The sequence below is a fragment of the Paracoccus wurundjeri genome (genome assembly GCF_030678915.1).
GTDB lineage: Bacteria > Pseudomonadota > Alphaproteobacteria > Rhodobacterales > Rhodobacteraceae > Paracoccus > Paracoccus onubensis_A.
Map to the genome: position 1 here is coordinate 54552 of NZ_JAUUTZ010000013.1, position 57671 is coordinate 112222.

A 57671-nucleotide genomic window follows, 5' to 3' on the forward strand; every position below is an offset into this window, starting at 1 on the left:
CAACAGGTTTCCTGCTGACAGGCATAACCTTTAATTACCTAATGTTAACTCACAACGCAGTATCATCCATTCAACTATTGGCGTGCAAGCCATTCCGTGATCGGTCGGCGAAGATTGGGCTGCCCCTCTTGCAGCGCAGCGTCGATAACCTTGCGCAGCTCGATAATGGAAACCCGCCGAATCAAGTGCTTGACCGGACCGACCGAGGCCGGTCGCATGGACAGCCTGCGAATGCCCAGTGCCGCGAATGTCAATGCTTCGATGGGCCGGCCGGCATCTTCGCCGCAGAACGAAAGCGGTACACGTGCTTCCTCGCAGCGCGCGACGATCTGCTGAAGCAGCAGCAGAAACGAGGAACTGAGCGTGTCGTAACGTCTCCGCACGCGTTCATTCTCGCGGTCGGCGGCGAAAAAGAACTGCTTCAGATCGTTGCCGCCAATCGAAATGAAATCGCACATTTCGAAGAATCGCTTGGGCGCGAACGCCATTGCCGGCGTTTCAAGCATGGCGCCAACCCGGATATCGCTGGGCATATCGTGACCCAGCCGCTGCTCGCGGGACAGCTCATGCATCAAAATGCGGTAAGCGTCCTCGTATTCGCCGATATCCGAAACAAAGGGGAACATCACATGCAGCCGTTCCCCCGCCGCAGCGCGAATCAGCGATTGCAGCTGCATCCGCAACACGCCGCGCTTGTCCAGACCGACCCTGATCGCCCGCCAGCCCATCGCCGGATTCGGCTCGTCCTGCGGCTTCATGTAAGGCAGCACCTTGTCGGAACCGATATCCAGCGTCCGGAACATGACCGGCCTGCCGCGCGCGCTGTCCATGACATGGCGGTAAAGCCGTGCCAGCTCGGCCCGCTGGGGCACATGGTTGCGAATCAGGAACTGCAATTCGGTGCGGAACAGCCCGACGCCCTCGGCGCCCGAGCCTTCCAGCGAGGGCAGATCGGCCATCAGCCCGGCATTCATGTAAAGCTGAATGGTCGTGCCGCAGGTGCCGGTGGCGGGCAGATTGCGCAGGCTGGCATAGCGGTCCTGCGCCGCGGCCTGCATCGCGAGATTGTCGCGGAACGCGACCGCCACGCTTTCCTCGGGACGCAGATGAACGATGCCCTGATCGCCATCGACCAGAATCGGATCGCCGTTCAACGCCTCGGCGGTGATGCGCGGCGCGTGGATCACCAGCGGAATAGCAAGCGCCCGCGCCACGATCGCGGCATGGCTGCCGACCGAGCCCTCTTCCAGCACCACGCCTTTCAGCTTGCGGCCATATTCCAGCAATTCCGCAGGGCCGATATTGCGGGCGATGAGAATCGGGTCGTCGGGCATCTCGGCGCCGGTATCGTTGCCCTGCCCGGTCAGGATGCGCAGCAACCGGTTCGAGAGATCGTCCAGATCGTGCAGACGGTCGCGCAGATAGGGATCGGCGGCAAGTTCCAGCCGGGCACGGGCAGCGGATTGCTCTTTCTCGACCGCGGCTTCGGCGGACAGGCCCAGCTTGATATCCTCTTCCATGCGGCGCAGCCAGCTTCGCGAATGGGCGAACATCCGATAGGTTTCCAGCACGGCGGCATGTTCGCCGCCATCGCCCATATCGGCGGCGGCCACCATCGTATCAACGGTTTCGCGCAGGCGGTTCACGCCTTCATGCAGCCGCGCCAGCTCGGTCTCGGGATCGTCGCCGACGGGGTTGGCGATCACGACGCGGGGATCGTGCAGCCAGACATGGCCTTCGGCCAGCCCCTCCTGCCCGGTCCCACCGCGCAGCATCAGCGGGAAGCGATGAGCCGAGGGCATGGAATCGGACTGGCCGTCCTGAAAAGCGCCAAGTTCGGTCATTTCGGCCAGAACCATGGCCACGACTTCCAGACCATATACATCGTCATCGGTGAACTGGCGCTTGTCCTGCGACTGCACGACCAGAACGCCCAGACGTTCGCCGACGCGCTGGATCGGCACGCCCAGGAAACTGGGGAACACCTCTTCGCCGGTTTCGGGCATGAAGCGGAAACCGGGGGCAGAGGGCGCATCGGCGGTATTGATATAGCGTCCGGTCCGGGCAACCCGTCCGACCAGACCTTCGCCCAGCCGCAGGCGGGTCTGATGCACCGCCGCCGCGCGCAGACCCTCGGTCGCGCAAAGCTCCAGCGTTTCGGCATCGCGGAACAGGTAAATCGAGCAGACCTGCGTTCCCATCGAATCGGCGATGTGATGGGTGATCTGGTCAAGCCGATCCTGCCCGCCGCCCGGCGCGGCAAGAATCCCCTTCAGCCGCCTGAGCAGCGTACGTGAGTCGCTATCGTTACGATCCGGCATCGCGCCCCTGTATTTCTTGCCGCGATGGCCCGGCGGCCCGTTCCCGGATCTTGCGCCGGGTTAAAGGATCAGGCCGCTTCAAGCCCGAAGGCATCATGCAGTGCCTGCACCGCGAGTTCCATATATTTACGTTCAATCAGCACGGAAATCTTGATCTCGCTTGTCGCGATGACCTTGATGTTGATATTTTCATCGGCAAGCGCCCTGAACATCCGCGCCGCCACACCGGTCGCGCTGCGCATTCCGATGCCCACCACGCTGACCTTGGCAACCTCGGTATCGGCGATCAGTTCCTCATAGGCGATATGGCCGGCGGCCCGCGCCTCTTCCATGACTTTCCGGGCACGCTCGACCTGATTGATCGGCACCGAGAATGTCATGTCGGTCACCGAGCCGGGGTGATCGTCGTAATCCTTTTCGGATATGTTCTGCACGATCATATCGACATTCACGCCCGCATCGGCCAGAGGCGCGAAGATCGCGGCGGAAATGCCGGGGCGGTCCTCGACCGTGACAAGGGTGATCTTGGCCTCTTCCCGCGAATAGGCGACTCCGTTGACGACTTTCGATTCCATGATTTCATCCTCATCGCAGACCAGCGTGCCGGAATTCTCGTCCGTTTCCTCGAAGGAGGATAGCACGCGCAGGCGGACCTTGTAGCGCATTGCCAGCTCGACCGAGCGGGTCTGAAGCACTTTCGCGCCAAGGCTGGCCAGTTCCAGCATTTCCTCGAAGGCGATCTTTTCCAGCTTGCGCGCTTTATTGGTGATGCGCGGATCGGTGGTATAGATGCCGTCGACATCGGTATAGATATCACAACGCTCTGCCCCGAAAGCGGCGGCAAAGGCGACGGCGGTCGTGTCCGAGCCGCCACGGCCCAGCGTGGTGATCCGGCCATCCGGGCCGATGCCCTGAAAACCGGCGATCACAGCGACCTTGAAGCCTTCGGCGAATTTGCGGTCGATATTGTCGCGCGGGATATCCACGAATCGCGCCGCCGAATGGGCGTCGGTCGTGTTGATCGGCACCTGCCAGCCCTGCCAGCTTCGCGCGGGCACGCCCATCTCCTGCAGCGTGAGCGACATCAGCCCCGCAGTCACATTCTCGCCCGAGCTGACCACGGCGTCATATTCGCGCGCATCGAACAGCGGCGAGGTCTGTTCGACCCAGCCGACCAGTTCATTGGTCTTGCCTGACATGGCACTGACGATGACGATAACGTCATAGCCACGCTCGACCTCGCGCTGCACTTTCCCGGCGGCGTTCCTGATCCGCTCGAGATCGGCCACCGAAGTGCCGCCGAATTTCATCACCAGAAGCGGCATGCGGGCCTCCAGCCTCAGACCTGTTCATCGGCGGGGTTTTTATGGGCGACGGCGGGAAACCACAAGGGCAAGCGCATGTCCCGGCATCACTTCTTGCATATTTCCGACAAAAAAACTGTCCGAACGAGGAAGCGGTGGCCGGGAATTGATCGATTGACCGCGTTCCGCGCTGCAGCGGGGGATTTTGCATCCCCCGCACCCCCTGCAAGGTATTTAGGCAAAGAAGAAATACACGGAAGAAGGGATCGTTTCGGGGCGATCCGGCCATATCGTCAAAACGGCACGGGCTTTCCGTCATATGACATGAAACATCCGCTGCTGCCGCGATCGAGTTCGGTGAAACGCGCGATCAAGCCGCTGACGGAGTCCTCGACCGCGATATCCGCCCCGTCCCCGCCCATATCGGTGCGAACCCAGCCGGGGTGATATATCCCCACCGGCAGGTCCAGATCCGCAGCGAAATTGCGACCAAGATTCAACAATGCCGCTTTGCTTGCCCGGTAGGCATAAGAGCCGCCCGGCGCCCGTTGATCCGACCCCATGGCCGAGCCCAGCAGCGCGATCTTGCCCGCCCCACGGCGCAAGGCGGGCAGACAGGCCTGAACCGTCAGGTAAACGCCGGTGACATTGACGGCGAAACTTCGGGCCCAGACCTGCGCGTCGCGCTGCTCATCCCGCAATCCCTTGTCGGCATAGATACCCGCATTGCAGATCAGCAGCGACAGGGCGGTATCCTGAAGCCGCTTTTCCAGGGCCGGGAAATCCGCCTCGCGCGTGACATCAAGTTTCCAGAAATCATCGCCGCCGCGTGCCGTTCCAATGACATTCTTGCCCATCTTGCGATAGGTCCGGGCAAGGGCCGCGCCGATCCCTCGATTGGCACCGGTGATCAGCACTGTCATGTATCAGTTCGCTTTCTGCCGGGGAATGAAGGGCAGCGGCGCGACCGGGACGCCGTCCTCGATCAGCTTGCGGGCATCCTCCGGGCGGGCCTCGCCGTGGATCGCGCGGGTCGGGCGGTCGCCCTCATGCATGGCGCGGGCTTCGTCGGCGAAGCGCAGGCCGACATAATCCGAGTTCTTCTCGACATGTTCGCGCAATTTCTCGAGCGCCTTCTCGGCCGGGTTGCGCGGCGCGTCGAGCCGCGCCTTTTCAGCCGGGACCGAGGGCGCCATCAGGGCCTTTGCCACATCGGCCGACCCACATTGCGCGCAGGTGACCTGTCCCGCCGCCCGCATTGTCTCGAACCCGTCGGACGAGCGGAACCAGCCATCGAAATCATGGCCTTTTTCACAGCGCAGAGAATAGCGGATCATGCGGTAACCTTTCCCGGATTCCCTATATATCGTAAGCGCCACCGGACTTGGCAAGATCCCGCAAACGGTTCAGCAATGGCGCGGGATCTCCTGCCCGACATTGCAGAAGCACTTGCGCGGCCTTTCCCATCCGGTGCGCCGCGGCGGGATCCCCGGCCAGCCGCACCAGTTCCGCGCCAAGCGTCCCGGCATCGACCCGCAACGCCGCCCCGGCTTCCGCAAGGGCGGCATAATTGGCGGCGTGATTATCCACATGGGGGCCATTCAGGATCGCGCAGCGATAGGCTGCGGGCTCCCACGGGGTATGCCCGCCGATATCCGCAAGAGAGCCGCCGACGAAGCAGATCCCCGCCTTCGCATACCAGCGGGGCATCTCACCCAATGTATCGGCCAGCAGGAGAGGCGCATCCTCTGCCCCTTCCGAGCGGCGCATGACATCCAGCCCCCGCGCGGCGATCAATGCGGCGATATCCGCGCCCCGTTGCGGGTGGCGCGGTGCGAGGACCAGCCGCAGATCCGGATGCACGGCACGCGCCGCAAGCCATGCGTCCAGGATCGGCGCGTCCTCACCTTCATGGGTCGAGGCGGCAAGCACGGTCATATCGCGCGCCGGATCGTCGGCGGGCGGCACGACCTGCGCGGGTGCCAGCAGTTTCAGGTCGAGCCGGAGAAGAATTGCCGAATCCGCAAGCCCCAGTTGGCGCAAACGCGCCTCGCTTCGCTCGTCCTGTGCCGACAACGCCGCGATCCGGCCAAGCACCGGCGAAATCAGCCCGCGCATCCGCGCCCATCTGCGGGCCGAGCGTTCGGATATCCGCGCGCCGATCACCGCCTGCGGAATGCCGCGATCGGCAAGCATCCGCGATCTGAGCGGCCATATTTCGGCTTCGACAGTCAGGACAAGCCGAGGCTGGACCGCATTCAGAAAGCGGTCCAGCGCGCCCGGCACGTCAAGCGGAGCCAGACGCACCGGCAGACCCCATTCGGCAACCATATCGCGACCGGTCTGGCTGTTTGCGGTGATCAGCAGACTGTAATCGGCTGCCAGCGCCTGAATGATCGGGCGGGCCGAGGTCAGTTCACCGACCGAGGCCCCATGTATCCAGATATCGGCGCGCGCAGAGGGGCTATCCAGCACGAGTCGCTGTCGCAATGCCGCCGATCCGCTGATCCGGACACGCAATCGCAAGATCATTTCGATCAGTCGCGAGATTATCCGGTAGATCGTCAGCATTGGCGAATCCATTCAGGCCCCCGTCAGTGACGCAAGCCGGGCGGGGAAGACAGTGGTGGCCCATGGTTTAGGGTCAGTTTCCATCTATCCCTTCAGCAATGCCGCAAGTTCCGCCTGTTTCTCGGCCACCAATGCCGCATCACCGTCGGATTCGAGATTCAGGCGCACGACCGGCTCGGTATTCGATTTCCGCAGGTTGAAGCGCCATTTGCCGAAATTCAGCGATACACCGTCAAGATCGTCGCGGCTGTCGGCCTGCGCCTCGTAACGTTCGATCAGACGGGCAATCGCCGCGTCGGGATCACTGATCTGGTAATTCGTCTCGCCCGAAGAGGGATAAAGCCGCATCCGCTCTTCCAGCAATTCGGCCAGCGTCTTGCCCTTGCGCGAGAGTAGTTCGACCATCAGCAGCCAGGGGATCATTCCGCTGTCGCAATAGTAGAAATCGCGGAAATAATGATGGGCCGACATCTCGCCGCCATAGATCGCGCCGGTATCGCGCATCTTGCGCTTGATGAAGGCATGGCCGGTCTTGCTGACAACGGCTTCGCCGCCGGCCTCTTCGATCATGGCGCGGGTGTTCATGATGACGCGGGGGTCATGCACAACTTTCTCGCCGGGGGATTTTTCAAGGAAAGCCGCACCCAGCAGCCCGACGATATATTCGCCGGGAATGAAGCGGCCATTCTCATCGAAGAAGAAACAGCGGTCGAAATCGCCGTCCCATGCGACGCCCAGATCGGCATTCTCAGATTTGACCGCCGCGACCGTGGGCGGCTGGTTCTCCGGCAGAAGCGGGTTCGGGATGCCGTTCGGGAAGCTGGAATCGACATTGTGGTGCAGCCGGATGAACTCCAAAGGCGCACCGCGGCGCTGCAATTCCGCCGCGATGGCGTCAAAGGTCGGGCCGGCAGTGCCGTTCCCGGCATTGACCAGAATCTTCATCGGTCGCAGCGCGGAAATATCGACGAAATCCGCCATCGCGCTGGCATATTCCGCCCGCGCATGGCTGAAATCGCTGACCTCGCCCTTTTTCGCCGCAGGGGCGAATACCCCGGATGTCGCGAGTTCCACGATGGGCGGCAGTTCCGTCGCCGGATCCAGCGGGGCGGAACCGCGCCCGACGATCTTCATGCCGTTGTAATTGATCGGGTTATGCGAGGCAGTGACCTCGATCCCGCCGTCGGTGTCATGGAAACCGGTATGGAAATAGACTTCCTCGGTGCCCGCCAGCCCCAGATCCAGAACATCCGTTCCGCCATCCGTCAGCCCCTCGATCAGGGCCTGCGCCAGTTCGGGCGAGCTTGCGCGGCTGTCGCGGCCGACAACGACCCGCTGCGCCTGCCGCGCTTCGGCGAATGCCCGGCCGATCCGGTAAGCAATATCGGCGTCCAGATTGACCCCCAGTTCACCCCTTACATCATATGCCTTGAAACAGGTTACATCACGGTGCCCGAGATTGTTCCGATCACTCATAAGCGCTTCCTCTTGCTGCGCGGCTTTTCGGGCACAGCGCTACCAGCTTGCCGCCGAAATGCAAGTCTCTGGTCCTTTGGGCGGAGGTGACGCAGAGTGCCGGAATAGCTAGACGGGGCGAAAGCAACCAAGGGGATTCGCATGGACATCAAAGCGCTGATCGCAGCCTATTTCGACGCCTTCAATGCCGGGCAGACCGACCGGATGCTGGACCTGCTGCATGATGAGATCGAACATCACGTCAATGAAGGGCAGATCCGCAAGGGCAAGAAACTATTCGCGGAATTCAATGCCCATATGACCGAATGCTACCGGGAAAACCTGACCGATATGGTGATTTTCGCCAATGACGCCGGGGATCGCGCGGCGGCGGAATATGTAGTGAACGGTACCTATCTCAAGACCGATGAAGGACTGCCACCGGCATCGGGCCAGACTTACCGCCTGCCCGCCGGATCGTTCTTCACCATTCAGGGTGGCAAGATCTCGCGCGTGACGACCTATTACAACCTTGGCGAATGGACCCGGCAGATCAGCACATGAGCGTGAAGACGGAAATCCTGACCGGCGCGGCGCTCGAATCGGCGCTGGGCGATGTCGCGCGGCTGCGAATCGCGGTGTTCCGGTCATGGCCCTATCTCTATGACGGCGATCTGGAATATGAACGGAATTACCTTGCCGCCTATCAGTCGCCGGGGGCGGTGGTGGTTGCCGCATTCGACGGCAACCGGATCGTCGGGGCCTCGACCGGCGCGCCCATGACGGACCATGCCGGGGATTTCGCGGCAGCCTTCCGCGACCGGCCAGAACCGCTTTCCGAGATCTTCTATTGCGCGGAATCGGTTCTGCTGCCCGAATATCGCGGGCATGGGCTGGGTCACGCCTTTTTCGACGCGCGCGAGGAACATGCCCGTAGTCTTGGCGCCCGCTATACCGCCTTTTGCAGCGTCAGCCGCCCTGCGGATCACCCCGCCCGGCCTGCGGATTACCGGCCCTTGGATGGGTTCTGGCGCAAACGCGGCTATGAACCCCTGCCCGGAGTAGTGGCACATTTTTCGTGGAAAGATGTGGGCGACGAATTACAATCCGAAAAACCGCTGCAATTCTGGATGAGGGCTTTATGAAGATCGCGACTGCCGCTTATGCGCTGGACTGGTTCGACAATTTCGCCGCCTATGAGGCCAAGCTGACGAAATGGGTTCAACAGGCCGCGGATGCCGATCTTCTGGTTTTCCCGGAATATGGCGCGATGGAGCTTGCCTCGCTTGGCGGAACCGCGATCGCGGGCGACACCGAGGCATCGCTGCATGAGGTGGCCCGCCATGCCGAGGCGGCAGCGGATCTGCACATTCGGCTTGCGCGGGAGCATGGCTGCCACATCCTTGCGGCATCCGGCCCGGCCTTCGAGGGCGATCGCCCGGTGAACAGGGCGGTTCTGTTCGGACCGGGCGGACGGATCGGCCATCAGGACAAGCAGATCATGACCCGTTATGAGCGCGACGAGATGGATGTCACCGGCGCGCCGGGTCTGAAGATTTTCGACACGGAACTGGGCCGGATCGGGATCCTGATCTGCTATGACAGCGAATTTCCACTGCTTGGCCGCATTCTGGCCAAGGCAGGGGTGGAACTGATCCTTGTCCCAAGCTGCACCGATACGGTCGCGGGTTTTCACCGGGTCCGGATCGGGGCAATGGCCCGTGCGCTTGAAAGCCAGTGCGTCGTCGTGCATTCGCCCACTGTCGGGCAGAACGACTGGCTACAGGTGGCGGATGAGAACCGGGGCCGCGCGGCGATCTACGGCCCGCCGGACGGGTTATGGCCGGAAACCGGGATCATCGCGGAAGGCGGTATGGACCAGCCGGGATGGTGCTTTGCCGAGATAGACAGATCGAGGATCGCCGAAAGCCGCAGGAACGGCGCGGTGCTGCCATTCGCGCATTGGCCGGAATCCGAGGTGCCGGGGCTGATCGGTTAGGATTCGGCGAATTCCGTCGGGGCATCAGTCCCTTCCCGTCAAAGCCCGGTAGCGCCCGCCGATAGAAACGGTCGGGCGCGGCGAGGCGGGCCTGCGGCCCTTGATCCCGGGCGGGAAGATATAGTCGGATCGCCTGAAAATGATCACCTCTCCCGCGCAATTCTTCTTTGTTCAAATACCTTGCAGGGGGTCCGGGGGATGCAAAATCCCCCGTCACAGCGCGGAACATAGACCCCGGTACCACATGATCAGTTTAAGACGATTCAGCTTTAGTGGTGTCAGGTGATCAGCGTTCAAGTCCCATGCAAAGCGGAATCGCTTTGGGGCGCCCTATGGTAGGGGGGGGGGGGGGGGGGGGGGGGGGGGGGGGGGGGGGGGGGGGGGGGGGGGGGGGGGGGGGGGGGGGGGGGGGGGGGGGGGGCGCTGCCCCCGGACCCCCGAGGTATTTACCACAAAGAAGAAGGGGGGCCGGGCAGGCATGACATGCGTTGAACTCGACGCTGCCTCCCTGTCGCAGGATTCCGCGTCCGACAGGCTTTGGACAGGACCGTATTCTCCTAATTCTCCTATGCCGAAACCGGATCCCTGACCCCAAGCCATTCCCGCGCCAGTTCGGGCAATTGCCCGAAATCATCAAGCAGCGCGTCCGGCGCAAGGCGCGAGATCGCGTTGCCTTCCGGCCCGAATCCGACCAGCGCCACCCGCACGCCGGCAGCGGTGGCGGTCTTCCGGTCGGTCTCGGTATCGCCCACAAGGAACGAATTCGCGGGATCGCCCCCGGCTCGCTCGACCGCGGCGGTATAGGGTCTTGGATCGGGTTTGCGAACCGGCAGCGTATCCGCGCCGATCAGCGAGGCGAAAGCGTCCCGGATGCCCAGTTCGCGCAGCAATGTCTCGGCCAGCGCCTCGGGCTTGTTGGTGCAGACGGCCAGAATATGGCCATCCGCAGCAAGCTGCCCCAGCGCCGCCTCTACGCCCGGATAAAGCCGGGTGTGAACGGCGATATTCCGCCCATAAAATTCCAGCAGCCGGGGATAGTCCTGATCCTCTGCGCCCGGCGGCAGCAACATCTCTTGCCCGGCGCGGGCATATCCGGCCCGCAGCATCGCCCGACCGCCGTGAAAGGCAACAAGCGCGTCCTGAACGGGATCCAGCAACGGCCCCATGCCCCGCGCTGTAAAGCAGGAATTCGCCGCGCCGATCAGATCGGCCGAGGTGTCGGCAAGCGTTCCGTCAAGATCGAAGACCACCGTTCCAGCCATGCTTTTCCCTTTCCGTTAATATTCCGAAACCAAAGGTGAATGCCCGGGGGCTTTCCTGTGCATCTGTCACGGATTAGAACCGGCGGCAACGATACGGGGCAAAATTCGAGGCAAGGGCATGGCAGAGAAACCGCTGGCGGTAATCATTCTTGCGGCAGGGCAAGGCAGCAGGATGCAATCGGAACTTCCGAAAGTGCTGCACCGGCTGGCCGGGGTGCCGCTGATCGGGCATGCCTTGGCCGCCGCGCGCAGCCTTGAGCCCGATGACGTTATCGTCGTCGCGGGCCATGGCGCGGCCAAGGTTGAAAAGGCCACGGCGAAACTGGAACCCGACGCGCGGATCGTTCTGCAACATGAACAGCTTGGCACCGGCCATGCGGTCCGGCAGGCCATGCCCTTGCTTGAAGGTTTCGACGGCAAGGTGATCGTGCTTTACGGCGACACCCCCTTTATCGGCGAGGATACGCTTGCCGCATTGGCCAGCCACGGCGCCGATCTGGTCGTGCTTGGTTTCGAGGCCGAGGATCCGGGGCGTTACGGCCGGTTGGTGGTCACCGATGCCGGTCTGGAACGGATCGTCGAATACAAGGATGCCGATGAAGCGACGCGCATGATCGCGCTGTGCAATTCCGGGGTCATGGCGCTGGATGCCGGGCTGTTGCGCAACCTGATCGGCAAGCTGACGAATGACAACGCGGCGGGGGAATACTATCTGACGGATCTTGTCGCGCTGGCCCGTGCGGAAGGCAGACGGGCGGACGTCGTTACCTGCGACGAGGACGAAACGCTTGGCATCAATACCCGCGCCGAACTTGCCGCCGCCGAGGCCGCTTTTCAGGCCCGCGCCCGGGTCAGCACGCTTGAGAATGGCGTGACGCTGACCGATCCCGCGACGGTCTGGTTCTCGCTGGATACCGCCATCGGGCGCGATGCGGTCATCGGGCAGAATGTCGTCTTCGGTCCGGGCGTCACCATCGAATCCGGGGCCGAAGTCCTGCCATTCTGCCATCTGGAGGGCTGCCATATCTCGTCGGGGGCCACTGTTGGCCCCTTTGCCCGTCTGCGCCCCGGCGCGGAACTGGGCAGCGAGGTGCATGTGGGCAATTTCGTGGAAATCAAGAACGCGGTTCTGGATGAGGGCGTCAAGGTCGGCCATCTGACCTATCTGGGCGACTCCCATATCGGCGAGCACGCGAATATCGGCGCGGGCACGATCACCTGCAATTATGATGGCGTGATGAAGCACCGCACCGAGATCGGTGCGAATGCCTTTATCGGCAGCGACACGATGCTGGTCGCGCCGGTGCGGGTGGGGGAACGGGCCGTGACCGGCTCTGGCTCGGTGATCACCGAGGATATCGAGGAAGGCGCTTTGGCGCTGGGCCGGGCACGGCAGGTCACGAAGCCGGGGCTTGGCATCCGGCTGATGCAGGCGCTGCGCGCGCAAAAGGAGAAAAGCTGATGTGTGGCATTATCGGAATCCTGGGTCGTCACGAGGTTTCGCCTCAGCTTGTCGATGCGCTGAAGCGGCTGGAATATCGCGGTTACGACAGCGCCGGCGTGGCCACCATCGACGATTCCGGCAAGCTTGACCGCCGCCGCGCCGTCGGAAAGCTGGTCAATCTGTCGGACCGGCTGGTACATGAACCGCTGCGCGGGCATAGCGGTATCGGCCATACCAGATGGGCCACCCATGGCGCGGCGACCGAAGAAAACGCGCATCCGCACCGGTCGGGGCCGGTCGCAGTCGTGCATAACGGCATTGTCGAGAATTACCGCGAATTGCGGGACGAGCTGGTCCTGGCCGGCATCCAGCCGGAATCGCAGACCGATACGGAAACCGTCGCGCTCATGACCGGGAAATACATGGCCGAGGGCATGCCCCCGCGCGAGGCTGCGCGGGCGACCCTGGCCCGGCTGAAAGGTGCTTTCGCGCTGGCCTTTCTGTTCGAGGGCGAGGATGATCTGATCATCGCCGCCCGCAAGGGCAGCCCGCTTGCCATCGGTCATGGCAAGGGCGAGATGTTCCTTGGCTCGGATGCCGTCGCGCTTTCACCCTTTACCGACCGGATCACCTATCTGGAAGACGGCGACCATGCGGTTCTGACCCGCGCAGGCGTGCAGATCTACAATGCTGAATGCGAGCAGGTCAGCCACCCCGAACACCGGATCGATGTCGGCACAACCGCCATCGACAAGGGCGGGTATCGTCATTTCATGGCAAAGGAAATCGCACAGCAACCTTCGGTGATTGCCGATGTGCTGAACCATTATATCAAGGATAACCGGATCGTATTGCCCGAGGGCCTTGATTTCAGCAAGGTGGACAGGCTGTCGCTGGTCGCCTGCGGCACGGCGCATTACGCGGGCCATGTCGCGAAATACTGGTTCGAATCGCTGGCGGGGCTGCCCTGCGACACCGATGTCGCCTCGGAATTCCGCTATCGCGAGCCGCCCTTATCCCCGAAAAGCTGGTTCGTCGCAGTCAGCCAGTCAGGCGAAACCGCCGACACGCTGGCCGCGCTGCACTATGCGCGGGGGCGGGTCGACCGCACCATCGGGCTGGTCAATGTCGGCACTTCGGCAATCGCCCGGGACGCGGATATCGCGCTGCCGACACTGGCGGGGATCGAGGTCAGCGTCGCGTCCAGCAAGGCTTTCACATGCCAGTTGACCGTGCTGGCGATCCTTGCGCTGAAGGCGGCGCATGATCGTGGACGGATCGACGATGCCGGGCTGGTCAGATATCTTGACGAATTGCGCGCGCTTCCGGGTCTGCTGCAACAATCGCTTGATCTTTCCGGCGATTGCCAGACCCTGTCGGAATGGCTGTCACAGGCGCGGGACGTCCTGTATCTGGGCCGTGGGGCGCTTTTCCCGGTGGCGCTGGAAGGCGCGCTGAAACTCAAGGAACTCAGCTATATCCATGCCGAGGGATATGCGTCCGGCGAATTGAAACACGGCCCCATCGCGCTGATCGATCGGGATGTGCCGGTGATCGTTCTGGCGCCGTTCGACCATCTGTTCGACAAGACCATCTCGAACATGCAGGAGGTCATGGCCCGTCACGGGCAGATTCTGCTGCTGTCGGACCGGCAGGGCATCGAGGCAGCAAGCGAAGGCGTTCACGCGACCCTGACAATGCCTGCCGGCGGCGACCTGATCCAGCCGATCCTTTACGCCATCCCGATGCAATATCTTGCCTATCACACGGCGGTTGCCAAAGGCACGGATGTCGATCAGCCGCGCAATCTGGCGAAATCGGTAACGGTGGAATAGTGGAATAGGCGGCTGCCATAGCCTCGGACGTGCCCCGGATCCGCATGCGAGCCTGTAGTCCGCCGCGGATCCGGTGTCAGAAGAAGATGTCATCCAATGTCTGTTCGCCAAGCTGAGCCGCCGGCATGGCGGCGGGGGGCAAAGAGCCGACAAGTTCCGCATGAACCTCTCGCTCTCGATCCATCGTGTAGATCGCAGCGAATGGCGCAAGGGCGGCGGCACCATCGGGTGACAATTGCCTTGCGCCCACCCTGGGCGCATAGGTGGCGATCCGCGAGATCAGTTCCGGCAAACCGGACAGCGCGTGCAGCCCTTCATCGACCGAGTGCTGCAGGGTAAGCGCCGCCTTATGCGCCGCTTCCTGCAACGCCTCCAGCCGGGAAAACATCTCTGCGGCCAGAACAAGATCCGCATCTGCGCGGGCGATCAACTCGCTCAGATGTCCGGCATCCGCGGTCAGGCGGCCGAAATCCGCATTCTGCGTGATCTCATCGATCCGGCCGAAATTCGTACGGCAGCGGCCATTCAGCTCATTGCATGCATGGGCGCGTTCCCGGACCGTCGTGGAAAGCACATCCATCGCCGATTTGGCCGAGCCGCTGCGCCGCGCCAGCAGGCCCGCATTGACGGTGGCAAGGCTGACCTCAAGCGCGGTCGAGGAAAGCGTTTCAAGATTCTCCCTGGCATCGGCAATAGAGGAATTGATGTTCTGCACCGCATCCATCGCCCCGTTCAAGGCCGGCGCGACAAGCTGCTCGATCTGGTGGCCGTCATCAAGTTCGGCACGCCAGACCGCCAGAAGTTTCGTGGCCTGCGCCCCGGTATCGCCGGTCAGGGCACGAACGGCGGACTGGCCGACCGTCCCCAATTGCTCCAGCGCGTCGCGGGTAGCGGAAAGCATTCTCGTCGCGTCGGACACAAGCGCCGAGATCTGCGCCGTTGCCAGAACCGCGGCCGGTGGTTTGGTTTCCGCCGCAGTCAGGATCGTTTCGATATGATCCAGGCGCTGTGCGAAAGCATCCGAAAACTGGATACCGGTCATGAGAATGCCGGTATTCACCTGCGTATTTTCGCGAAGCTGCTCGGCCAGGATGATTGCCGCGCCGCAGATCTCTTCCATCGCCGGAGCCGCCTGATCCCCGGCCTGCTGGTCGATCGCCCGCCGCGCGCAAGACGCGGCCGTCCCAAGCTGAACCGTTGCCTGCCGGACGGCCAGGCCGATACTCGACAATCCTTCATGAACCGCCGAGGTAGTATGGGACAATCGCTGGATCATGCCGCGAAGGGTGACAATGTAATCCTCGATCGCCTCGATATTGACCGAGTAGCCGGTGACCCGCGTCATGGATGCGATCGCGTTCAGCTGACGGCATTCGCGGCGCAGCGTCTCGACCGCGTCCAGCCCGTCGGAAATCGCATTCGTCAGGTCCACCGTCGAAATCGCGCTATGGGCACAGCGCAATTGTTCGGCAAGATGGCTGCACGCAATCCGCAGCGCTCCGGATTCGCGGCGGGCACTGCCCACGTCATCCACAAGCTGGCTCAGACGTCCGAAATCGCCGCCGATACCATGCAGCGCATGATGAACCTTTCCAAGCACGCCGGTCAGCCTTTCGAACAGGTCCTGACACTGGTGCCGAAGGGCACCCAGTTCGGCCGGTTTCGACACCGCATTTGCAGGACCTGCTGACGCCATCACCGCCTCATTCATATTTTTCCGCACCGAACAGACCCCCTTCCTCTAATCCGCGGCAAGCCGAAGCAGCGTCGCCGGTAAACGCGACAGGGGAACTTCGTCCTCGACCGCACCAAGCTTTTTCGCTTCCCTCGGCATTCCGTAGACCACGCAACTGTCTTCATCCTGCCCCAGCGTCCGCGCCCCTGCCTGCCGCATTTCCAGAAGCCCCCGGGCTCCGTCATCGCCCATGCCGGTCATGATCACACCGATCGCATTGCGGCCGGCGGTACAGGCGACAGAGCGAAACAAGACGTCGACCGATGGCCTGTGCCGCGATACCAAAGGACCGTCGCGTACCTCCACGCAATAGGTCGCGCCGCTTCTGGTCAGAAGCGTATGCCGGTTCCCCGGCGCAATCAGGGCGTGGCCGCGCAACATCCGCGCGCCGCTTTGGGCTTCGCGCACGGTAATCCTGCATAATCCATCCAACCGGCGCGCAAATGCCGCGGTGAAATTCTCTGGCATGTGCTGAACCACGACGATCGGCGGGCAATCGGCAGGCATCGCCTCAAGCAGCGCACGCACTGCCTCAGTGCCGCCGGTCGAGACCCCGATGGCGATCACGGTCTCGGTCGTCTTGCTCATGGCACGGCCGGATGGCGCGGCAAGCACAGCATCGGCGGACAGCTTTTCGGACACCGGCCGAGGCCCTATCTTGCCGATCCGCGCATGTGCCGCCGCCTTGACCGCATCGCACAGAATCGTGCGGCTTTCCTCGAGAAATCCCTTCACGCCCATCTGCGGCTTGCAAATCACATCGACCGCACCGGCCTGAAGCGCCTGCGTTAGCGTCTCTGTATCCTCGCCCACCAGAGACGAGCACATGACCACCGGAATAGGGCTTTGCGACATCAGTTTGCGCAGAAAGGTCACCCCGTCCATTCTGGGCATTTCCACGTCCAGCGTAATCACGTCGGGCCGGTTCCTGCCGATACTTGCCGCGGCGGCAAAGGGATCGGCGGCGGTCCCGATGACTTCCAGTTCCGGGTCCGAGGACAGCAGACTCGCCAGGGTCTGGCGAACGACTGCGCTGTCATCGACAACAAGAACGCGTATCCGACGGCGAGCGAAAGGGGCCATGACATCAGACCTTTTGATAAATGGAAGCTGCAATCTGCCGCAGGTCACCGGGCAGCTCTGACAGGCTTTCGGAATGGCCTGTCATCAGGTAACCTCCGGTGCGCAAGCGCGAAACAACCCCTTTCACCGCGCGCAATTGGTCTTCTGGTTGAAAATAGATCAGCACATTGCGCAGAAAAACCACATCCGCGGTGATGCCCAGACGGCGGTCCAGATCGACCAGATTGGCCCAGCAAAGCCGGGCGCGGCTTCGCAATTCGGGTACGATGCGATATATCCGCGGCGTTCCACGCGAATGCATCAGATATTCGCGTCGCAAGCTGTCAGGCAATCCGGAAATCTGGTCCTCGGTGAAAACGGCATCAGCGGCCCGGCGCAGGATCTGGCGGGAAACATCAGTGCCCGCAACATCCCATGACAAGCCGCCGGGCAGATTCCTTGCAAACTGATCCAGCACGATCGCGGCAGTCCACATTTCAGAGCCAAGCGAACAGGCCGCGCTCCAGACGGTCAGTTTGTGATCGCGACCTGCACCGTTCTCGAGAAGTGCGGGAAGGCCTTCTTTTTCCAGCCAGTCATAATGCAATTTTTCCCTGAAAAAACTGGTCGTATGAGTGGTAAGCGCCTCTGCCAGATACCGCGCTTCGACTTCGCCATTCGAGCCGCGCAATATGTCGATATAACTGTCGAAATCGCGGCAATTCAGCTCGCGCAGCCGACGACCGACCCGCAGTTCCAGAAACGAAATCTTGTCAACCGACACGGCAACGCCAGTGATGCGCTTTGCCGTGGCGATCAGGGTACGGGCCTGCGCGGCAGTCAGTTTCGGCGTAGCGAAGGTGTTTTCCGGATGGGTCATGGCAATCAATCGAAATCAAATGGCCCGGTGGCATCGCCTTTGAACAAGCGATCAAGGGCAAGCATCATGATCAGCTGACCATCGACCCGCGCCACACCGGTCATTGCAGCCGCGTTCCAGCGCACCATCGTCATCGGCGCGGGCTCGATCTCGGAATCGGCGATGGCAACGACGCTCAGAACCCGGTCGGCGATAACTCCGACCGGTTTTCTGCTATCCGCATCAAGTTCAAAGACAACGATCCGCCCTTCATCCCTGGACACGGGATGGCCAAGGCCAAGATGGCTGAGCAGATCTATGACCGCGATTCCCTGACCGCGAACATCGATCATTCCCAGCAGATCGGCAGGTGCATTCGGCAGGCGCGAGATCGGCTGAAGGTCAAGAATTTCCCGGACGGTGCCGACCTCCACCGCAAAAATCTGCCCGGCGAGCTCGAATGTGACATAAGTCTGCGGCTCGGCGCCCCTGACGCTGTCACCGGCATCCGCCCACTGATCCGGGGATAATGATGAGGTTTCGCTTTGCAATTCGGGCATGATCGCGGCTCCTGGCGGCAAGATGGTCAAAAAAAGATGCAATGACGGCCAGCGGATTCGAAAACCGCGCGGCGGATATTTCCGCAAATCCGGCTTTTATCGTCAAACGCATGACAGTATCCGTGTTCAGCTTTGCGCGACCCTTTCGGGATCGGGACAAAACAGATTTTCAGTATCCAGAAATATCGCCAGATCGCTTCCGTGCCGGATCACGCCGCTGACATATTGCTCGGGCCAGCGTGATCCCAGATCCGGGATCGGCTCGAGCGCAGAGATATCGGTTTCCGCCACCTCCTCGACGGCATCGGTCATGATGGCAAGCCGCGTGGGGATTCCGGCAACGGGTAGCTCGAGAACGACCAGCCTGGTTGAATTGCTTGGCCTCTCCGGCTGCATGCGAAGACGCTGGCGGATATCGATAAGCGGAACGATGGCGCCGCGCACATTGACCAGCGCAGGCGCGAAGGCGGACGCATTCGGCACTTCGGTTACGGGGATCGGATCAAGAATCTCGTGGACCCGGCTGACCGAGATGGCAAATGCTTCACCGGAAAGCCGGAAGATCAGGACCATTTCATATGACGACGACTGACAAGAGGCTTTGGTCATTTGCATTCCTTATGCTGCCGGTTTCCGTTCGGCCCGTTCGGCAAGCGCCCGGCGGGCCAGGGTCGCCACATCGATGATCAATGCGACCGAACCGTCCCCCAGGATCGTTGCGCCGGCGAAACCCGGAACATCCCGATGATATTGGCTGAATGTTTTGATGACCGTCTGGTTTTGACCAAGAATATCATCGACCACCAGCCCAAGACGCTGACCGTCGAATTTCACGATCACCACACGCCGCGGGCTTTCAACGCTCGGCGACCAGCCGAACACCTCGTCAAGATCAAGGAACGGCACCAGATGTTCGCGGATACACAACATCGTCCGGCCTGATTCGCGTTCACGCTCGGCCGCATCCAGCTCGACGCATTCCTCGACTGCGGCAAGCGGGATGACGAATACCGCATTGCCCAGACGCACCAGCAACCCGTCGATGATCGCCAGGGTCACCGGTAACCGAAGCGTAACCCGCGTGCCGGTCCCACGTCGGGACGCAACCTCGATAGAGCCACGCAACGCGTCCACCGTGGACCGCACCGCATCCATCCCGACGCCGCGGCCGGACACGCTTGAAACCTGCTTGGCGGTCGAGAAGCCCGGCGCAAAGATCAACTGAAAAAGCTCGCTTTCCGTCGGCTGGGCTTCGGATGAAAGCAGGCCGCGCTCGATCGCCTTGAAACGAATGGCCTCGGCATCAAGCCCGGCGCCGTCATCCTCGATCGTGATCAGAACCTCTCCACCTTCCTGTCGCGCGGACAGGCGGACGGTTCCACGCGAAGGCTTGCCTGCCGCCGCACGCGCTTCGGCGCTTTCGATTCCGTGATCCATGCTGTTGCGGATCATATGAACCAGCGGCTCGGACAGGCGGTCAATGACCGTCTTGTCGATCTCGGTTTCACCGCCTTCGGTGATCAGGGTCACGACCTTGCCCAGTTCGGTAGACAGGTCCCGTACGACCCGGCGGAACTTGCCGAATACGATCTCGATCGGCAGCATCCGGATTGACAGGGTCGCATCGCGCAGGCCGGTCACCAGTCTTTCGATCTCTTCGACCACCGATTCCAACTCGGCATCCGCCGACGCCATCTGAGACAGCCGGGCCTGAGCAATCACCAGTTCGCCCAGTTGATCCATGATTTCGTCAAGCTTCACAGCAGGAACACGAACGCTTTCGCCGGATTTCTCCTTGACCTTGCCGGATGGCGGCTCATCTTCGGAACTCTCGGGATCGACTTTCGGCGGAGGCGCAATCATCTCTTCGGTGATTGCAAGCTCGGCATCGTCGGCAAAGATGAACACGGCCTCGATCGCGCTTTTGGGCTGATCGGTTTCAAGTGTGGCGGTCCAGCCCAGATATCCCCTTGTCGGTTCAAGCTCGTCCATCCCCGGAAGCGCCGCAATATCGGCTGAGATATCGACCTGCCCAAGACCGCCAAGCTCTTCGAGCAGCAGATCGGGACGCATCCCGTTTCGCAGGGCGTTCACCTCGGGCACGAAACGGATCAGCCAGCGTCGCAAGGCTCCATGTTGCTGAACCGGCGACGTTGCTTCCGCAGCTGCGTTGCCGCCTGTCGCCCTGGACACCTCGGCACCGGTAATTTCGAACAGCGCGGCAAGCAAGGCTATCGCTTCGGGCGACTCTTCCAGCGCGGTCGCCTGCGGGCCATCGCCGCCACAATTCAACAGCGCGATCATATGGTCCCGCGCCCGCAATGACAGGTCGATCAGCCGGCCGTCTATAGATAACCGGCCTGCGCGAATACGATCAAACGCATCCTCGAAATGATGCGTGAATCGCGCAAGCGTACCGAAGCCGAACATCGCGCCCGAGCCCTTGACGGTATGCAAGGTCCGGAACACGGCATCTATCTGTTCGGGATCCGAGCGATCTTCCAGATCCAGCAACAGATCTTCGAGACCCTCAAGAATCTCCTGCGCCTCCTGAACGAAAGCGCCGATTGCGGGATTGATGTCATCCATGACTTACCCCGCCAGTTTCTTGGCCACGGTCAACAGCATTTCGGCGTCGAAAGGTTTGTTGATCCAGCCGGTTGCCCCGGCGGACTTGCCCTCTGCCTTCAGCTCCGGCTTGGTTTCGGTTGTCAGCATGACAATCGGAATGCCGGCGCCGGCCGCGTCTTGCCGCGCATTGCGAATGAACTCGATGCCGTTCATCACCGGCATGTTCAGATCCGTGATGATCAGGGCGGGATGATCCGACCGAAGCTTGCTCAGCCCCTCTGCCCCATCCGCAGCGGTGACGATCTGATAACCATGAGGCTGAAGCGTGAACGAAACCATGTCACGGATCGCCTTGCTGTCATCTATTATCAATACGGTCTTAGCCATTTCGGCCCTCCGGTTTGTGGTTGCCGACCAGTTCCGCCTGACCCAGGCGGCTGCATATTTCCCGAACCCGGGACGTGACCCGGTCCGCCGGGACACCCTGATTTCCCAGTTCCCGAATGGCGGCGAAAAGCAGTTGGATCGCGGGTTGGGTCGGCAGCAGCGGATGCGTCGGCACGGGCACGATATCCAGCGTGCCGCCATGTTTGAAAGCAAGCCAGGTTCTCAGATCATCGAGAACCTGAGCGGCGTCACTTGGCGCAAGTGCTCCGTCGATGATGAATGTCGTTGCGGCTGTCATTTCAGAATCATTGCCCAGGTAAGATTGGCTCATGTCCCCATCCTGACCCCGGATCTCTAAGATTTCGTTACCCGGAGGCAGGCATCCTGAAGGATGCGGATTCAATTCGATACAATTGAACGCAACTTCCGGCTGACATAACGTATTGCCCCGCACGTACGGGAACGCGCGGGGCGATGATCGGCTCTCATGTCGGGATTGCGCAGATCAGAATTCTTGGAATCGGGCGTTGCCTGCTGGCGCGCCACCCATCGCGGCAACCAGCGCGACCGGTGCGATATCGGCAGTCATTTCCATATCCGGCTCCGTCTCTTCCAAACCATCGGGATCCGATGTCTCACCAATGCTGAACCGTGCGAATTCGCGCATCAGATCATCCGCGCGCTGCACAAGCGACACCGCCACGGCGTTTGTCGACTCGGCCACGGCCGCGTTTTGCTGAGTCACCTGATCCAGCTGATTGACGCCTACCGTGATCTCTCCCAGCCCGGTCGATTGTTCGCTTGCCGCGATCGCGATTGCGGAAATCTGATCGGACACATCCAGAGCCTTGTGCAGGATCTGTTCCAGACACTCGCCTGTCCGGTCGACCAGGGCGGAACCCGCCTCGACCTGCGTGGCGCTTTTAGAGATCAATGTCTTGATCTCACGCGCGGATTCGGATGCACGCTGCGCCAGTCCGCGAACCTCCGAGGCGACAACCGCGAAACCGCGCCCGGCTTCGCCGGCCCGGGCGGCCTCGACCCCCGCATTCAGTGCCAGCAAATTGGTCTGGAAGGCGATGTCGTCGATCACGCCGATAATTCTGGTGATCTGATCCGAGGATTTCTCGATTCCCTTCATCGCTTCGACCGCCTCGCGCACGACCGACGCGCCGCTTTCCGCGATTTTCCGGTTCTCGAGACTTGCATTCTCGGCATTCTTGGCCCGAATCGCCGTCGACCTTACGCTTTCGGTCAATTCGTTCAGCGCCGCTGCCGATTGTTCAAGCGTCGCGGCCTGGGTCTCGGCACGGCTGGACAGATCCTCGGCAGCCGAGGTGATTTCCGCCGATCCGCCACGAACCTGATCCGCTACATCCGAGAACCGCGAAAGCGCGCCCGACAATATCAGGACCACACTGTTATAAGCTTCACGCAGCGCCTCATATTCGGCGGGAAAGGGATCCTGTTCGGGGCTGGGGATCGCCTCGGTCAGATCGCCATTCGCCAGCCGGTTCAGGCCCGCGCCGATCTCTCCGACAACCCGGGCCTGCGCCTGCCGCTCGGTTTCGCGGTTGCTGTTTGCCTTTGCTTCCCTTGCAAGAATCTCGTCACTCAGCCTGCTGCGCGCCTGCATATTATCCCTGAATTTCCGCAGCGCCCGGGACAGTTGCGCCAGCTCGTTTCCGCCTTCAAGCCCGGTGATTTCGATCGACATATCATTATCCGCAAGGCACCGGGCCTGCGTGACAATGCGGGAAATCTGCCGCGAGATCGACAGACCCAGCATCGCGGCAAGCATGCCGCCACATAACGCAATCGCGGCAATCCCGGCCATGATCGTGATCAGCATGCCACGGTGAAGCGCCGCACGCCCTTCATCCAGTGCCGCCTGCCGTTCAGAGGCATACGGCGCAAAAGACTGCGACAGCGATGGCGCTTCACCCGTCTCGGCAAACCGGTCGATCTGCATATCTGCCTGCTGCAGGTAGTGCATGCGTTGCAACTGACCGCCCGCAATCAATCCGAAAGCGATGACCAAAGTCAGGATAATGCCGAAGCATATGAAGATCTGCGTTCCAATTTTCACGTTCCGTAACATGAGATTCCTCAAATATTTACTGACACTTATTCGGCCGAAATCGTCTTTCTCGGGCCTGATGTTCTGGTGTGATTCGCCCATGACGGCGCAGCGTCCCGCAGGCGCAGCGTAACCGGGCCGGCATAAGACCGGCCGGTCCTGTGCCGGAATCAGGATCCGGACGGATTCGATGCCATGCAGTCGTAAAACCCACATTCGGACTCCTGTTGCGATGCGGATGAGATTACGGGCGAAAGATTAAGGAATACCTGCCGGTGTCGCATCCGGATGAAAGCGATTCCGCGCAACCATTTGTTAAATCCCCGCTGCTAGGAATCGGGTCATCGCCTCGAAAGGAGTTGCCGTGACCATTTTGACCTTGCCCGAAACGCTTGACCGAAGGGCAGTAGCGGAACTTTCCCCGAAACTTCTGGCCCTTCGCGGCGCCGCGATCGTGCTGGATGCGGGCTCTGTCCGGAAACTGGGCACGATCGCGTTCGAAATGCTGATCGCCGCGCGACATCAATGGCAGGCGGACGGAATGGAAATCGAATTTCGCAACTGGTCCGAAGACGCGATGCAGGCGCTGAATCGTATCGGCGCATCTGTAGAGATGCTGACGGGTGAGGCAGGGCAATGACAATACGCATTCTCGCGATCGACGATTCGCCGACCATACGCGCGCTGGTCGCCAAGGCGCTTCGCGGCGCCGGATTCGAAGTGGTTCTTGCCTCTGACGGGGTGAGCGGGATCGAATCCCTGCAGGAAGCTCAGCCCGATCTGATCATCACCGACATCAACATGCCGCGAATGGACGGGTTCAGGGTTATCGAAACGGTTCGCGCCGACGACCGCTATTCGGATGTTCCGATCCTTGTCCTGACAACGGAAAGCGGGGCCGATCTCAAGGCGCGGGCACGCCGCGCGGGCGCCACCGCCTGGATCGTCAAACCGTTCAAGGATGCCAGGCTGATTGCAATCATCAACAGGGTGCTGGGGAGGTAGCAAATGGCCGAGATGGACGAAATCCAGGAAATGTTCTTCGACGAATGCGGCGAACTTCTGGAAGGGCTTGCAAACGGCCTTCGTCAAATGGACCAGCCCGGATATGACAAGGAAACGGTCCATGCCGTCTTCCGTGCCGTCCATTCGATCAAAGGCGGTGCCGCCGCATTCGGGCTGAACGATCTGGTTACATTCGCGCATCGGTTCGAAACCGTCCTTGATCTGCTGCGCTCGGACAGGCTGGAAGCGGATCCGGCATTGATGTCCATCATGCACCGGTCGTCGGATTGCCTTGCCGATCTGGTGACGGCAGCGCGTCAATCCTCCGAGCCGGACCACGCTCAGCGCGAGGCATTGCTGACAGAGCTTGACCGGATCATGGCCGATGGCGGGGATGATGACGCGATAGAGTTCACGCCGATGGTCATCGATATCGGCGCTCTGGATGGCGAAGATCCCCAGCCCGGGCTTGCCGGTCAGGCCGGGTTCAACATTCATTTCATTCCCGATGGCGATCTTTACCGGTCCGGGAACGAGCCGGCGGCCCTGTTCCTTGCCCTGGCGAAACTGGGCGAGGCAGAGATCCGGGTGGATTCCGATTTCGTTCCGCCCCTGTCGGACTGGTCGGAAGATCAGCCGCAACTCCGGTGGACGATCGTCCTGCACACGGATTGCCCCGCCGATGAGATCGCCGAGATTTTCGAATTCGTCGAGGATTGCTGCGAGCTTCACGTGACCCCGCTGACAGCAGAACCGGATGGCCCCCCGGAACCGGACGAGATCTCCGATTCCGCGCCCGGGGACATTCCCGAACCCGCGCAGATCAACCCGCCGGAGCCCGCTCAGACCGATTCCGCCAAGCCATCAAGACCCGCTGCACCCGGCGGCGATTCCGGTGCGACGATCCGGGTCAGCCTCGCACGGGTGGACCGGCTGATGAACATGATCGGCGAGCTCGTCATCAAAGAGGCGATGCTCGCGCAGGTTATCCAGACCGCCGGGATGAGCGAGGATCCCGATGTCCTTGCGGGCCTAGACGCCATCGGCCAGCTTGCCGGCGACATTCAGGAAAGCGTCATGGCGATCCGCGCGCAGCCGCTGAAGCTGGTGTTCCAGCGCATGCATCGCATCGTCCGCGAAGCCGCCGACGCGACCGGCAAACAGGTCAGTCTGATCACCGTCGGAGAAGAGACCGAGGTGGACAAGACCATGATCGAGCGGCTGATCGATCCCCTGACCCATATGATCCGCAATTCGGTGGATCACGGTCTGGAAGACGGCGAAACACGGCAGGCGCGCGGAAAACCCGCGGAAGGCCGGATCACCCTTTCGGCCGCCCATCGCTCTGGCCGGGTCCAGATCGAGGTTTCGGATGATGGCGGCGGGATCAATCGGCCGAAAGTGCGTGAAATCGCCGAAGAACGGGGGTTGATCGCGCCCGGCGCGTCCCTGAACCCGGCAGAGATCGATCAGCTTCTGTTCATGCCGGGCTTTTCATCGAAGACCGAAGTCTCGGCTTTATCCGGGCGTGGCGTCGGGCTGGATGTCGTCCGGCGCGAGATCATGGATCTTGGCGGTCGCGTGATGATCCACTCGGAAATCGGGCAGGGCACAACATTCTCGATCGCCTTGCCGCTGACCCTGGCCGTTCTTGAAGGAATGCTGATTCAGCTTTGCGGTGAAACGATGGTTCTGCCGATCAACGCGGTTCAGGAAACGATGCGGGCCAATCCATCGATACTGCATGGTGTCGGGCAGGATGGCCGGCTTCTGTCCAATCGCGGCGATCTGATACCCATCATCGATCTGGCCGGAGAGTTCGGATTGCGTGACAGCCCCGCGACGATCGAAGGCGGCGTCCTGATCGTGATCGAGGCCGACAATCAGAAACGATCCGCCTTGCTGGTGGATGGCATCATCGATCAACGCCAGGTCGTCATCAAAAGTCTTGAAGAGAATTACGGGCATGTGCCGGGGGTGTCGGCCGCGACCATCCTTGGCGACGGCAAGATCGCCCTCATCATCGACCCCGAAGAGGTCGTCCGGACATCGTCCGGCGATCACGACAGGGCAGTCCCGGCCGCAGCAGCACAGGGATGAATCATGCTTCAGTCAATGTCACATAATACTGTCGGAAAAAGCGACGTCGTTGCCTTCAAGCTGGCAGAGCAGGATTTCTGCATAGATATCGGTCTGGTGCGGGAAATTCGCGGCTGGTCACCCACGACGACCCTGCCGCATGCGCCCGATTACGTGAAAGGGGTGATCAACCTGCGCGGCTCTGTCGTGACCGTGGTCGATCTTTCAGCCCGGCTGGGCTTTGGCGCCACCACGCCGTCGCAGCGACATGTGGTCATCATTGCAATGCATGAAGAGCGCGTGGTCGGGCTGCTGGCCGATCTCGTGTCGGATATCGTCACGGTCAATGACGGGAGTATTCAACCCGTTCCCGACATCGCCCTGACGCATGCGCGCGAATTCATCACCGGCATGATCACATTCGACGATGGCCAGATCCTTCGAAAGATCGATCTGTCCCAGGTTCTGCCCATTGCCCGGGAAGAAACCGCATGAGCGCGTTACAGATGATCGAAGCGCCGGCCCTGTCCGACCGCCAGTTCGACAGGCTGGCCCGGATCGTCCGCCAAGATAGCGGCATCGTCCTGACAACGGCAAAGCGCAGCCTTCTGGCAGCACGTCTCAACCGGCGGTTACGCTCGCTTAATCTGCGCGATTACGGCGCATATTGCCAGCGGCTGGAGGGCACCGATGGGATCGAGGAGCGGCGGCATCTGCTGTCGGCCGTCACGACCAATGTCACCGCGTTTTTCCGCGAGGCGCATCATTTCGACGCGCTTGCCACCGAGATTCTGCCTCCGCTTGTCGATGCGGCTCGGGCGGGCGAACGGATTCGCCTGTGGTCCGCCGCCTGTGCCTCGGGGGAAGAGGCATATTCGATCGCGATGACGCTGCTTGACCTGTTTCCGGATGCCGCGCGTCATGATCTGCGCATTCTCGCCACCGATATCGATCCCGCGATGGTGGCGCAAGCGGAAGCGGGGCGATACGCCGCGCAGGCATTGCACCCGCTTGGCGCGAAACGTCTGTTGCGGTTCTTCCGGCGGGAAGGCGAGCAATACACGGCAAATTCTGACCTGCGTGCGATCATTCGGTTCGCCGAACTGAATCTTCATGACGACTGGCCGTTTTCCGGCCAGTTCAACGTCATATTCTGCCGCAATGCCGTGATCTATTTCGATGCCCCTGCCCGGCGCAGGCTGTGGTGCAGATTCGCCCGGCAAATCGGGAATGGCGGCGCGCTGTTCATCGGCCATTCCGAACGGCTGGATGGCCCGGCAGCTGGTCTGTTCGATCCCACCGGAACGACACAATTCCGCCGTAATGGCACTCTGCCACCTAATCGCCCTGAAGGAGAATGAGATGCCTTTGAAATCGCAATTGCATGTAATGGTGGTGGATGACATGACTGTCAGCCGCGCCTTGATAGAACAGGCGCTGGATTGGGCCAAAATCCCGAATGTGCAATATGAAGCGGATGGCAAGACCGCGTTTCAGAAACTCGCAGCTTCGCCGGTTCATCTGGTGATATCGGATTACAACATGCCGGGCATGGACGGTCTTGCCCTGCTGGAGGCGCTGCGCAGCAACAAAAGCACGCAGAGGATCGGCTTTATCCTGATCACCGGCACCGCCAGCCGCGAAACGATCCTGCGCGGGCAAAAGGCGGGGATGAACAATTTCATCGCCAAGCCCTTCACCAAAGAGCAGTTGCTGGGTTGTATCGAAAAGGTAACGGGTAAATTGACGTGAATTCATTTGATATCATCCCTGATCAGAGCGAGCCGCTGCAGGCGGTTCTTGGCCGTGCTTCGGCGGAAGCACGACGCCTGACCGAAGAGCTTGCCGTTCTGGACCGCGTCATCGGACGGGTGATCCTGTCTGCAAACGCCGAAGAAATCCCGGATTTGCAGCAGGCCGATGCAATATGCCAAGGGCTGGAAGGCTTGTCGCGGTTCCTCACAGCGCTTGCGGAAGCGACGGATCCGGCGGTGATGTGCAATCCCGTTCTGGCTGCCCGGAATGTTCCCATGCGGGCGCAGGCGGGTCGCCTTGCCAAAGGGCCACTACCAGTCCCCGGCCCCGAAGACGAGCTTTGGGATGGATGATGCCGGATGCGTCCGGTTTCAGGCCCGGCGCGAAACCATATCCGGTCGGCACCTGTCTGCGAAGACTACCCGATCTCGCCCCGAACCCCACCCGTCTGCGCCCGGTCCATCAACAGATGATCCAGCAGAACGCAGGCCGCCATCGCCTCGGCCACGGGGACCGCGCGGATACCGACGCAAGGATCATGACGACCCTTGGTGATCAGGTCGATTTCCCCGCCCATCCGGTTGATCGTCTTGCGCGGCGTGGTGATAGAGCTGGTCGGTTTGACCGAGAAACGCAAGACGATGTCCTGCCCGGTCGAGATACCGCCAAGAATCCCCCCCGCATGATTGGACTGAAACCGGGGGCCGTGGTTGCCCATGCGGATTTCATCGGCATTCGCGGTCCCGGTCAGGCTGGCCGCCGCCATGCCCTCGCCGATCTCGACACCTTTCACGGCATTGATCGACATCATCGCCGCCGCCAGATCGGTATCCAGCTTGGCATAGACCGGCGCGCCAAGACCCGGCGGGCAGCCTTCGATCAGCAATTCCACCGCCGCGCCGACGCTGTTCTGACTCTTGCGGATACCGTCAAGATAACCGGACCATGCATCCACGGCAGAGGCGTCGGGCAGGAAGAACGGGTTCCCCGGAATCGCCGCAGGATCGAAACGGTCGCGGTTCAGCCGCATCTCGCCCATCTGCACCATGTAACCGGTGATCTTCAGGTCGGGCAGCAGATGCCGCAACACTGCCTGCGCCACGCCTCCGGCCGCGACCCGGGCGGCAGTTTCGCGCGCGCTTGAACGGCCGCCGCCGCGATAATCCCGGATCCCGTATTTCAGATGATAGGCGATATCGGCATGGCCGGGACGAAAACTGGTGGCGATATCCCCATAATCCTTTGATCTTTGATCGGTGTTCTCGATCATCAACTGAATCGGGGTGCCGGTTGTCTGGCCTTCGAACACGCCCGAAAGGATACGCACCTGATCCGGCTCTTTCCGCTGCGTGGTGTGTTTCGATGTGCCCGGACGGCGGCGGTCGAGAAATTGCTGGATATATGCCTCGTCCAGCTCCACCCGGGGCGGCACCCCGTCGACCGTCACGCCCAACGCGGGGCCGTGGCTTTCACCCCATGTGGTGAACCGGAATTCGCGGCCAAAGGTGTTATAGCTCATGACGCATCTCCCAAAGCCTTGAGTTCATAGATCAGGTCAAGCGCCTCGCGCGGGCTGAGCCCGTCGGGATGCACATCCTTCAACCGCTCATCCAGCGGCGATTTCCCGGAAACGGCAGGGGCAGCCGCCGGTGGTGCCGCGCGGAACAGCGGCAGATCGTCGATCAGGGCGGCGGGTTTCGCCGCGCCTTCACGCTCGCCCGATTCCAGCGCATCCAGCACCTCGCGCGCCCGTTCGACCACCGATGCGGGCAGCCCGGCCAGCCGCGCCACCTGAACCCCATAGCTGCGGTCGGCGGCGCCCTTGCGCACCTCGTGCAGGAAGATCACGTCGCCTTCCCATTCGCGGACCGCAACCGTCGCGTTCTCGACACCATCCAGCCGCGCGGTCAGGGCGGTCATCTCGTGATAATGGGTGGCGAACAGGGCACGGCAGCGGTTAACCTCGTGCAGATGCTCCATCACTGCCCAGGCGATAGAAAGCCCGTCCCATGTCGCTGTGCCGCGCCCGATTTCATCAAGAATGACAAGCGCATGATCGTCGGCCTGATTCAGAATCGCAGCGGTTTCCACCATCTCGACCATGAAGGTCGACCGCCCCCGCGCCAGATCGTCCGCCGCACCCACACGGCTGAACAACTGACTAACCATGCCGATATGGGCGCGCCGCGCGGGCACATACGCCCCCGCCTGAGCCAGAACCGCGATCAGGGCGTTCTGACGCAGGAAGGTCGATTTCCCGGCCATGTTCGGGCCGGTCAGCAGCCAGATCGCCGGAGTATCGCCTTCGGTCAACTCGCAATCATTGGCGACGAAACTTTCCGATTGCCGTTTCAACGCCCGCTCGACCACCGGATGCCGCCCGCCTTCGACAATAAAGGCGCGGCTGTCATCCACGCGAGGCCGCGTCCAGCCTTCACCACTGGCGATATCGGCGAAACCACTGGCAAGGTCGATCTCGGCCAGGGCCCGCGCCGCCTGCCCGATCTGCGCCGATTTCTCTAGCACCGCAGCCCGCAGCCGGTCGAAAATCCGGCGTTCGATCTCAAGCGCCCGGTCGCGGGCATTCAGGATACGGGTTTCCAGTTCGGAAAGCTCGACCGTGGTGAAACGGATCTGGTTCGCGGTGGTCTGCCGGTGAATGAATGTCTCCGACAGCGGCGGTTTCATCATCCTTTCGGCATGGGTCGCGGTGGTTTCGATGAAATAGCCCAGCACGTTGTTATGCTTGATCTTCAGGCTGGAGACCCCGGCCTTTTCGGCGTAATCCGCCTGCATCCCGGCGATGACCCCGCGCCCTTCGTCACGCAGGCGGCGGGTCTGGTCCAGATCCTCGTCATATCCGGAGGCGACGAAACCGCCATCGCGGGCCAACAGGGGGGGCTCTGCCACAAGCGCATCGTCCAGAAGATCGATCAACCCATCATGGCCGGTCAGATCGCCGGCGGAATCCCGCAGCACCTGCGCCGCGTCATCGGGCAAAAGCCCGGCAATCGCGGCGCCCTGCGCCAGCCCGGCCCGGATCGCGGCCAGATCGCGCGGCCCGCCCCGTTCCAGCGCAAGCCGGGACAGCGCACGGTCCATATCCGGCACCCGCGCCAAAGCCTCTCGCAGATCGGCGGACAGGCGCGGATCCTCGACCAGATCCGCCACCGCCTGCTGCCGCGCATGGATCAGGTGCAGGTCGCGGGACGGCGCCGAGATGCGCCGTTCAAGCAGCCGCCCGCCCGCCGCCGTTACCGTCCGGTCGATCGCATGCAGAAGCGAGCCATCGCGCCCGCCCGACAATGCCTGCGTCAGTTCCAGATTCCGGCGCGTCGCCGCATCGATCTGCACCGCGCCGCCTATCCGTTCGCGGGAAGGCGGTCGCAGCAAAGGCAATTTCCCCCGCTGCGTCATATCGAGATAATCGACAATCGCGCCCATCGCCGACAGTTCCGGGCGCGAGAAGCTGCCGAACCCGTCCAGCGTCTCAACCCCGTAAAGCTGGCACAACCGGCGCTGCGCCGCCGTGGAATCGAATGCGCTGGCATGCAGATCGGTCAGTGCCGCGCCCGCATCGGCGGCAAGTTCATCAAGCCCCGCGCCATCCGCCGCCAGCAATTCACGGGGCGCAAGCCGCGCCAGTTCGGGTGACAGACGGCTGACCGGACATTCCATCACCTGAAACGCCCCGGTCGAGATATCCACCCATGCCAGCGCGCTCTCGTCGCGCACCTGCGAAAAAGCGGCAAGGAAATTGTGCCGCCGCGCTTCCAGCAGGGATTCCTCGGTCAGGGTTCCCGGCGTGACCAGCCGCACCACATCGCGGGCCACCACCGATTTCGACCCGCGTTTCTTCGCCTCGGCCGGGTCTTCCATCTGCTCGGCGATGGCGACGCGGAACCCCTTGCGGATCAGCGTCAGCAGATAGCTTTCGGCGGCATGAACCGGCACGCCGCACATCGGAATCGGCTCGCCCTGATGGGTGCCACGCTTGGTCAGGGCGATATCCAATGCGCTCGCGGCCTGCACGGCATCGTCAAAGAACATCTCGTAGAAATCACCCATGCGATAGAACAGCAGCGCCCCCGGATTCGCATCCCGGATCGCCAGATATTGCGCCATCATCGGTGTGGGCTGATCGTTCATTGCCACCTGCTGAAACTGCGTGCTAGCGTTTCTAGAGGGGATTGGCTTCGGGTTGAAGTGCCGTTTTGCCGGCGCTTCGGGAATGCTGCGGCGTGTATCGCCAGCGATGCGACTTTCCCTTGCCTGACAGCCGTTATTACCCGCCCGGGATCAAGGATCGCAGGCCAGCCGGGCAATGGCAGGCTCGCTTGGATAAAACCGGTCCTCTGCGCTTTCGCCTTGCGAAACGCCTCCCGTCCATTACATTTGTCCGATACCTCGGGGAGCCGTTATCGGCTGAGACGCGACCGCGGACCCGTTGAACCTGATCCGGCTAGGACCGGCGGAGGGAAGGTTTCGCGCTCCTTTCTTTCGTGAAAATCACCAAGGAGTCGCCGCGATGAAAACAGTCCTGACAACATCAGCCCTGCTGCTGGCAAGCCCGGCCTTCGCACAGGACAAGCCGGTGCTGACCGTCTATGCCGGAGATTACATCGCCAGCGAATGGGGCCCCGGCCCGAAGATCGAGGAAGGTTTCGAGGCGTTCTGCGATTGCGATCTGAAATTCGTCACCGGCGACATCCTGCCCCGCATCCTGATGGAGGGCGAAGGCACGGAGGCCGATATCGTCTTCGGGCTGAATACCGATGTGACCGCCCGCGCCCGCGCCTCGGGACTGTTCGCGCCACATGGGCAGGATACATCCGATCTTTCTGTGCCGGTCGAATGGGATGACGATATTTTCCTGCCCTATAACTGGGGCGAAACCGCCTTCGTCTATGACGAAACCCGGCTGGAAAATCCGCCCGCGAGTTTCGACGAGCTTCTGAACGCGCCCGACGATCTGAAGATCGTGATACAGGATCCGCGCGCGGGCATCTCGGGTCTGGCGCTGCTCTTGTGGGTGAAATCGGTCTATGGCGACGACGCGCCCGAAGCATGGGCGAAGCTGGCCCCCAAGGTGCTGACCGTGACCAAGGGCTGGTCGGAATCCTATGGCATGTTCACCGACGGAGAGGCGGATATGGTCATGTCCTACACCACCTCGCCCGCCTATCATATCGAGGCCGAGGACGACCGGACTAAACATGCCGCGATCTTCCCGGAAGGCCATTACCTGATGGCCGAACTGGCCGCGCAGGTGGCATCGACCGATCAGCCGGAACTTGCGCAGCAATTCATGGACTGGATCCTGACCCCGGAATTCCAAAGCACGATCCCGCTTGCCAACTGGTCCATGCCCGCGAAACTGCCTCTGGACGAATGGCCGCAGGTCATGCGCGATCTGCCGCGCCCCGAAAAGACCCTGTTCTATTCCGAGGACGAGGCCGAGGCCCTGCGCAAACCCGCGCTCGAGGAATGGCTCCAAGCCTTTTCGCGCTAGGATCGGTCGCAGCCGTATCACGATATTCAGGCAATCGTCGCTCCCCCAACCCCGGCGATCCCGCATCAAAATCCGAAAGTTTTTGATTTTTCACATGAAACACATCTTTAACCTTAATGGATTTTATAGCCGGATCGCTCCGAAACGCTCCCCCTCCGTCATATTTCTTCTTTGTTCAAATACCTTGCAGGGGGTGCGGGGGATGCAAAATCCCCTGCCGCGCTGCCGGACGCGATCTCTGGCACGGCATGATCGGTTCAGGACGATCCGGCTATATCTGCGCATGCCGCCACCGACCGAAACCGCTCTCACCTCTTCCTCGCTCGAACCGCCCGGGATTTCCGCATTCCCCGCCATCGGTTGGAGAACCGCCCGGCGACAAGCGACACCCCCGGCTGCCGCAGAACTCATTCGCGGGCACATCCGATGATCCGCCGCCATCCCGCCGGAGCGATAATCGCCACCCTGCTTGCCACTTTGATCCTTGGCACATTGGCCGCCGTAGCATGGCAGGCGCGCGGCTTGTCCGGCCTTGGCCCGTGGGACTGGCAGGCGGTGCGGTTCACGCTGTGGCAGGCGGTCGTCTCGGCAATCCTGTCGGCGCTGCTTGCGATTCCGGTTGCGCGGGCATTGGCGCGGCGGCGGTTTCGTGGTCGCGCGGCTTTGGTGACATTACTGGGTGCGCCCTTCATCCTGCCGGTGATCGTGGCGATCATGGGACTGATCTCGGTCTTTGGCCGGAACGGCGCGCTCAATGACGGGTTGCGCCTGCTTGGCCTGCCCGAGATCAGCATTTACGGCTGGCAGGGGGTGATCCTTGCGCATGTGTTCTTTAACCTGCCGCTGTCGGTCCGGCTGATCCTGCAAGGCTGGCAGGCCATCCCGGCCGAACGGTTCCGTCTTGCCGAAAGCCTTGGTTTCACGCCCCGCGACAGGTTGCGGCATCTGGAACTGCCGATGCTACGCGCCGTTTTGCCGGGGGTCTGGCTGGCGGTGTTCCTTGTCTGCCTGACATCCTTTGCCGTGGCCCTGACACTGGGCGGCGGGCCATCCGCCACCACCGTCGAACTGGCCATCTATCAGGCTTTCCGCTTCGATTTCGATCTCGGACGGGCAGCAATGCTGGGGCTGGTGCAGATCGCGCTTAGCCTTGGCGCCATGACACTGGCCTTCCGGATCACCATCCCCGCCGCGTTCGGCGCCGGGATGCAGGAAACCCATACCCCGCACGGCCCGCGCGGCTGGAGACGTGGCGCGGATACGCTTGCCATCCTGCTGGCGGCGGTTTTCCTGCTATGGCCGATCCTGTCCGTCACCGCGAACGGGCTGCCCCGCATCGCGGCCCTGCCCACCGAAGTCTGGAGCGCCGCCGCACGTTCAATCGTCATGGCAATCTGTTCCGCGTTTCTGGCCCTGACGCTTTCGCTGATACTTGCGCTGGCGGTCGCGCGCGGCAATTCCCGCTGGATCGAAAGCGCCGGGATGCTGCCCATCGTCGCATCGCCGCTGGTTCTGGGGACCGGGCTGTTCATCCTGCTGCGCGGCTGGTTCGCACCCCAGACGCTTGCCCTGCCGGTCACGGTGGCGATCAACGCGATCATGGCGCTGCCATTCGGGCTTCGCGCCCTGATCCCTGCCGCGCGGATCCTGCGGGCGGATTACGGGCGGCTGGCCGCATCACTGGATATGCGCGGGACTGCGCGGCTGCGTTACCTGACCCTGCCGCGCCTTGCCCGCCCATTGGGCTTTGCCGGAGGTCTGGCCGCCGCGCTGGCGATGGGCGATCTTGGCGTCATCACGCTTTTCGCGCAGGAGCAGCCGACTTTGCCACTGAAACTTTATCAGCTGATGAATTCCTACCGGATGGAGGATGCCGCCGCCTGCGCCATCCTGCTGATGCTGATCAGTTTCGCGCTTTTCTGGATCTTCGACCGCGGGGGACGCCTTGCTTGAACTGCGCGATATCACCGTCACTCTGGACGATTTCTCGCTGCACGCGGATCTGACCGTCCCTGCCGCTGCGCATATGGCGGTGATCGGGGCGTCGGGTTCGGGAAAATCCACGCTGCTGTCGCTGATTGGCGGTTTCCTTGCCCCGAATAACGGCCGGATCCTGTGGGATGGACAGGACATCACCGCCATTCCCCCCGGTCAGCGGCCGGTTTCGTTTCTGTTTCAGGACCAGAACCTGTTTCCGCATCTGAGCGTGGCGCAGAATGTCGGGCTGGGCCTGCGCCCCGATCTGCGCCTTGACCGCGATCAACAGGCGCAAGTGAGCCATGCACTGGCCGAGGTCGGCCTGTCGGGCATGGAGCGCCGCCGCCCCGCCAGCCTGTCGGGCGGGCAGCAAAGCCGTGTCGCGCTTGCCCGGATCCTGCTGCGCGCCCGCCCATTGCTATTGCTGGACGAGCCATTCGCGGCGCTGGGTCCGGCCCTGAAATCCGAGATGCTGCAACTTGTGGCCCGCATCGCGGGCGAAACCCGGGCAACCGTGCTGATGGTCACCCATGATCCCAGGGATGCCCGCAGTTTCGCCCCCCGGACGATCCTGATCGAGGGTGGCATCGCTCATGCGCCTGTGCCGACCGGACCCTTGCTGGACGATCCCCCGCCGGGACTCCGCACCTATCTGGGTTAAGGAACAAATCGCCCGCGCCCCGGACTCTCGCCATAGCCGGGCAGCGCCTGACCGCGGGTGGGCGCAGTGGCAGTTGTGGCTCGCGTTTTATGGCGCAACCCCGAACGACGCCCGGCCCGCAGGACAACGTCACCAAAGCGCCCGCCCATCCGGGCGGTCGGGCGCTGCCCGGCGGGCCTGCGGCCCTTGATTCCGGGCACGGGGCATAGCACAGACAATATCGTTTGACGGTTCTTCGCCCTTACCCCCGCGCCGTTTCCCGCGCAGAGCGACGCGGCACCAAAGCCCGCATGATCGCGGGCATCTCCAGCGTACCGACCGGCTTTCCGTCCTGCGTGACCCGGAACCGCCGGTCAAGTGCACCCTCGGCCATGGCGATCACGTTCTCAAGGTTATCATCGTGATCGACCTCGCCGGAAAATTCGCCTTCGCCATTGCTGTCATCCATGATCGAGCGGACACGAAGAACCCTTGCGCGATTGATATCGCTGACGAAATCCTCGATATAGGGATCGGCTGGATTCAACAGGATATGCTGTGGCTCACCCTGCTGAACGACCAGTCCATCCTTCAGGATCACCAGATGATCGGCCAGCTTCAGGGCCTCGTCCAGATCATGGGTGATGAAAACGATGGTCTTGTGCAGCTCGGCCTGCAATTCGATCAGCAGATCCTGCATATCGGTGCGGATCAGCGGATCAAGCGCCGAGAACGCCTCGTCCATCAGCATGATCCCGGAATTCGAGGTCAGGGCGCGGGCGATCCCCACCCGCTGCTGCATCCCGCCCGAAAGCTGATAGGGATAATGGCCGCCATAGCCGCCCAGCCCGACCCGATCCAGCCAGCGATTGGCGTCGCCCTCGAACTCCTTGCGGGACTTGCCGCGCGTGGCCAGCGCCATCCCGGCATTCTCAAGCACCGTCCGATGCGGCAGCAGGGCGAATTTCTGGAACACCATCGACATGGTTTCCCGCCGCAGCGTCCGCAGCCGGGCCTCATTCCAGGTCAGGATATTCTTGCCATCGACCAGAACCTCGCCCGAGGTCGGCTCGATCAGCCGGTTCAGATGCCGGATCAGCGTCGATTTGCCCGAGCCGGACAGCCCCATGATGACGGTGATCTTGCCCTCGTGCATATCGACATTGATATCGGAAAGGCCCAGCACATGGTTGCGGCTTTCCAGAAGCTCGGACTTGCCCATCCCGGCCTGCACTTCGGTCAGAACGGATTTCGGGTTGTCGCCGAATATCTTGTAAAGATGGCGGATCGAGATCTTGACGTTATCATCCATGACCGCCCCCTATCGCTTTGCCTGGCTGGCATCGATTCGCGCCAGCGAAGCCTTGGTCACGCGGTCCAGCATGATCGCCAGCAGCACGATCCCGAAACCGGCGACCAGCCCGACCCCCAGCTCAAGACTGCGGATACCGCGCAGCACCAGCACCCCAAGACCCGGAGCGGAAACCAGCGAGGCGATGACCACCATCGCAAGGCTCATCATGATGGTCTGGTTCACGCCAGCCATGATATTCGGCAGCGCCAGCGGGATCTGCACGCCGAACAGCTTTTGCCGGCTGGTCATGCCAAAAGCGTCGGCGGCCTCGATCACATCCCTGTCCACCAGCCGGATACCAAGATCCGTCAGCCGGACCACCGGCACGATGGCGTAAAGGATGATCGCGATGCCATAAAGTTTCGGCTCGGTCACCGAGAACAGGAAGATCAGCGGGATCAGGTAGACAAAGGGCGGCAGCGTCTGAAGCATGTCGAGAATGGGGATGACGATCCGTTGCAGCCGGTCGCTGCGGGACATGGCAATGCCGATGGGCACGCCTATCAGCACGCAGATGAAGGCACAGACGAAGATGATCGCCAATGTCTGCATCGCCGCATCGTAATGATCGACCAGGGCAAGCAGCGCAAGCGATATGGCCACGAAACCCACGATCCGCCACGACCGGCTGACCAGCCAGACAAGGGCCAGCAGCAGCGGCATCATGATCCACCAGGGCGTATTGGTCATGACCGCAAGGCTTTCGCGCAGCATCCAGCTAAGCGGTTGGGTGACCGGATCGACCACCACCCGCAGCGCGTCGCGAATGGACAGGAACCCCCGCTCAAGTCCCAGTGTCAGATCGCGGGTTTCCGGAATCGCTGCGCAGGCATCGTGAAGCGTATCGAGCGACGGAAAAGGCAGATCCCAAAGTGATCCGCCGTCACCGCCGCCCCCGGATTCGCCCCGGCTGCGGGCAAGCAGCTCTTGCATGGACATGGGGGCGCTGCCACCACCTCCGTCGCTTCCGCCGCCGCACCATTCGCGCAAACCAAGCGCATCAATTACACCGTCATAAGTTGCCATGGCTATTCCGGACAGCATGCCCGCCTGTTTTCGGAACCCGGAAAGGACAACGCCTGATCCGGCGCCGTCCTTTGCAGGGTTCGGGTTGTCGTCGACTTATTGCTGAAGCAACTCGGACAGGTTTTCACGTGCCGTATCCGACAGCCAGCCCTGCCATTCATCCGGGTTTTCGGTAAGGTAATGCACCGCGACCTCTTCCTCGGTGGCGGAGTTTTCGTCCTGCCATGCCAGCAGCGCGCTCATCGTATCGGTCTTGATGGTCATGTTGCGGAAGAACTCGGTAACTTCCGGATTGCTGTCCACGAAATCCGCGGTGGCCGCGGTCAGGATCGGAGCCGCGGTGAATTCCGACACTTCCGGGTTTTCGGCATTCGGGTTTTGCAGATTGGCGGCTTTCTCTTCGTCATACTCGCCCAGTTTCACCTGCGTCATGTCGTATTTGCCAAGCGGCACGGTCGGTCCCCAGTAATAACCGAACCAGGGTTCGCCATCGGTCACCGCAGAACCCATCGAGGACGCCAGCGTTTCGCCCGATCCGTGATTGAACACCTCGATACCAGAGCTTTCCAGATCAAGCGCGCGGATCAGGTTGTCGCTGACCACCCGGCAGCCCCAGCCATCGGGGCAGTTGTTGAAGCGATTGCCGACCAGTTCGGGATTTTCCATGATGCCTTCGATAGTGGTCAGTTCGGGATGTTCCTCGGCCAGCGCGGTCGGAATCCACCAGCCTTCGGTGCCACCCGGATCAAGAACATCGGCAAGGGGCACCAGAGTGCCTGCATCGACCAGCTTGTCATAAGCTTCCCCGGCGGAATTCGGCCACAGATCGGTCACGATATCCGGCTCGCCATTTTCGGCGACCGAAGTCATCGCGGGTATGGTATCGGATTTCACCAGCGAAACATTGCAGCCATAGCCTTGCTCCAGAAGGAACTTGGCGATTTCCGTAATGACTTCGGCTGATGCCCAGTTCATTTGCGCGATTGAAACGTCACCGCACTGGCTTTCGCCTTCCTGTGCATTCGCGGGCAGCGAAAACAGGCAGCCGGCTGCGGCAAATGCGGCAATAGAAGTTATCCTGAACATGGTGTGTCCTTTACTCTTATGGGCCGGAAAGGCCGGATACGGGATTTCCCACGAATCCGGTCGGTGAATGATAACGGAATTGGAAACGCACGCGGCGGCACGACAATCCGCCATGTGAAAGCGTGTTGACACGCTTGAGAGCTGTTATGTTCCCTCTCAGCCATTATAATCTGGCTAGCATGGGGTCGACAAAAAAGCAACCTGAACGGCGTCCGGAAACCCCGGAATTTCATCGCTGCCTTGCTGCAATTATCTGATTCAATATAGTATTTCCGAACACTCGCGGAACAGGGGTGAAATCGGAACCGGACTTGCCCGTTCCTGCGCATTTACCCGGAGGGATGAATGACCGATCAAAGCGATACCCGTCAGGGGATGCTGGCCATGATCGCCGCCATGGGGCTTCTGCCGATTGGCGATGCCATTGCAAAACTGCTGACCGGCGTCGCCTCGCCCTTCGATGTGACGGTATGGCGGATCGGGATGCAGGCGCTGTTTTTCGTACCGATCGCCCTTGTCATGCGGCACCGGCTGAAGGGACCGCTGCTGTCATGGACCGCACTGGTCTCGGGGGCGCTGTTCGCGGCAGTGATGATCTGCCTTGTCAGTGCATTTCAGAAGATGCCGATCGCCACCGCCATCGCCATCTTCTTCATCGAGCCGCTGCTTCTGACGCTGCTGGCATGGCCGTTTCTGAACGAACGTCCCGGCCCGCGCCGCATTGCGGCGGTTGTCGTCGGGCTGATCGGCGCGTTGATCGTCATTCGTCCGAATTTCACCATATTCGGGCCGGTCGCGCTGTTTCCGGTCGGCGCGGCAATCGCCTATGCGTTGAACATGATCATGCTGCGCCGTGCCAGCCGCAGCAGGTCCGCGCTTACATTGCAGATCGGCGCGACCTTCTGCGCCGCCATCGGGATGCTGATCCTTGACGCCGGCAGCATCATCCTTGGGCGCGACGCGGTATCGATCTTCGAATTGCCGGGCTGGGTGTTCCCGGCATTGATCTGCGCGGGCGCAATGCTGTCACTGACCTTTCTGCTGATCACCCATGCATTCAGCAGGGTCGAGGCCGGTCTTCTGGCGCCGTTCCAATATCTGGAGATCGTGGGCGCCACCATCGTCGGCTTCGCGGTTTTCGGGGATTTCCCGGATGCGCTTACATGGCTTGGTACCGCGATCATCCTTGCGGCGGGGATCTATGTTTTCCACCGCGAGCGGATGACCGGCACATGAGTTGGCCGACCGCGGCCGGGTGCCGCGCAGTTTCGAAGGCTTCTTGAAGCGATAGCCTCAGGTCCGGACCGGTCCGGGCCCTTCACTCACCCTGCCCGGTCGCGGCGCGATATTCGCCAAGGATCATGGATAATTGCATGCGCCTGCCCGCCGGATCGGCAAGAATCATGCATAAATCCCGCGCGGCGCGGGACATCTGCTTGCATTCATCGGGGTGATGCCGCGCCCAGTCCAGCTTCTCTTCCAGATCCGCGGCGCCCCAGTTCAGCGGGATGTAATGCTCCCACGGGCGGAAGACGCCGGAATGGTACAGCTCCCAGCCGTCTTCCTCTTTCAGGACGACCGAATGGCTGTTGGCGTGCAACAGGAATTCATCCGATCCCGGCACACCCCCAAGCGAGACGATATAGCGATAATCGAAGGGCGAGCCGTGCTCTTTGCCGATCGCCTGAAACTGGTCCAGCTCGGTCCGTTCCAGCGCTTTGCGCACCCGGCCCCGGGGATTGAAAATGATATCCACAAGCTCGGATCCCGCGCAACTCTCGATGAACCCAAGCCTTGCGCTGTCGGCAAGATCGCTTTTGCCAGCCCTGAATCGTGGGGAATCGTACTGCGAACCGACAAGCCTGTCGATCGCACCCGAGACCGGTCTTGACAGATCGGGCCCCTCTTCCCCTCGGGCATAGCCCGTAAGGTCGCCGGCCCAGACAGCGTGATCAAGCTTGTTTTCGAACGGTTTTTCCTTGCGCGGAACGATACCCGGCAACCCGCCGCTTCCCAGCCGGTGCAGCCAGGGCATCGGCCAGAGAAACACGTTCTCGACTCCGGCTCTGCGGCTGGGGGCAAGGATCGGCGCGGCGGCGGCATGACCCTTTACCGCCCCCGCAAGGCAGTTCAGGCGCATATCCAGCCAGTATTCGCCGTGATCGGCGACCTGCGCGATATCGTTCACAGCGGCGGCGGTGGGCCGCAGCGCAGGAACCGCCGGGTCAGCATGATAGCGGCCGTCATCATCGCGGATGATCGGCAGCAATCCGGAATCGGGCGCGTGGATTTCACCGCTTTCGACATCGAAACAGACAGGCATCCGCAAGCGGGGCGAAAAACCCCCGGCGGCATGGCTGATGCTTGCGGGGGCACAGAACGCGGACAACCGGGCCGCCACGTCCTTTCGCGCGGATTCCGAAACCATATCCGCAGGCTCTGGCGCGGTCAGCATTTCGCCAAGCCGGGGAAGATAGGCTTCCCGCTTTTTGCGCACCCGTTTCCCGATAGGCTCGGGGCAATGCTTCAGATCGAACCACGGCGACAGCGCCTCGTAATAATCGGCAGGCGCGGCATCGTCGATATTTATCTGGATGAATTCGGGGCGCGAGCCGAAATAGGCGCGGCAGGCCCGCAGATGGCGCTTCCAGTCCTCTTTCCAGATATCGGCGAGATCGCCGACCGATACGCCCAATATCTGCGCGCAGGCACGCGCATATCCGCCGCCGCGATGCATGTAGCGGCTGATGATCCAGTCTTCCACATTGCGGGTATTCAGCAGAAAGACCGAACCGGGAAAATGGCTGTCGAGATATTCATATTCCTTGAACGCCTCGATGATCGGCATGTTCATGAACCGCACCGATTCCATATCGGTAAAGGCGGTCACGCTGTCGGCCCATTTCTGCAAGGGCTTTCTGCCGGTCAGCTTCGAATAGGCGATATCCTCGGCCAATTCGCCTTCCAGCCAATGCACGGCGGGGATGTTATTCATCTCGAACAGCTGCGCGATGAATGTCGTGCCGCATTTGTTGAAACCGATCTGAAAGAACTTTGGGGCCATGACACGATCTGTTTGATGCCGACACATTTCAGAACAAAAGCTTGTGGGTCAGGCCGGCCCTCTTGTCAACCGAAGCGGCCGGGATGCAATCAGTCTCGGGCCATCAGACAAAAGTCTTGCATTGCGGCGATAGCGCAGATAGCAACCCAGACATGGAATTCGGGAGAATCCGGCCCCGCGCCGGTGCCGAAGGAGCAGCCGCCCCGGCGAACTCTCAGGCAAAAGGACCGTTTTCCGACTTGAACTCTGGAGAGTGGCCGTCCGGCCCGCCGAAGGGATAACGATCTCAGGCGCCCGAAACCAGGCAGGACTGGAACCGGGCAAAGACAGAGGGGGCATCGACAGGCGGGGTCAACCCGTTTCACCGATGCCGGCCCGCCGGCAAGACGACAGGGGGTCACATGACCGAAGAATTGCGCCGGACCGGACTTTACGGGCTGCATCTTGAACATGGTGCCCGGATGGTGCCCTTTGCCGGCTGGGAAATGCCCGTTCAGTTCAAGACAGGCGTCATGGCCGAGCATCTGCATACCCGCGCCCACGCCGGGCTGTTCGATGTCAGCCATATGGGACAGGTGCTGGTCCATCCGCGTGACGGCAAGCCGGAAACCGCCGCGCTTGCGCTGGAGCGTCTGATCCCCGCCGCGGTTCTGGGACTTCCCGAAGGGCGACAGCGTTATGGGCTGTTCACAAACGATCAGGGCGGAATTCTGGACGATCTGATGTTCGCCAATCGCGGCGATCACTATCTGCTGGTCGTCAATGCCGCCTGTGCGGAACAGGATATCGCCCATCTGCAGACATTGGAGGATGTCGATATCCGGCCCGTCACGGATCGCGGTCTGATTGCGCTTCAGGGACCTGAAGCGGCCGATGTTCTGGCCCGTCTTGTACCCGCTGCGGCCGGGATGCGTTTCATGGACAGCCGGGCCTTCGACTGGCAGGGCACAGAGCTTTGGATCTCCCGCTCGGGCTATACCGGTGAGGACGGCTTCGAGATCTCGGTGCCCGATGACCGGCTGACGGAATTCGCGCGTGCCTTGCTGGCGCATCCGGAAGTCGCCCCCATCGGATTGGGTGCCCGCGACAGTCTGCGGCTGGAGGCAGGGATGCCGCTTTACGGCCATGACATGGATGAAACCGTGACGCCGTCTGAAGCAGGTCTGGCGTGGTCGATCCAGAAAACCCGCCGTGGCGGGGGCGAACGCGAGGGCGGTTTTCCCGGCGCCGCGCGGATCCTTGCGGAACTGGAATCCGGCCCCGCCCGTACCCGACGCGGGCTGCGCCCGGAAAGCCGCGCCCCGATCCGCGAAGGCGTTGACATCTTTGCCGGGGAAAGCGGGGGCGACGTGATCGGCACCGTGAGTTCGGGCGGCTTCGGCCCTTCGGTTGGCGGACCCATCGCCATGGCCCGGCTTGATCCCGACATTCCCGACGGCGCAACGGTCTATGCGGAATTGCGCGGCAAGCGCATGGCCGTAGCCGTGACCGCCCTGCCCTTTGTCACCCCATCCTATAAACGCTGAGGAGCACCCCATGCTGAAATATACCGAAGATCACGAATGGCTGCGCGCCGAGGGCGATGAAATCATCGTCGGCATCACCCGGCATGCAAGCGAGCAGCTTGGCGATGTCGTGTTCATCGAACTGCCCGAAGAGGGCCGCGAGGTCGAGGCGGGTGAAGAAATCGTCGTGATCGAATCGGTGAAGGCGGCTTCCGACATCACCGCGCCGGTCGCGGGCGTCATCACGGCAGTGAATGGCGATCTGGCCGATAATCCGGGAAATGTGAACGAGGATCCGATGGCGGCGTGGTTCTTCCGAATCAAACCGGCGGAGGACGGCGTGCTGGACGGGTTCATGGATGAGGCGGCTTATAACGATCTGATCGGGTGAGGTTTGCCGGGCTTTGCCCGTCGCCGGCAGGTCTCTTGAACCAGTGGCGCGATCCGCCGGCGACCCCGAGGTATTTGGACAAAGAAGAAACGATGAGCGGATTCGCTCTGGGAATATGCAAGAGGGCGACATATGAGCCGTTGGATTCCGACCGATTACAATCCTGATGATTTCGCGAACCGGCGCCATATCGGCCCCTCGCCCGCCGAGATGGCGGAAATGCTGAAGGCGGTGGGGGCGGATAGCCTTGACGTGCTGATCGATCAGACGGTGCCCAGGGCGATCCGGCAGACCGAACCGCTGGACTGGCCGGCGCTGTCCGAAGCGGGCCTGCTGGCGCGCATGGAACAGGTGGCCGCGAAGAACAAGGTCATGACCAGCCTGATAGGTCAGGGCTATTACGGCACGGTGACTCCGCCCGCCATTCAGCGGAATATTCTTGAGAATCCAGCGTGGTATACCGCCTATACGCCTTATCAGCCCGAGATCGCGCAGGGGCGGCTCGAGGCTTTGCTGAATTTTCAGACCATGGTCGCCGATCTGACGGGGTTGCCCGTCGCCAATGCCAGCCTGCTGGACGAGGCGACGGCGGCAGCCGAGGCGATGGCGATGGCGAAGCGGCAGGCGAAGTCGAAGGCGAACGGGTTCTTCGTCAGCAGGGATCTGCATCCACAGACAATTGCCGTGATCGAGACGCGGGCGGCGCCTTTGGGGATTCGGGTGATCCGGGGCGCGGCAGAGGATCTGGATCCGTCGCAGGTTTTCGGGGCGATTTTCCAGTATCCCGGCACCTTTGGTCATATCCGCGACCTGAGCGCCGATTGCGCCGCGCTGCACGAGGCGGGCGCGCTGGCAATCATGGCGACCGATCTTCTTGCGCTATGTCTGCTGAAAGAGCCGGCTGCCATGGGGGCGGACATCGCCATCGGCTCGGCGCAGCGTTTCGGAGTGCCGATGGGATATGGCGGGCCGCATGCCGCCTTTATGTCCTGCCGGGATGAGTTGAAGCGGGCCATGCCGGGGCGAATCGTCGGCGTGTCGGTGGATGCCAAGGGGAACAAGGCTTATCGGCTGGCATTGCAGACCCGCGAACAGCATATCCGGCGCGAGAAGGCCACCTCGAATGTCTGCACGGCGCAGGCTTTGCTGGCCGTAATGGCATCCTTCTATGCCGTGTTTCATGGGCCCGAAGGGCTGCGGGCGATTGCGCAGCGGGTGCATCTGAATGCCGTCACGGTGGCCAATGCGTTGCGCGCTGCCGGGGCCGAGGTCGCTCCGGATGCGTATTTCGACACGATCACCGTGCGGGTGGGCGTCGGGCAGGCCGGGATTCTTGCCGCCGCCGAGCAGCGCGGGATCAATCTGCGCAGGGTCGGGCGCGACCGGGTCGGGATCTCGATCGACGAGACGACCGATGCCGATGTGATCACGCGGCTTCTGGATGCATTCGGGATCGATGAGCCTGCGGAGGCCGGAACTGTTCCGGCCATCCCGTGGGAATTGCTGCGTGAAAGCGATTATCTGACCCATCCGGTCTTCCATATGAACCGGGCCGAATCCGAGATGATGCGCTATATGCGCCGCCTGTCGGACCGCGATCTGGCGCTGGACCGGGCGATGATCCCGCTGGGCTCTTGCACGATGAAGCTGAACGCCGCCGCCGAGATGATGCCGATCACATGGCCGGAATTCGGGGCGCTGCATCCCTTTGCTCCGCGCCATCAGGCCGCAGGCTATGCCGAGGCGATCACGGATCTGGAGGCAAAGCTGTGCCGGATCACCGGCTATGACGCTTTTTCCATGCAACCCAATAGCGGCGCGCAGGGCGAATATGCCGGGCTGTTGACGATTCAGGCATATCACCGGGCGAATGGCGACGATCAGCGGGATATCTGCCTGATCCCGGTGTCCGCGCATGGCACCAACCCGGCAAGCGCGCAGATGGCCGGGATGAAGGTTGTTGTCGTCAAATCCGCGCCCAATGGCGATATCGATCTTGAGGATTTCGCGGATAAGGCAGCCAAGGCCGGAGACAGGCTGGCGGCTGTGATGATCACCTATCCCTCGACCCATGGCGTGTTCGAGGACACGGTGCGCGAGGTGTGCGACATGACCCACAGGCATGGCGGGCAGGTCTATATCGACGGCGCGAATATGAACGCGCTGGTCGGGCTGGTGCAGCCGGGTGAGATCGGGGGCGATGTCAGCCACCTGAACCTGCACAAGACATTCGCCATCCCGCATGGCGGTGGCGGCCCCGGCATGGGACCGATTGGCGTGCGGGCGCATCTGGCCCCCTATCTGCCGGGCGATCCGCGCGAAGACGGTTCCGGCGCAGTGAGTGCGGCGCCTTGGGGCTCGGCTTCGATCCTGCTGATTTCATGGGCCTATTGCCTGATGATGGGCGGCGAGGGGCTGACGCAGGCGACGCGCGTGGCGATCCTGAATGCGAATTACATCGCCAGCCGTCTGGCCGGGGCCTATCCGATCCTGTTCATGGGCAACCGGGGGCGTGTGGCGCATGAATGCATTCTGGACACCCGGCCTTTCGCCGAACATGGCGTAACCGTGGACGATATCGCCAAACGCCTGATCGACAACGGCTTTCATGCGCCCACGATGAGCTGGCCGGTGGCGGGAACCCTGATGGTCGAGCCGACCGAAAGCGAAACCAAGGCCGAGATCGACCGTTTCATTACCGCGCTTCTGGCGATCCGGGACGAGATCACCGACATTGCCGAAAGCCGCGTGGCTGTCGAAGAAAGCCCGCTGCGCTTTGCCCCCCATACGGTCGAGGATCTGGTGGCCGAATGGGACCGGCCCTATAGCCGCGAGCAGGGCTGTTTTCCTCCGGGCGCGTTCCGGGTGGACAAATACTGGCCGCCGGTCGGGCGTGTCGACAATGTGTTCGGGGACCGGAACCTTGTCTGCACCTGTCCGCCGCTGGAAAGCTATGCCGAGGCGGCGGAGTAATCCGGTTTTCCGAGCCTGTCGCGCTGAATCGGAAACGCCGGTCATTTGCGTCCCGCGATGGCCGGGGGCGCTGCCCCGTCGCCGGCTGGTCTCTTGAACCAGTGGCACGACCCGCCGGCGACCCCCGAGGTATTTGGACAAAGAAGAAGCAGAGGGAGGGGAAGCGGAACCGGGCAGGCGCGACATGTTCTGACAGGCGTCCCTTCCCGGCGCAATCAGGCGGGGGTCCGGAAAGTGGGGGTCACGAACAGATCCTGCATTCCTCGGTCGCTGCGTTGAAATCCAGATCGACCGCCTTGCCGCTTGCCGCCGATTCCTGCGCCGCCAGGCCCATCAGCACGGCTTTCATGCCATCCTGAACCGTGACTTCGACGGCATGACCATCCTGCATGGCCTGCCTGAATTTCCGATGCTGATAGAATGTGGCGCCGTTATGGTCTCCGGCCTCCAGCAGCGCCGGATCAACCGGGATCTCGGTCGTCACCGGCCCTTTGGGCGCGCGGGGGCTTTCGATCAGTTGCGGAACCGGAGGCGCACCCATATGCACGGGCCAGAACCGGCCGGGACCGGGCACCAGCGCCTCGATCCGCCCGGAGGGACCGACCGCCGTGATTTCTTCCTGATAACGCGCGCCTTCCGCGAACATGCATAGTTCCAGCATCGCGCGGGCACCATTGGCGAAATCCACGATGACATAGGCATTGTCCCAGATATCCGGGGTTTCGCCGCCATAGGCTTCGTCCAGATGATTGACGGCCTGCCCGGCGCTGGCCATGATCCGCACCGGCTCGGACCGCACCGCCAGCCGCATGAGGTCGAAGAAATGGCAGCATTTCTCGACCAGGGTCCCGCCAGAGCTGCGATTGAAGCGATTCCATGCGCCGACCTTGTGCAGGAAGGGAAAGCGATGCTCGCGGATGGTCAGCATCTTCAGCCCGCCGGTCGCGGGATCCAGCCGTTCCAGAAAGCGGGCGATAGGCGGCATGTAGCGATATTCCATCGCCACCCAGATCGGGGCGCGATAGGTCCGGATCAGCCGCTCGATCCGGGCGCAATCCGCGGGGTGTGTGAAAAGCGGCTTTTCGACCAGAACCGGGACAGGCGGCCCCTGTGCGATCTGTTCCAACTGCCCGACATGGGCCATGTTGGGCGAAGAGATGACGATGCAATCCAGCGGCGATGCCAGCAAATCCGCAAGCGAGTCGGCCAATATGGCATCGGGCGCGATACGGGCGGCGGCGGCGCGCATATCGGGGTCGGGTTCATAGATCGCGGCAATGCGGCTGTCAGGCAGCAACAGGATATTGCGAAGATGTTCCTGCCCCATCATGCCGCAGCCGATCATGCCGTAATTCACTTGCTTGCCCATCATGATCCTATCTTATCCGCGCGACATATCGCGCCTTGTCCGTGTCGAACCAATTGCGTGAAAATTCCGCGCGCCGGTTGTCTTGCGCATAGGAGATCCGCTGGAAATAGCCTGATGGTGCGCCAGCAGGCGGCGCGAATGCGTCGGGCTTCCAGCCGGGAACGGGGGCAATGCCCACGCTGTCCTCGACATGGGCGATCCAAAGCTTCAGCGTCTCTCGGTAATAAAGATACAGCGATTCCGACAGGTCGCGCGGCGCGATGCGATCCGTATAGCCGCCATCAAGCCAGATTTCCTCGAGCACACAGGGGCAATCGTTCAGATAACGCAGCCGGCGGATGCGGTGCCCCTCATGCGATGTGCCGAAATCAGGGAAATCGGCGGGCTTGGGCAATCGCTCGACGGATAGCAGCTTGGCGCGGGGCAGACCGCCCCCGCGCAACAATTCGATGCGGAAGAAAGCATAGATATTCTGCGGCGTCTTCGTCGCGCAGACATAATTCCCCGAACCTTGCCGCCGTTCCAGCAGGCCCTGCCGGGTCAGTTCGGCCAAAGCCTTGCGCAGGGTTCCGACCGAGGTTTCAAGCTTCGCCGCCATCTCGCGCTCGGGCGGAAGTTTCTCGCCATGCAGCAGGTGACCGGCGGCGATCTCGCGGGCCAGAAGCTCGCTGAGTTGCAGATATAGCGGAAGCGCAGAATGCGTTTCCCTCAGCATAGCCGTCCGCCCAATGGGAAGCTGCGTGGCGCAGTTGGTTTGAAAGGCACAGATTTTTCGGCAACAAGCCGCATCGTTCCGGGCATCCGCTAAAATTGATATAGCATTGATCTACTATACCCACCCTGCTACGCAAGAAGAAATTCTTACGCGGGAATGATGAATATGAGCGTGGTCCCCATAACATCGCCGGATTTGCAGGCCGCCGAAGTGGCGTGGTTCTCGGCGCTGTGTTCCGATGATTACCGCTATCTCGGCCTGCCCGATGGCAGCCTGCGCTCTAGCTGGGAACATTGTTCGGATATCGTCAGAACCGCCGAAGCGCAGGGGTTCCGGAATATCCTGTGCCCCTCGTCCTATCAGGTCGGGCAGGACACGCTGAGTTTCGTCGCCGGATGCGCGCCGATCACCGAACAGATCAATCTGCTGGCCGCGGTGCGCTGCGGCGAGATGCAGCCGATCATGTTGGCGCGGACCATCGCCACGCTGGACCATATGCTGAAAGGGCGGCTGACGGTGAATATCATCAGCTCCGACTTTCCCGGCGAACAGGCCGAAAGCGCCTTTCGCTATCAGCGGTCGCGCGAAGTGGTCGAGATCCTGAAGCAGGCATGGTCGCAGGACGAAATCAGTTACAAGGGCGAGATTTACGATTTTCACGGGCTGAGTACCGATCCGGCCAAACCCTATCAGACGGGCGGTCCGCTGCTGTATTTCGGCGGCTACAGCCCGCCCGCGCTGGAACTTTGCGGGCAGCATTGCGATGTCTATCTGATGTGGCCCGAAACGAAGGAACAGCTTGCCGCCCGGATGAAGGCCGTGAACGATGTCGCGGCGCGATATGGCCGAACGCTTGATTACGGGTTGCGCGTTCATGTCATCGTGCGCGACACCGAGGCCGAAGCGCGGGAATATGCCCGTGAACTGGTCTCGAAACTGGATGACGACATGGGCGATGCGATCCGGGCGCGGGCGCTGGATTCCACCTCTCTTGGCGTGTCGCATCAGGCGCGGGCGCGGGAACTGGCGGATATGGACGGCTTCATCGAGCCGCATCTATGGACCGGCATCGGGCGGGCGCGGTCCGGTTGCGGCGCGGCGCTGGTCGGCTCGGCCGATCAGGTGCTAAGCGAATTGGAAGAATATCGAAAGATGGGGATGCGGGCCTTCATTCTGTCGGGTTATCCTCATATCGAGGAATGCGGGCATTTCGGGCGGCTGGTCATGCCGCATATCAGAACCTGCTCGCTGCCGCATGAATATGGGCGGGTGCCGGAACAGGTGCCAGACACGCCGCTGGGAACGGGAGAGCGCAGATAATGGAACGGATCCGCCTGAACGGTGAACTGGAACTGAGCCGCATCGTTTACGGCATGTGGCGGCTGGCCGCGGACAGCGATACCGACGCGGCGCATGTTCAGGCCAAGATCGAGGCCTGTCTGGAACAGGGGATCACCAGTTTCGATCAGGCGGATATCTATGGCGATTACGAAAGCCAGCCGGTTCTGGGCGCGGCACTGAAAGCGGCGCCCGCGCTGCGCGACCGCATGGAAATCGTCACGAAATGCGATATCGCGCTGATCTCGGACAAGTTTCCGCAGCGGCGGGTGAAACATTACGACAGTGGGCGCGATCATATCGAAGCCTCGGTCAACCGCTCGCTGACCGAGATGAATATCGAGCGGATCGACCTGTTGCTGATCCACCGCCCGGATCCGCTGATGGATCATCATGAAACCGGCGCGGTGCTGGACGGGCTGGTGAATATCGGCAAGGTGCGGGCAATCGGCGTGTCCAATTTCGGGCTGCATGACTGGACACTGCTGCAATCGGCCATGCAGACGCCCCTTGTCACCAATCAGATCGAACTCAGCCTGCTGAACAGCAATGCGTTTCGCAATGGCGATCTGGCATTCATGCAGGAACGCGGCATTCCGCCGATGGCATGGTCGCCGCTTGGCGGCGGCGCGTTGTTCAGCGGCAACCATCCGAGGCTTCTGGCGCGGCTGAAGGAGTTGGGGGAGGCGGCGGGCGTGGATGCGGCGGCGGTCGCGGTCGCGTGGCTGCTGCGGCATCCGGCGCGGATTCTGCCGGTGCTGGGCACGAATAACCTTGACCGGATCAGGGCGCTTTCCCAGGCGATGACAATCGATATCGACCGCGAAACCTGGTTCGAGCTTTACAGCCTTGCCAATGGCTTCGAGGTGCCCTGAGACATGCGGAATCCCCTGCAAGCAGCGCATGGCTTTACCCCGACCGGCAATCCCGACCTGTTCCGCGACGCGCTGGGCCGCTTCGGCACCGGCATCACGGTCGTCACTGCGGCGTCAGAGCGGGGGCCGGTGGGCATGACGGCGAACAGCTTCGCTTCGGTTTCACTGGATCCTCCGCTGGTTCTGTGGTCGCCGGCCCGCGCCTCGCGCCGTTTCGAAGCCTTCCGGTCGGCGGAATATTTCGCGATCCACGTTCTGTCCGAACGACAGGTGCAGCTTTGCCGCGATTTCGTCATTTCCGGCGATGCTTTCGACAGAACCGACTGGATCTGGAATGAACAGGGCGTGCCTTTGATCGAAGGATGTCTGTCACGTTTCGAATGCCGCCGCAGGGCGGTACATGATGGCGGAGATCACCTTATCATCGTCGGCGAGGTTGCGCATGTGACGACAACCGAAGGAGAACCGCTGCTTGTCTGGCGGGGAAATCTTGGAGAATTCTCGCGCGGGGGATAGCCTCTTCGCACAGGCGCTGCCGGTTTTCTCTTGCGGCTTGCGGCGCTTATTGCGGCAGCGCCCCGCAAAACCCGCCCGCCGAAGCCAGACCGGAACCGAATGCAAAGGCCGGCGGAGCCTGATACGGGTTCAGCTTTGCCGTCGCCTGATCGAACAGGATCAGTGTCGCAAGAAAGGCGATGGCCAGCGATGCGGTGAATTTCCGTGTCATTGCCGCGCCTCCAGCCCAAGCATGGGACGCAGCCTTACGCCAAGGAAAGCGCCCGCGAACGCGGCGACGAACCAGACCCAGCCATGCAGGCTGCCGGTCGAGATGCCGGAAAAGAACGCGCCGACATTGCAGCCGAATGCCAGCCGCGAGGAATAACCCAGAAGGAAACCGGCAATGATCACCGCCAGCCATGCGCCTATCGGATAGCTGGGCAGTTTCTGCGACAGCCCGCCATTGCGCCATGCGGCGGTGACGAATGCGCCCGCGATAAGGCCAATATTGGTCAGCGAGGTGTAATCGGTCAGGATACTGCCTTGAAGGATGCGACCGGTGCCGGGCGCGCTCCAGAAAGCCGAGCCGGACAGATCGCCGCCCAAGGCGGTAAAACCCTTCGCCGCCCATAATCCCAGCCCGTAAACCACGCCCCACGGCTGCCCGGCGATAAGCAAATTCGCAATTGCAAGCGCGGCAAGCAGGATGGCGGCGATCACAAGGCGGCGTGGAATCCGGCGGGCATCGGGCCGGCCCAGCCGCAGAAGCAGCGCCCCCGTCAGCAACAGGGCGGCCCATGTGACGAACAGCCCCTGCCAGCCGGACAGGGTGGCGATGGGCAGGCTGCCCAGATCGGTCCACCAGATCAGATGATAGGCCCCGGCGAAGCTGCCGATGGCGAAGAATGGCAGCGCAAGCAGGCCGACGGGATTGCCCGAGCCCGCATTCACCAATGACCCCGAGCCGCAGCCGAGCACGACCTGCATCGCGGCCCCGAAGACAAAAGCCCCGCCGATCATCGCCCAGCCGACCGGAGCCTGTGCGCCTGTCAATTCCCCCGGATGCGCCGCCAGAAGCGGGATGGCAACCGAAGAGACGATGCCGATGGACAGAAGCTGCGCCAGAATGCCCGCAGGCTCGCGCCGCAGGATCATCGCGCGCCACGGTCCGGCAAAGCCGAAGCGCAGACCCTCAAGCGCGATGCCGAAACCCAACCCGACAGCCAGCATCATTCCGAAACGCGCGCCCGCGAACAGCGCGACAAGCGCGATGGCGGTCAGCAGGGCCAGAACCAGCCCGCCACGCCGGGCGAAACCTTCGAAAGCCCGAGCCTCCCGGATAGGTGCTGCCGCGTCGGACATCTTTGTTATCTCACCTGAACTGATTCAACAGATTTTCCAGCAATCCCGGAACATTGGCCATCTCGTTATCGGTCTGTGAATATTCCACCATCGAGCCGGGATAAAGCTTCACATTCTCGATCCCGGCCAGTTCCGACATGGCGAACCAGTCGGTCGCCGCCCAATGGCCGGTATTGCAGAAGGAAACCACCTCTTCCCCGTCATCGATGCCAAGCGCGGATTTCAGGCCCGCCACATCCTCGACCTGACCGATCGAGGTCGATCCCGACTGGAAAAAGCTGGAATGGGCAAGGTTCTGCGCCCCCGGAATGGTTCCGGGCCGCGCCGCGACCTCATGCGCCTGCTTGCCTTCGTAGAATTCGGGCGGGCGGGCATCGACAAGGACCGCCTGCCGTTTGCCATCCACGACATCCGCAACCTCCTGCGTGTCCGCCGTCCAGCGGTTATCCCATGTGATGTCCAGATCGCTGGGCTGCGGTTCCACGGCATTCCTGTCAAGCGGAAGCCCGGCCTGACCCCATGCGGTCATGCCGCCGTTCAAAACCGCAAGATCGGTAAAGCCCGAGCTTTTCAGCGTCCAGTAGACCCGCGCCGCCGCGCCGAAATCATTGTCGGAATCTCCTTCGGAGACGATGATGATCGGGCGGTCCATGACCAGCCCCAACCCCTCATAGGTCGTTTCAAGCTGATCTACGGGGACAAGCTGACCGGGATTTTCGTCAGGGCCACGGAACAGCGCGTAAGGTGCGGATACCGCACCCTCGATATGGCCCTTGGCATAGGCGTCACCACGGATATCCAGAATGATCGGATCCTTGCCAGCGGTCAGATCCGCGAATTCCGTAACCTCCAGAAGCGGATCCGCAGCGGCTGGCATACCCGTCAGAGCCGCGATCCCGGCCAGAAAAACGAATGCGAATGCTTTCATCGGACCTGTTCCCTTACAATCCTGTTCCGCATCAGATCGCCATGATCGCGCGGAATTCAAGTACAGCCGGGCCGGTATCGCTCTCTCCGGACAATGCTGCCGGAGAGAGCGGTTTCATCACGCCAGATCGAAACGGTCGGCGTTCATCACCTTGGTCCATGCAGCGACGAAATCGCGCAGGAATTTCTCGTGATTGTCGTCCTGAGCGTAAACCTCGGCATAGGCGCGCAGGACCGAGTTCGAACCGAAGACCAGATCGACACGGGTCGCCGTCCATTTGACCGCATCGGTCTTGCGGTCACGGATCTCGTACAGTCCGCCATCGACCGGCAGCCAGCGATTGTTCATATCGGTCAGGTTGACGAAGAAATCCGGCGTCAGCTGGCCTTCGCGGTCGGTGAAGACACCGTGCTTCGTGCCGCCGTGATTGACGCCAAGCATGCGCATCCCGCCGACAAGAACGGTCATTTCCGCCGCCGTCAGGCCCAGCAGTTGCGTCCGGTCCAGCAGCATCTCTTCGGGGCTGACAACATAGTCCTTTTTCACCCAGTTGCGATAACCGTCGGCCAAAGGCTCAAGCGGCTCGAAGGAATCGATATCCGTCAGCTCATCGGTCGTGTCACCACGGCCCGGCGCAAAGGGAACCGTGATGTCGAAGCCCGCGGCTTTCGCCGCTTTCTCGATCCCGACATTCCCGGCAAGCACGATCACATCGGCGATGCTTGCCCCCGTTGACGCCGCAATCGGTTCCAGTAGGCCAAGCACGCGGTTCAGCCGCTCGGGCTCGTTGCCTTCCCAGTCCTTTTGCGGGGCCAGCCGGATCCGGGCGCCATTCGCGCCGCCACGCATATCCGAACCACGATATGTCCGGGCGCTGTCCCATGCGGTCGCGACCAGTTCACCGACCGAAAGACCGGATTCGGCGATGCGTTTCTTGACTTCGGCCTGATCATAGGCGGTATTTCCGGCAGGAACCGGATCCTGCCAGATCAGGTCTTCGGACGGAACATCCGGACCGAAATAGCGCGCTTTCGGCCCCAGATCCCGGTGGGTCAGCTTGAACCACGCACGGGCGAAGCAATCGTTGAAATATTGCGGGTCATTCTTGAAGCGCAGCGAAATCTCGCGGTAGACCGGATCGACCTTCAGGGCCATATCGGCATCGGTCATCATCGGATTGTGGCGGACCGAGGGATCCTCGACGTCGACCGGCCTGTCCTCATCCCTGATATCGACCGGTTCCCACTGCCATGCGCCAGCCGGGCTTTTGCGCAATTCCCATTCATGGTTGAACAGCATCTCGAAGAAACCGTTGTCCCATTTGGTCGGATGCGTCGTCCATGCGCCTTCCAGCCCGCTGACCACCTGATCGCGACCGATGCCGCGCTTGTGCTTGTTCAGCCAGCCCAGGCCCTGATCCTCGACGCCAGCGCCTTCGGGTTCCGCGCCCAGCAGGGTCGCGTCGCCATTGCCATGCGTCTTGCCGACGGTATGGCCGCCCGCCGTCAGGGCCACGGTTTCCTCGTCATTCATCGCCATGCGGCTGAAAGTCTCGCGCATCATGGCGGCGGTCCTCAGCGGATCGGGCTGGCCGTTCACGCCTTCGGGGTTCACATAGATCAGCCCCATCTGCACGGCGGCAAGCGGGTTCTCTAGGGATGTGGCGTTGTCGATCGCGCCATAACGCCCGTCACTTGGCGCAAGCCATTCCTTTTCGGCACCCCAATAAACATCCTTCTCGGGGTGCCAGACATCCTCGCGACCGAAAGAGAAACCGAATGTTTTCAGGCCCATATCCTCATAGGCGATGGTGCCTGCAAGAATGATCAGATCGGCCCAGCTGATCTTGTTGCCGTATTTCTTCTTGATCGGCCAAAGCAGGCGCCGGGCCTTGTCGGTGCCCGAATTGTCCGGCCAGGAGTTCAGCGGAGCAAAGCGCTGGTTACCCGTGCCGCCGCCGCCGCGCCCATCGGAAATCCGGTAGGAACCGGCCGAGTGCCACGCCATGCGCACCATCATGCCGCCGTAATGGCCCCAATCGGCCGGCCACCAGTCCTGACTGTCGGTCATCAGGGCATGCAGGTCCCGCTTGAGCGCCTCGACATCCAGCTTTTTCAGCTCTTCGCGATAGCTGTAATCCTTGCCCATCGGATTGGTCTTGCTGTCATGCTGGTGCAGAATGTCCAGATTGAGCGCATTCGGCCACCACTCAACGACGCTGGCGCCCGTGGCGGTCATGCCGCCATGCATGACAGGACATTTCCCCGCAGATTTGATGTCATTTCCGTCCATTTGAAAATCCCCTTTGCTTGCTCGACCGGTAACGTCGGCTGACGCTCTGACGAAACCGAATCCGGTCTATGGCTACACGTGGTTTCTAACATGTTTATGGATCAGGGGAACTTGGAAATTTTGATAATTATGATAAGAATGCCTTATTAGCTAAAGCGCAGCCAATACTGTTGTTGCCACAACGTCAATCAGGGCGTCAGCAGCCTGCGATACATATCGTCCAGAAAGATCTGCGCCTCGCTGAACGGGTCGTGCCCCTCTCCCAGAACCGCGTGCACCTGTATCTCGAAATCGGCATAATGCTGCGTCATGGCCCAGATCGAGAAAATCAGGTGATGGGGATCGACATCTCGCAGCTTGCCCGCCTCTATCCAGCCGCGAAGAACCGTGACGGCGTCATCAACCGTATTCCGCAGTCGTCCGCCCAGAATCTCGGTCAGATGAGGCGCGCCGCGCAGGATCTCGTATGCGAATAACCGGCT

General features: G+C 61.8%; 52 protein-coding genes and 2 riboswitches (1 of these 54 only partly in view). Of the genes, 22 read left to right on the plus strand and 30 right to left on the minus strand.

Features of this window, described 5'->3' with window-relative positions; all coding sequences use genetic code 11:
* Window positions 1-74: 74 nt before the first annotated feature.
* From ptsP to Q0601_RS14020, 6 genes are all read right to left on the minus strand, one after another.
* Entirely contained in the window at window positions 75-2321 is a 2247-nt protein-coding gene (gene ptsP, locus Q0601_RS13995; RefSeq protein ID WP_305290471.1) for a phosphoenolpyruvate--protein phosphotransferase, read from the minus strand.
* A gap of 68 nt (window positions 2322-2389) precedes the next feature.
* The gene (locus Q0601_RS14000; RefSeq protein WP_305290472.1) at window positions 2390-3646 is read right to left on the minus strand and encodes an aspartate kinase; all 1257 of its coding nucleotides are present in this window, start codon (window positions 3644-3646) and stop codon (window positions 2390-2392) included.
* A 272-nt stretch (window positions 3647-3918) separates the two neighbouring features.
* The gene (locus Q0601_RS14005) at window positions 3919-4548 is read right to left on the minus strand and encodes an SDR family oxidoreductase (RefSeq protein WP_305290473.1); all 630 of its coding nucleotides are present in this window, start codon (window positions 4546-4548) and stop codon (window positions 3919-3921) included.
* Between the two features lie 3 nt (window positions 4549-4551).
* Complete coding sequence (locus tag Q0601_RS14010; protein ID WP_305290474.1) at window positions 4552-4962, minus strand: DUF1178 family protein; 411 nt, start codon at window positions 4960-4962, stop codon at window positions 4552-4554.
* A 22-nt stretch (window positions 4963-4984) separates the two neighbouring features.
* A complete protein-coding gene (locus tag Q0601_RS14015) occupies window positions 4985-6208 on the minus strand; it encodes a 3-deoxy-D-manno-octulosonic acid transferase (protein ID WP_305290475.1) in 1224 nt (407 codons plus the stop codon).
* Window positions 6209-6280: 72 nt separating this feature from the next.
* Window positions 6281-7672, minus strand: coding sequence for a phosphohexomutase domain-containing protein (locus Q0601_RS14020; RefSeq protein WP_305290476.1), 1392 nt, complete (start codon window positions 7670-7672; stop codon window positions 6281-6283).
* 141 nt (window positions 7673-7813) lie between these two features.
* Between Q0601_RS14020 and Q0601_RS14025 the strand changes: the two genes are divergently transcribed.
* From Q0601_RS14025 to Q0601_RS14035, 3 genes are read left to right on the plus strand one after another with little or no spacing between them, the layout of a single operon-like run.
* Entirely contained in the window at window positions 7814-8215 is a 402-nt protein-coding gene (locus tag Q0601_RS14025; RefSeq protein WP_305290477.1) for a ketosteroid isomerase-related protein, read from the plus strand.
* Window positions 8212-8796: a GNAT family N-acetyltransferase gene (locus Q0601_RS14030; protein WP_305290478.1), complete on the plus strand. Its 585-nt coding sequence runs from the start codon at window positions 8212-8214 to the stop codon at window positions 8794-8796. Before Q0601_RS14025 ends, Q0601_RS14030 begins: the two co-directional genes overlap by 4 nt.
* A complete protein-coding gene (locus tag Q0601_RS14035; protein ID WP_305290479.1) occupies window positions 8793-9650 on the plus strand; it encodes a carbon-nitrogen hydrolase family protein in 858 nt (285 codons plus the stop codon). The genes Q0601_RS14030 and Q0601_RS14035 overlap by 4 nt, the downstream gene beginning before the upstream one ends.
* Before the next feature lie 330 nt (window positions 9651-9980).
* Here Q0601_RS14035 and Q0601_RS14040 read toward each other — a convergent pair whose 3' ends face one another.
* On the minus strand, window positions 9981-10130 hold the full coding sequence (locus Q0601_RS14040; RefSeq protein WP_305290480.1) for a hypothetical protein: 150 nt from the start codon (window positions 10128-10130) through the stop codon (window positions 9981-9983).
* 86 nt (window positions 10131-10216) lie between these two features.
* Window positions 10217-10912, minus strand: coding sequence for an HAD-IA family hydrolase (locus Q0601_RS14045; RefSeq protein ID WP_305290481.1), 696 nt, complete (start codon window positions 10910-10912; stop codon window positions 10217-10219).
* 118 nt (window positions 10913-11030) lie between these two features.
* Here Q0601_RS14045 and glmU point away from each other — a divergent pair, with 118 nt between their 5' ends.
* Together glmU and glmS are read left to right on the plus strand one after the other, a co-directional pair.
* Window positions 11031-12374, plus strand: coding sequence for a bifunctional UDP-N-acetylglucosamine diphosphorylase/glucosamine-1-phosphate N-acetyltransferase GlmU (gene glmU / locus Q0601_RS14050; protein WP_305290482.1), 1344 nt, complete (start codon window positions 11031-11033; stop codon window positions 12372-12374).
* Window positions 12374-14191 (plus strand): glutamine--fructose-6-phosphate transaminase (isomerizing), encoded by a 1818-nt coding sequence (gene glmS / locus Q0601_RS14055; RefSeq protein ID WP_305290483.1) that lies wholly within the window; start codon window positions 12374-12376, stop codon window positions 14189-14191. Before glmU ends, glmS begins: the two co-directional genes overlap by 1 nt.
* A gap of 76 nt (window positions 14192-14267) precedes the next feature.
* On the opposite strand, the gene Q0601_RS14060 is transcribed toward glmS, so the two are convergent.
* The 9 genes from Q0601_RS14060 to Q0601_RS14100 all read right to left on the minus strand — a co-directional run bounded on the left by Q0601_RS14060 (window position 14268) and on the right by Q0601_RS14100 (window position 23466).
* The gene (locus Q0601_RS14060) at window positions 14268-15887 is read right to left on the minus strand and encodes a hypothetical protein (RefSeq protein ID WP_305290484.1); all 1620 of its coding nucleotides are present in this window, start codon (window positions 15885-15887) and stop codon (window positions 14268-14270) included.
* A 45-nt stretch (window positions 15888-15932) separates the two neighbouring features.
* Window positions 15933-17009 carry a protein-glutamate methylesterase/protein-glutamine glutaminase gene (locus Q0601_RS14065; protein WP_305290485.1) on the minus strand — a complete coding sequence of 359 codons (1077 nt, stop codon included), beginning with the start codon at window positions 17007-17009 and terminating at the stop codon, window positions 15933-15935.
* A gap of 4 nt (window positions 17010-17013) precedes the next feature.
* Entirely contained in the window at window positions 17014-17868 is an 855-nt protein-coding gene (locus tag Q0601_RS14070) for a CheR family methyltransferase (protein ID WP_305290486.1), read from the minus strand.
* A gap of 5 nt (window positions 17869-17873) precedes the next feature.
* Entirely contained in the window at window positions 17874-18407 is a 534-nt protein-coding gene (locus tag Q0601_RS14075) for a chemotaxis protein CheW (RefSeq protein WP_305290487.1), read from the minus strand.
* A gap of 126 nt (window positions 18408-18533) precedes the next feature.
* Window positions 18534-19016, minus strand: a complete 483-nt coding sequence (locus Q0601_RS14080; protein ID WP_305290488.1) for a chemotaxis protein CheW — start codon at window positions 19014-19016, stop codon at window positions 18534-18536.
* Between the two features lie 9 nt (window positions 19017-19025).
* Window positions 19026-20996: a chemotaxis protein CheA gene (locus Q0601_RS14085; protein ID WP_305290489.1), complete on the minus strand. Its 1971-nt coding sequence runs from the start codon at window positions 20994-20996 to the stop codon at window positions 19026-19028.
* Between the two features lie 3 nt (window positions 20997-20999).
* On the minus strand, window positions 21000-21365 hold the full coding sequence (locus tag Q0601_RS14090; RefSeq protein WP_305290490.1) for a response regulator: 366 nt from the start codon (window positions 21363-21365) through the stop codon (window positions 21000-21002).
* The gene (locus Q0601_RS14095) at window positions 21358-21696 is read right to left on the minus strand and encodes a hypothetical protein (RefSeq protein ID WP_305290491.1); all 339 of its coding nucleotides are present in this window, start codon (window positions 21694-21696) and stop codon (window positions 21358-21360) included. Before Q0601_RS14095 ends, Q0601_RS14090 begins: the two co-directional genes overlap by 8 nt.
* A gap of 174 nt (window positions 21697-21870) precedes the next feature.
* Window positions 21871-23466 carry a methyl-accepting chemotaxis protein gene (locus Q0601_RS14100; protein ID WP_305290492.1) on the minus strand — a complete coding sequence of 532 codons (1596 nt, stop codon included), beginning with the start codon at window positions 23464-23466 and terminating at the stop codon, window positions 21871-21873.
* 343 nt (window positions 23467-23809) lie between these two features.
* Here Q0601_RS14100 and Q0601_RS14105 point away from each other — a divergent pair, with 343 nt between their 5' ends.
* The 7 genes from Q0601_RS14105 to Q0601_RS14135 are packed head-to-tail and all read left to right on the plus strand — an operon-like array spanning window position 23810 to window position 28637.
* A complete protein-coding gene (locus tag Q0601_RS14105; RefSeq protein ID WP_305290493.1) occupies window positions 23810-24085 on the plus strand; it encodes an STAS domain-containing protein in 276 nt (91 codons plus the stop codon).
* Window positions 24082-24450 (plus strand): response regulator, encoded by a 369-nt coding sequence (locus Q0601_RS14110; RefSeq protein ID WP_305290494.1) that lies wholly within the window; start codon window positions 24082-24084, stop codon window positions 24448-24450. The genes Q0601_RS14105 and Q0601_RS14110 overlap by 4 nt, the downstream gene beginning before the upstream one ends.
* 3 nt (window positions 24451-24453) lie before the next feature.
* Window positions 24454-26550 carry a chemotaxis protein CheA gene (locus Q0601_RS14115; RefSeq protein ID WP_305290495.1) on the plus strand — a complete coding sequence of 699 codons (2097 nt, stop codon included), beginning with the start codon at window positions 24454-24456 and terminating at the stop codon, window positions 26548-26550.
* A gap of 15 nt (window positions 26551-26565) precedes the next feature.
* The gene (locus Q0601_RS14120) at window positions 26566-27024 is read left to right on the plus strand and encodes a chemotaxis protein CheW (RefSeq protein WP_305290496.1); all 459 of its coding nucleotides are present in this window, start codon (window positions 26566-26568) and stop codon (window positions 27022-27024) included.
* Window positions 27021-27890 (plus strand): CheR family methyltransferase, encoded by an 870-nt coding sequence (locus Q0601_RS14125; RefSeq protein ID WP_305290497.1) that lies wholly within the window; start codon window positions 27021-27023, stop codon window positions 27888-27890. The genes Q0601_RS14120 and Q0601_RS14125 overlap by 4 nt, the downstream gene beginning before the upstream one ends.
* Before the next feature lies 1 nt (window position 27891).
* Window positions 27892-28281 (plus strand): response regulator, encoded by a 390-nt coding sequence (locus Q0601_RS14130; protein WP_305290498.1) that lies wholly within the window; start codon window positions 27892-27894, stop codon window positions 28279-28281.
* Entirely contained in the window at window positions 28278-28637 is a 360-nt protein-coding gene (locus tag Q0601_RS14135; RefSeq protein WP_305290499.1) for a hypothetical protein, read from the plus strand. Before Q0601_RS14130 ends, Q0601_RS14135 begins: the two co-directional genes overlap by 4 nt.
* A 65-nt stretch (window positions 28638-28702) precedes the next feature.
* Here the strand turns inward: Q0601_RS14135 and aroC are convergent, their stop codons facing one another.
* Window positions 28703-29803: a chorismate synthase gene (aroC, locus tag Q0601_RS14140; protein WP_305290500.1), complete on the minus strand. Its 1101-nt coding sequence runs from the start codon at window positions 29801-29803 to the stop codon at window positions 28703-28705.
* On the minus strand, window positions 29800-32433 hold the full coding sequence (gene mutS, locus Q0601_RS14145; RefSeq protein WP_305290501.1) for a DNA mismatch repair protein MutS: 2634 nt from the start codon (window positions 32431-32433) through the stop codon (window positions 29800-29802). The genes aroC and mutS overlap by 4 nt, the downstream gene beginning before the upstream one ends.
* Window positions 32434-32682: 249 nt before the next feature.
* Window positions 32683-32781: riboswitch (TPP riboswitch) on the plus strand.
* A 31-nt stretch (window positions 32782-32812) separates the two neighbouring features.
* Between mutS and Q0601_RS14150 the strand changes: the two genes are divergently transcribed.
* From Q0601_RS14150 to Q0601_RS14160, 3 genes are all read left to right on the plus strand, one after another.
* Complete coding sequence (locus tag Q0601_RS14150; RefSeq protein ID WP_305290502.1) at window positions 32813-33796, plus strand: thiamine ABC transporter substrate-binding protein; 984 nt, start codon at window positions 32813-32815, stop codon at window positions 33794-33796.
* 426 nt (window positions 33797-34222) lie between these two features.
* Window positions 34223-35749 (plus strand): thiamine/thiamine pyrophosphate ABC transporter permease ThiP, encoded by a 1527-nt coding sequence (locus Q0601_RS14155; protein ID WP_305290503.1) that lies wholly within the window; start codon window positions 34223-34225, stop codon window positions 35747-35749.
* Entirely contained in the window at window positions 35742-36434 is a 693-nt protein-coding gene (locus Q0601_RS14160) for a thiamine ABC transporter ATP-binding protein (protein ID WP_305290504.1), read from the plus strand. The genes Q0601_RS14155 and Q0601_RS14160 overlap by 8 nt, the downstream gene beginning before the upstream one ends.
* A 241-nt stretch (window positions 36435-36675) precedes the next feature.
* Here the strand turns inward: Q0601_RS14160 and Q0601_RS14165 are convergent, their stop codons facing one another.
* The 3 genes from Q0601_RS14165 to Q0601_RS14175 all read right to left on the minus strand — a co-directional run bounded on the left by Q0601_RS14165 (window position 36676) and on the right by Q0601_RS14175 (window position 39879).
* Entirely contained in the window at window positions 36676-37725 is a 1050-nt protein-coding gene (locus Q0601_RS14165; protein WP_305290505.1) for a quaternary amine ABC transporter ATP-binding protein, read from the minus strand.
* Between the two features lie 9 nt (window positions 37726-37734).
* Window positions 37735-38793, minus strand: a complete 1059-nt coding sequence (locus Q0601_RS14170; protein ID WP_305290506.1) for an ABC transporter permease — start codon at window positions 38791-38793, stop codon at window positions 37735-37737.
* A 96-nt stretch (window positions 38794-38889) separates the two neighbouring features.
* The gene (locus tag Q0601_RS14175; RefSeq protein ID WP_305290507.1) at window positions 38890-39879 is read right to left on the minus strand and encodes an ABC transporter substrate-binding protein; all 990 of its coding nucleotides are present in this window, start codon (window positions 39877-39879) and stop codon (window positions 38890-38892) included.
* 345 nt (window positions 39880-40224) lie between these two features.
* Here Q0601_RS14175 and Q0601_RS14180 point away from each other — a divergent pair, with 345 nt between their 5' ends.
* Window positions 40225-41115: a DMT family transporter gene (locus tag Q0601_RS14180; RefSeq protein ID WP_305290508.1), complete on the plus strand. Its 891-nt coding sequence runs from the start codon at window positions 40225-40227 to the stop codon at window positions 41113-41115.
* Window positions 41116-41197: 82 nt separating this feature from the next.
* Here the strand turns inward: Q0601_RS14180 and Q0601_RS14185 are convergent, their stop codons facing one another.
* On the minus strand, window positions 41198-42943 hold the full coding sequence (locus Q0601_RS14185; protein ID WP_305290509.1) for a glycosyl transferase family 90: 1746 nt from the start codon (window positions 42941-42943) through the stop codon (window positions 41198-41200).
* Window positions 42944-43093: 150 nt separating this feature from the next.
* Window positions 43094-43183: riboswitch (glycine riboswitch) on the plus strand.
* 161 nt (window positions 43184-43344) lie between these two features.
* Here Q0601_RS14185 and gcvT point away from each other — a divergent pair.
* The 3 genes from gcvT (at window position 43345) to gcvP (ending at window position 47812) form a co-directional block, all read left to right on the plus strand.
* Window positions 43345-44469, plus strand: coding sequence for a glycine cleavage system aminomethyltransferase GcvT (gcvT, locus tag Q0601_RS14190; protein ID WP_305290510.1), 1125 nt, complete (start codon window positions 43345-43347; stop codon window positions 44467-44469).
* Between the two features lie 13 nt (window positions 44470-44482).
* The gene (gcvH, locus tag Q0601_RS14195; RefSeq protein ID WP_305290534.1) at window positions 44483-44839 is read left to right on the plus strand and encodes a glycine cleavage system protein GcvH; all 357 of its coding nucleotides are present in this window, start codon (window positions 44483-44485) and stop codon (window positions 44837-44839) included.
* Window positions 44840-44971: 132 nt separating this feature from the next.
* The gene (gene gcvP / locus Q0601_RS14200; RefSeq protein WP_305290511.1) at window positions 44972-47812 is read left to right on the plus strand and encodes an aminomethyl-transferring glycine dehydrogenase; all 2841 of its coding nucleotides are present in this window, start codon (window positions 44972-44974) and stop codon (window positions 47810-47812) included.
* 241 nt (window positions 47813-48053) lie between these two features.
* On the opposite strand, the gene Q0601_RS14205 is transcribed toward gcvP, so the two are convergent.
* Together Q0601_RS14205 and Q0601_RS14210 are read right to left on the minus strand one after the other, a co-directional pair.
* The gene (locus Q0601_RS14205; protein ID WP_305290535.1) at window positions 48054-49181 is read right to left on the minus strand and encodes a Gfo/Idh/MocA family protein; all 1128 of its coding nucleotides are present in this window, start codon (window positions 49179-49181) and stop codon (window positions 48054-48056) included.
* A gap of 7 nt (window positions 49182-49188) precedes the next feature.
* Window positions 49189-49896, minus strand: coding sequence for a GntR family transcriptional regulator (locus Q0601_RS14210; RefSeq protein WP_305290512.1), 708 nt, complete (start codon window positions 49894-49896; stop codon window positions 49189-49191).
* Window positions 49897-50061: 165 nt separating this feature from the next.
* Here Q0601_RS14210 and Q0601_RS14215 point away from each other — a divergent pair, with 165 nt between their 5' ends.
* Genes Q0601_RS14215 through Q0601_RS14225 form a run of 3 tightly spaced genes read left to right on the plus strand, consistent with a single transcriptional unit; the run spans window position 50062 to window position 52625 of the window.
* Window positions 50062-51216, plus strand: coding sequence for an LLM class flavin-dependent oxidoreductase (locus Q0601_RS14215; protein ID WP_305290513.1), 1155 nt, complete (start codon window positions 50062-50064; stop codon window positions 51214-51216).
* A complete protein-coding gene (locus Q0601_RS14220) occupies window positions 51216-52109 on the plus strand; it encodes an aldo/keto reductase (protein WP_305290514.1) in 894 nt (297 codons plus the stop codon). The genes Q0601_RS14215 and Q0601_RS14220 overlap by 1 nt, the downstream gene beginning before the upstream one ends.
* A 3-nt stretch (window positions 52110-52112) precedes the next feature.
* Window positions 52113-52625, plus strand: a complete 513-nt coding sequence (locus Q0601_RS14225) for a flavin reductase family protein (RefSeq protein ID WP_119750697.1) — start codon at window positions 52113-52115, stop codon at window positions 52623-52625.
* A 46-nt stretch (window positions 52626-52671) separates the two neighbouring features.
* On the opposite strand, the gene Q0601_RS14230 is transcribed toward Q0601_RS14225, so the two are convergent.
* The 5 genes from Q0601_RS14230 to Q0601_RS14250 all read right to left on the minus strand — a co-directional run.
* On the minus strand, window positions 52672-52836 hold the full coding sequence (locus tag Q0601_RS14230; RefSeq protein WP_305290515.1) for a hypothetical protein: 165 nt from the start codon (window positions 52834-52836) through the stop codon (window positions 52672-52674).
* Window positions 52833-53969, minus strand: coding sequence for a YeeE/YedE family protein (locus Q0601_RS14235; protein ID WP_305290517.1), 1137 nt, complete (start codon window positions 53967-53969; stop codon window positions 52833-52835). Before Q0601_RS14235 ends, Q0601_RS14230 begins: the two co-directional genes overlap by 4 nt.
* A 10-nt stretch (window positions 53970-53979) precedes the next feature.
* Complete coding sequence (locus Q0601_RS14240; RefSeq protein WP_305290519.1) at window positions 53980-54897, minus strand: sulfurtransferase; 918 nt, start codon at window positions 54895-54897, stop codon at window positions 53980-53982.
* A 117-nt stretch (window positions 54898-55014) separates the two neighbouring features.
* Window positions 55015-57189 (minus strand): catalase/peroxidase HPI, encoded by a 2175-nt coding sequence (gene katG / locus Q0601_RS14245; protein WP_305290520.1) that lies wholly within the window; start codon window positions 57187-57189, stop codon window positions 55015-55017.
* Window positions 57190-57377: 188 nt separating this feature from the next.
* Window positions 57378-57671 carry the 3' end of a TetR family transcriptional regulator C-terminal domain-containing protein gene (locus tag Q0601_RS14250; protein WP_305290522.1) on the minus strand. Its footprint extends 324 nt past the window's final position, so the window shows 294 of its 618 coding nt (coding positions 325-618); its start codon lies beyond the right edge, outside the window; it ends in the stop codon at window positions 57378-57380.

Bases quoted from the DNA above. Each gene is read 5' to 3' on its own strand.
- ptsP (WP_305290471.1), bottom strand. From the start codon at position 2,321: ATGCCGGATCGTAACGATAGCGACTCACGTACGCTGCTCAGGCGGCTG.
- Q0601_RS14000 (WP_305290472.1), bottom strand. From the start codon at position 3,646: ATGCCGCTTCTGGTGATGAAATTCGGCGGCACTTCGGTGGCCGATCTC.
- Q0601_RS14005 (WP_305290473.1), bottom strand. From the start codon at position 4,548: ATGACAGTGCTGATCACCGGTGCCAATCGAGGGATCGGCGCGGCCCTT.
- Q0601_RS14010 (WP_305290474.1), bottom strand. From the start codon at position 4,962: ATGATCCGCTATTCTCTGCGCTGTGAAAAAGGCCATGATTTCGATGGC.
- Q0601_RS14015 (WP_305290475.1), bottom strand. From the start codon at position 6,208: ATGGATTCGCCAATGCTGACGATCTACCGGATAATCTCGCGACTGATC.
- Q0601_RS14020 (WP_305290476.1), bottom strand. From the start codon at position 7,672: ATGAGTGATCGGAACAATCTCGGGCACCGTGATGTAACCTGTTTCAAG.
- Q0601_RS14025 (WP_305290477.1), top strand. From the start codon at position 7,814: ATGGACATCAAAGCGCTGATCGCAGCCTATTTCGACGCCTTCAATGCC.
- Q0601_RS14030 (WP_305290478.1), top strand. From the start codon at position 8,212: ATGAGCGTGAAGACGGAAATCCTGACCGGCGCGGCGCTCGAATCGGCG.
- Q0601_RS14035 (WP_305290479.1), top strand. From the start codon at position 8,793: ATGAAGATCGCGACTGCCGCTTATGCGCTGGACTGGTTCGACAATTTC.
- Q0601_RS14040 (WP_305290480.1), bottom strand. From the start codon at position 10,130: ATGCCTGCCCGGCCCCCCTTCTTCTTTGTGGTAAATACCTCGGGGGTC.
- Q0601_RS14045 (WP_305290481.1), bottom strand. From the start codon at position 10,912: ATGGCTGGAACGGTGGTCTTCGATCTTGACGGAACGCTTGCCGACACC.
- glmU (WP_305290482.1), top strand. From the start codon at position 11,031: ATGGCAGAGAAACCGCTGGCGGTAATCATTCTTGCGGCAGGGCAAGGC.
- glmS (WP_305290483.1), top strand. From the start codon at position 12,374: ATGTGTGGCATTATCGGAATCCTGGGTCGTCACGAGGTTTCGCCTCAG.
- Q0601_RS14060 (WP_305290484.1), bottom strand. From the start codon at position 15,887: ATGGCGTCAGCAGGTCCTGCAAATGCGGTGTCGAAACCGGCCGAACTG.
- Q0601_RS14065 (WP_305290485.1), bottom strand. From the start codon at position 17,009: ATGGCCCCTTTCGCTCGCCGTCGGATACGCGTTCTTGTTGTCGATGAC.
- Q0601_RS14070 (WP_305290486.1), bottom strand. From the start codon at position 17,868: ATGACCCATCCGGAAAACACCTTCGCTACGCCGAAACTGACTGCCGCG.
- Q0601_RS14075 (WP_305290487.1), bottom strand. From the start codon at position 18,407: ATGCCCGAATTGCAAAGCGAAACCTCATCATTATCCCCGGATCAGTGG.
- Q0601_RS14080 (WP_305290488.1), bottom strand. From the start codon at position 19,016: ATGACCAAAGCCTCTTGTCAGTCGTCGTCATATGAAATGGTCCTGATC.
- Q0601_RS14085 (WP_305290489.1), bottom strand. From the start codon at position 20,996: ATGGATGACATCAATCCCGCAATCGGCGCTTTCGTTCAGGAGGCGCAG.
- Q0601_RS14090 (WP_305290490.1), bottom strand. From the start codon at position 21,365: ATGGCTAAGACCGTATTGATAATAGATGACAGCAAGGCGATCCGTGAC.
- Q0601_RS14095 (WP_305290491.1), bottom strand. From the start codon at position 21,696: ATGAGCCAATCTTACCTGGGCAATGATTCTGAAATGACAGCCGCAACG.
- Q0601_RS14100 (WP_305290492.1), bottom strand. From the start codon at position 23,466: ATGTTACGGAACGTGAAAATTGGAACGCAGATCTTCATATGCTTCGGC.
- Q0601_RS14110 (WP_305290494.1), top strand. From the start codon at position 24,082: ATGACAATACGCATTCTCGCGATCGACGATTCGCCGACCATACGCGCG.
- Q0601_RS14115 (WP_305290495.1), top strand. From the start codon at position 24,454: ATGGCCGAGATGGACGAAATCCAGGAAATGTTCTTCGACGAATGCGGC.
- Q0601_RS14120 (WP_305290496.1), top strand. From the start codon at position 26,566: ATGTCACATAATACTGTCGGAAAAAGCGACGTCGTTGCCTTCAAGCTG.
- Q0601_RS14125 (WP_305290497.1), top strand. From the start codon at position 27,021: ATGAGCGCGTTACAGATGATCGAAGCGCCGGCCCTGTCCGACCGCCAG.
- Q0601_RS14130 (WP_305290498.1), top strand. From the start codon at position 27,892: ATGCCTTTGAAATCGCAATTGCATGTAATGGTGGTGGATGACATGACT.
- aroC (WP_305290500.1), bottom strand. From the start codon at position 29,803: ATGAGCTATAACACCTTTGGCCGCGAATTCCGGTTCACCACATGGGGT.
- mutS (WP_305290501.1), bottom strand. From the start codon at position 32,433: ATGAACGATCAGCCCACACCGATGATGGCGCAATATCTGGCGATCCGG.
- Q0601_RS14150 (WP_305290502.1), top strand. From the start codon at position 32,813: ATGAAAACAGTCCTGACAACATCAGCCCTGCTGCTGGCAAGCCCGGCC.
- Q0601_RS14155 (WP_305290503.1), top strand. From the start codon at position 34,223: ATGATCCGCCGCCATCCCGCCGGAGCGATAATCGCCACCCTGCTTGCC.
- Q0601_RS14165 (WP_305290505.1), bottom strand. From the start codon at position 37,725: ATGGATGATAACGTCAAGATCTCGATCCGCCATCTTTACAAGATATTC.
- Q0601_RS14170 (WP_305290506.1), bottom strand. From the start codon at position 38,793: ATGGCAACTTATGACGGTGTAATTGATGCGCTTGGTTTGCGCGAATGG.
- Q0601_RS14175 (WP_305290507.1), bottom strand. From the start codon at position 39,879: ATGTTCAGGATAACTTCTATTGCCGCATTTGCCGCAGCCGGCTGCCTG.
- Q0601_RS14180 (WP_305290508.1), top strand. From the start codon at position 40,225: ATGACCGATCAAAGCGATACCCGTCAGGGGATGCTGGCCATGATCGCC.
- Q0601_RS14185 (WP_305290509.1), bottom strand. From the start codon at position 42,943: ATGGCCCCAAAGTTCTTTCAGATCGGTTTCAACAAATGCGGCACGACA.
- gcvT (WP_305290510.1), top strand. From the start codon at position 43,345: ATGACCGAAGAATTGCGCCGGACCGGACTTTACGGGCTGCATCTTGAA.
- gcvP (WP_305290511.1), top strand. From the start codon at position 44,972: ATGAGCCGTTGGATTCCGACCGATTACAATCCTGATGATTTCGCGAAC.
- Q0601_RS14205 (WP_305290535.1), bottom strand. From the start codon at position 49,181: ATGGGCAAGCAAGTGAATTACGGCATGATCGGCTGCGGCATGATGGGG.
- Q0601_RS14210 (WP_305290512.1), bottom strand. From the start codon at position 49,896: ATGCTGAGGGAAACGCATTCTGCGCTTCCGCTATATCTGCAACTCAGC.
- Q0601_RS14215 (WP_305290513.1), top strand. From the start codon at position 50,062: ATGAGCGTGGTCCCCATAACATCGCCGGATTTGCAGGCCGCCGAAGTG.
- Q0601_RS14220 (WP_305290514.1), top strand. From the start codon at position 51,216: ATGGAACGGATCCGCCTGAACGGTGAACTGGAACTGAGCCGCATCGTT.
- Q0601_RS14225 (WP_119750697.1), top strand. From the start codon at position 52,113: ATGCGGAATCCCCTGCAAGCAGCGCATGGCTTTACCCCGACCGGCAAT.
- Q0601_RS14230 (WP_305290515.1), bottom strand. From the start codon at position 52,836: ATGACACGGAAATTCACCGCATCGCTGGCCATCGCCTTTCTTGCGACA.
- Q0601_RS14235 (WP_305290517.1), bottom strand. From the start codon at position 53,969: ATGTCCGACGCGGCAGCACCTATCCGGGAGGCTCGGGCTTTCGAAGGT.
- Q0601_RS14240 (WP_305290519.1), bottom strand. From the start codon at position 54,897: ATGAAAGCATTCGCATTCGTTTTTCTGGCCGGGATCGCGGCTCTGACG.
- katG (WP_305290520.1), bottom strand. From the start codon at position 57,189: ATGGACGGAAATGACATCAAATCTGCGGGGAAATGTCCTGTCATGCAT.